The organism is Enterococcus sp. C76, from assembly GCF_040886985.1.
GTDB classification, from domain to species: Bacteria; Bacillota; Bacilli; order Lactobacillales; family Enterococcaceae; genus Enterococcus_B; species Enterococcus_B lactis.
In genome coordinates this window covers 1-57671 of record NZ_JBFOEY010000011.1, presented here as the reverse complement: position 1 = coordinate 57671, position 57671 = coordinate 1, and the positions used below count along the sequence as shown (strand labels likewise).

The window sequence follows — 57671 nt, the reverse complement described above, 5'->3', positions numbered from 1 at the left end:
TGATCACAAATTTCTTAGGTACTTCTTTCAATGCTAATCCGCCAGTAGAATCTAACACACGTCCTCCGAATTTAAATCCTGGAATCTCGATTGGACGGGAACCTGTCGCGATGATTGCGTTATTGAACGAATAAGTTTGAGCTGAATCTGGATGGATGACGCGTAGTGTGTGATCATCTACGAAGAACGCTTCTCCTTCGATTGTTTCAACCTTATGTTTTTTTAATAGGAAACCAACACCAGAAGTCAACGTATGGACAACTTTGTTTTCTTTCCATTCTTGTGTTTTCGCAAAATCTAGTTTGACATTTTCACTAGTTACTCCAAACATTTCAGAATCTAGTGACTCTTGATAATGGTGTCCTGCAGCTATCAGTGCTTTTGAAGGAATACAGCCGACATTCAAACAAACACCGCCAATATACTCTCTTTCAATGATTGCTACTTTTTGTCCCATTTCAGCAGCGCGGATGGCAGCTACATAGCCACCAGGTCCCGCACCGATTACAACTGTATCTAATTCTACAGCAAAATCTCCAACTACCATTTGTTTATCATCCTTCCATCATTAATAGCTCTGGATCAGCTAAAAGACGTTTGATATTATTCATTGCTTGTTGCGCAGTTGCTCCATCTACGATACGGTGATCGAAACTTAATGACAGTTTCATCACACGACCGACAACGATTTCGCCTTCAGCATTTACGATTGGTTGTTGTGCAATCGTTCCTACACCTAAAATAGCTACTTCTGGATAGTTGATGACTGGTGTAAACCAACCGCCACCTACAGATCCGATATTGCTGATCGTAATCGTTCCATTGCGCATATCTTCTGCAGATAGTTTGCCGTCATGAGCTAATTTTGCTTTCTCATTGATTTCGTCTGCAATAGCAAACATTCCTTTGCGGTCTGCATCTTTCACATTTGGTACATATAGTCCGTGATCCGTATCAGTTGCAATACCGATATTGTAGTAATGTTTATAAACGATTTCTTGGTTTGCATCGTCGATAGATGCATTCAATACTGGGTATTTCTTAACAGTCGCTGTTAAAGCTTTCACGACATATGGCAAGAAAGTAAGTTTCGTACCATTTGCAGCAGCAACTTCTTTAAATCGTTTCCGATTATCCCATAGTTTAGACACTTCTACTTCATCATGCAATGTCACGTGTGGAGCTGTATGCTTACTGTTGACCATTGCTTTAGCAATAGCTTTACGTGTTGGTGTCATTGCTACACGTTCTTCCAAGTCTCCTAAGTTGGACTTGAATGGTTTTGCTGGTGCAGATGGTTTGCTTTCTGCTGCAGGAGCTGCTTCTTTCGGCGCTGCCGCTTCTGGCGCTTCTGATTTCGCTGGTGCACTGCTTGGACCACCTGTCAAGAAGTTTTCGATGTCCTCTTTTGTTACTCTGCCACCTTTTCCAGTTGCAGTTACTTGTGAGATATCTACATCTTTTTCGCGGGCAAATTGACGAACAGATGGCATAGCCAATACACGTTTATTTGGATCGGCAGCTTCAACGACACTTGCTGAACCTGATGTTTCTACTTTTTCTTTTGGTGCTTCAGATGATGGCGCACTAGTTGATGGTGCACCATTGTGTCCAGGAGCATCGATTTCTACTAACACGTCCCCAACATTTGCTATTGTTCCTTCTGGGACAATCACGTTTTTAACCGTTCCTGTTACAGGCGAGGGGATTTCTTCTACTGATTTGTCGTTTTGAACTTCTAATAATGTATCATCTTCATTGATCGTATCTCCTGGTTTGACGAACCATTTGACGATTTCACCTTCTGCAATTCCTTCACCGATATCCGGTAACTTGAATTGGAAGACTCCTTCGCTTGACGATCCAGCTGATCCTGTATCAACGGTTGGTTCAGCAGCTGGGTTAGCTGGAGTTTGGGATTCTGCGGCTACACCACTGTCCCCCTCATTGTCTTCGTGTCCTGGTGCATCGATTTCTACCAATACATCCCCAACATTTGCTACTGTACCTTCTGGAACAATGACATTTTTAACCGTTCCTGTTACAGGTGAGGGGATTTCTTCTACTGATTTGTCGTTTTGAACTTCTAATAATGTATCATCTTCATTAATCGTATCTCCTGGTTTGACGAACCATTTGACGATTTCACCTTCTGCAATTCCTTCACCGATATCCGGCAATTTAAATTGATAAGCCATGACTTTGTTTCGTCCCTTCTTTTCTTAAAATTCCGCGATTTCTTTTACTTTGTCTTCGATATCTTTTGCGTTTGGTAACCAAACATTTTCTGCTTGTCCAAACGGGAAGACTGTATCAGGTGCAGAAACTCGTCCGATTGGGGCTTCTAATGAAAGGATAGCGCGTTCTGAGATCTCAGAAACTACTTGCGCAGCAACACCCGCTTGTCGTTGCGCTTCTTGGACAACGACTACGCGACCTGTTTTTTCCACGGATTGAATGATCGTTTCTACATCTAATGGCGCAACTGTACGAAGATCAATGATTTCAACAGAGATATTTTCTTTTGCAAGATTGTCTGCTGCTTTGATTGCTTCACGCACCATTGCCCCGTATGTGATAACAGATACATCTGTTCCTTCACGAGTAACTGCTGCTTTGTCCAAAGGAACTTCGTAAGCTTCATCCGGCACTTCTTCTCGGAATGAGCGATATAGTTTCATGTGTTCTAGGAAAACAACTGGATCGTTACTTCTAATAGAAGAAATCAATAGTCCTTTTGCATCGTAAGGATTTGATGGGATCACTACTCGAATACCAGGAGACTGGGCAATCAAACCTTCTAAATTATCTGAATGCAGTTCTGGTGTATGAACACCGCCACCAAATGGTGAACGAATCGTGATTGGTAGATTTCTAGTACCGCTCATTCGGTATCTTGTACGAGCCATTTGAGCTACTACTTCATCCATTGCTTCGAAAATAAAACCAAAAAATTGGATTTCAGGAACTGGACGAAATCCTTCCAACGCAAGTCCGAAACTCAACCCTGCGATTCCAGATTCAGCTAAAGGAGTATCGAATACTCGGTCTTCTCCGAATTTTTCCTGCAATCCTTCAGTTGCCCGGAAAACTCCTCCGTTTTTCCCAACATCTTCACCAAAAACAACGACATTCTCGTCATTTTCTAGTTCAAGTGCTAAGGCATCGGTGATTGCTTGGATCATTGTTTTTTGTGCCATGATTATTTCGACTCCTTCGCTTCATAAATTGCAATTTGTTCTTTGATTGATTGTGGAGATACTTCGAACATGTTTTTCAAGAAATCTGAAACCTTTTGTTTTGGAACTTTGTCGGCTTCTGCGATAGCTGCTTTGATTTCTTCTTTAGTTGCTTCAATCACTTGTTCTTCTTTTTCTTCAGACCAAAGTCCTTTTTCCGTCAGATATTTACGGAAGCGGATCAATGGATCTTTTTTCTGCCATTCGTCATCTGTGTCTTTTGTACGGTAGCGGGTTGGATCGTCCCCAGATAGTGTATGTGGTCCGTAACGATAAGTCAGTGTTTCAATTAGGACTGGTCCATTTCCGCTGATTGCCCATTCCCGTGCCATTTTAGATACAGTATATACTGCAAGCGGATCCATTCCATCGACTTGAATTCCTGGAATCCCAGCTGCGACAGCTTTTTGTGCAAGTGTTTTTGCTGCGGTTTGTTTTTCACGAGGTGTAGAGATCGCATACCCATTGTTTTGGATATAAAATACAGCATTTGCATGGTAAGCACCAGCGAAATTGATTGCTTCGTAAAAATCACCTTGTGATGAACCGCCGTCACCAGTATAAGTGAAGACAACATTTTTCTTGTTGCGTTTCTTCAAACCTAATGCAACACCGGCTGCTTGTACATATTGTGCACCGATGATGATTTGTGGTGGTAGAGCTTTCAATTCTTCCGGATAAGAATTACCTGCAGCATGTCCTCTAGACCATAAAAATGCTTGTGATAAAGGTAAGCCGTGTTTTACTAATTGAGGGACATCTCGATAACCTGGAAGAAGAACATCTTCTTTATCAAATGCATACGCACTGGCCAGCTGACTTGCCTCTTGTCCGGCAGTTGGTGCAAAAAAGCCTAGGCGTCCTTGGCGGTTCAGTGCTGTGGAACGTTGGTCTAATACACGAGACCATACCATGTGAGTCATTAATTCAACGAGTTCATCATCGGATAAATCAGGTACTAAATCTTTGTTAACTACGTTTCCATCTTGATCAAGTGCTTGATATACTGGGAAATCTGCATTGACTTCATCTAGCAGTGCTTGGAAGTCGATCGGTGCTTTTTTGTTTGCCATTTGTCACACATTCCTCTCTCATCTATAAGAAAATCTCTTCATTCTGCGATTGAAACAGCGAATAAAACTGTATCACTATTTAACCGTCTTCATTAATAAATTATCATGGATTTATGAGAAATACAAGCTAAAAGCACAAATTTTCACGATGAAAGGAAATTATGCCAATCCGCATATTAACAGCATTAGTGAATATAATCACAATAAGGAAAGCGTTTTATATTTAGACTGTGTTTTTTCTATTTTCTAATCAAACTTATAATGATCTGTTTCTATTTAGAAACGCTGGTGTTATACAGTTTTGCTGCAACTATTTATTTTCTTAAGACATCGTGAACGGTTGTACAAAAAGTGTTTTTTTCCCTAATACTTTGTCTCGTCTTCTTTTTAAGAAAAAAAAGAAACAGCAGGAAATTTAAATCCCAGCTGTTATATTCTTTAATCTTTTTACCTTGTGAAATTATTCTGTTAACCACTGTTCTAAAATTTTCATCTTTGAATAAAACAACGATATGTTGGCTTCATCTAGACGACTGTAATTGATTCTGATTCCATTTATATCTTGCCCAAAAAGTAGACTTGGTGCGATTCCTAGACCCATATCTACTACTTTTTCTGCTAGTTGGGGGTCCAGCTTTTTTCCATCCCAAGTGATCCAAGCATAATAACCACCTAGAATCGAATGAAGCTTGAAAAACGATTGAGACTCCGCCCAAATACTTATCAGTTGGCTTTTTTCTTTCAATTTTTTTCTTACATCCAACATTTTCAAATCAATTGCTTCATCAAATACATTAGCGGCCGTGATTTGTGTAAGGATGTTCATCGGAAACTCCATCATTTCTTGCGCTTTAGCGAGTTGCAAGATAAAGGTCTCTGGTCCGATCAACCAACCGATTTTCGTTGTTTTTCCTAAAATCCTAGATAACGAACCGACATATAATACATTATCCGGATCAATCGTCCGTATAGGAAGAACTTCATCTTGCTTTAGAAATGAAAGGTCCGTAAATACATCGTCTTCAATAATCGGAAGCCGATACTGCCGACACAATTCTACTAGCTTTTCTCGTCGCTTTTGGCTCATCACTTTCCCTGTAGGGTTTTGAAAATTGGGGTTGACAAGCACTGCTTTCAATTTATTTTTATGGATCGATTCTTTCAGTTTTTCTAAGTCGATCCCTTCTTCATCCATCGGTATCCCAAATAAACGCGTTCCTGAAGCTTTGAAAAGAGGTAATCGGTAAAAAAAAGAAGGTGACTCTACAGCTATCCCCTCTCCAGCAGAAAGAATCGTTTGTAAGATCAAAAAGATTGCTTGCTGGCCACCACCAGTCACCAGAAGCTGGTTTAGGGAAAAGGTCAGTTCAAATTTACTTTCCAAATACCGTTTGATTTTGTTACGTAACGGAGTATAGCCTAAAAGATCCATTTCTTTTTCTTCCGCTAAGATTTCTTCAAGAGAATAAGAAGGAAACTCAAAATTCGGTAAAAGCTCATTTGGCATCTCACTCGCATATAAGTCAAGGAACAATGTTTTTTGGCTCTGCTTTGCTTCTTTTATTTTTTGCTCATACCAATCCGTCTGTTCATAGCGAGGTGAGATCATTTGTCGCCAATCGATTCTTGGAACGGCGAATTTCCCCCATTCAGTCTGATTGACGAACCAACCGCTACCACGTTTACTTGTTAATACGCCAAGCTCTCTAAGTTCTTCCAATGCATGAACAACGGTGGAACGATTTACACCAAAAAATTGCCCTAGTTTTCGTTCCGATTCAAGTTGATCTCCAGGATTGATTCTTCCACTTTCGATTTCTCTCATGATCTGTTCCATGATTTGACGATAAATCGGTCCTTGTTTTTTCTCTACTTTTTCCCACATAGTCCTCTCTTTTCTGTTGTCCATTCTTTCTATTGATTTTACCGAATTTACGAGAAAAAAGAAAAGCTTTTTTTGCAAAACATAAAAAACGGAAGGTTCTGTTATGAACCTTCCGCTGATATTTTGCTCATTATTTAGATCGTATCTCCGTTAAAAATCGAATTTTTCACGATGACATAATCAACTTTCCGAATGGCTTCCAGATCTCTTCCTCCAGCATACGAAATAGATGATTGAAGGTCTTGTTGCATTTCCACTAGTGTATCTTTCAAAGATCCTTTATGTTGGATCCAGATTTTCTTTCCTTCAACATTTCGTTTTTCACCTTTTTGGAATTCTGAAGCAGAACCAAAGTATTCTTTATATACAATTCCGTTTTCGACTTTTGTTTCGCCAGGAGATTCCTCGTGACCGGCAAACAATGAGCCAATCATAACCATTGTCGCTCCAAAACGGACAGATTTTGCAATATCGCCATGTGTTCTGATCCCACCGTCAGCGATGATCGGCTTGCGAGCTGCTTTCGCACACCATCTAAGAGCGGCCAGTTGCCAGCCTCCAGTTCCAAAGCCTGTCTTGATTTTTGTAATACATACTTTTCCTGGACCAATCCCGACTTTTGTTGCATCTGCGCCCGCATTTTCCAATTCACGGACGGCTTCCGGTGTACCAACATTACCGGCAATCACAAAAGTTTCAGGCAAATATTTTTTAATATGCTGAATCATATCAATAACTGAGTTAGCATGTCCATGTGCGATGTCGATAGTGATATAATCAGGATTTAGCGATTCTTCTGCCAACTTCTCTATAAAGGAATATTCCTCTTTCTTGACACCAACACTGATCGAGGTAATCAATCCGCGCTTTTTCATTTTTTTGATAAACGGAATTCGAGCTGCTTCATCAAACCGATGCATGATATAGAAATAACCATTTTCCGCTAAGAATTCTGCAATCGTTTCATCAATAATCGTCTGCATGTTGGCAGGCACTACTGGCATTTTGAATGTATGTTTACCTAATGTGACCGTTGTATCACATTCAGAACGGCTATTTACGATACATTTATTAGGAATTAATTGAATATCTTCGTAATCAAATACTTTCATTACATTATCCTCCTGATGTTCACATCCAGCAAAACACGAACATTATTAATTTAATCAAGGCTTTTTTTAGCGCCCTATGTAATTTAACTCAATTAAGCGAAAAAATCAAGAGCAAAAAGAGAATTTATACGAATGGTAAAAAAACATACATTATTTTTAGTCTAAACAAACGAAGCAATGAATGTTCGCTTTTAGCGAAAAAAAGACTGTGACAAACGTCTTGTCACAGTCTTTTTTTCTGAATAAACGGTGTTCTCCTACGTTGTCCGTTTTTTCTTGTTATACAAGTCTAATACAACGGCTAAAAGCAAGATCAACCCTTTGATTGCCTGCTGCCAATCTACCCCGACGCCTAAAATCGACATGCCATTGTTTAATACACCCATGACCAAGCCACCGACAATCGCACCCATAATCGTTCCGATGCCGCCGGATGTTGAAGCACCGCCAAAATATACTGCCGCCATCGCATCTAGTTCCATCGAAGTACCCGCTTGAGGTGTCGCCGCATTTAACCGAGCAGCTAAAACTAATCCAGCTAAAGCTGCCATGACTCCCATATTGACGAAAACCCAGAACGTGATATGCTTTGTTTTGATTCCTGATAGTTCAGCCGCTTTTCGATTTCCGCCAGTCGCATAAATCTGGCGACCTGCTACTGTTTTATTTGTCAAAAAACCATATGCTGCGACGATCAAACCGAGAATGATCAAAATGATCGGATATCCTTGATAAGAGGCAAAGATGTAAGTTATCCCTAGTACAACGACTGCTGTAAATACCGCCTTTACCAAGAAAGCTGCTGGAGATTCCACTTCAAATAAATGATTTTTCCGACGATTTCTTGTTCGCCATTGTCCAACAACTAAAACGATGGTGATGATCATTCCTAAAATCAATGTCAAGAAGTGAAGGCTGCTTCCTTTGCTTAAGTCTGGTAAATAACCCGTAGACATTTTTTGGAAAACAGCTGGAAAAGGAGCTAGAGATTGGCCTCCTAGAACAACTTGTGTCAGTCCACGAAACATCAGCAATCCTGCTAAAGTCACGATAAACGCCGGTATCCCAGCATAAGCTACCCAAAAACCTTGCCATGCGCCGATCAGCCCGCCTACTGCAAGACAAGCGATGACTGTCACCCACGGGTTCATTTGGCGATTGACCATCATCATGCCCGCAATTGCACCAACAAACGCCATCACTGACCCTACCGACAAATCCACATGACCTAAGAGCACAACTAATAACATCCCTGCAGCTAGTACTAATATATGACTATTTTGCAAAACAAGGTTAGTTATATTCAACGGACGCCAGAAAATACCATCCGTCATCAATTGAAACGCAATAAGTAGTCCCGCTAAAATGATCACCATGCTGTAGCGACCAAAAAGATCAGCTGCTCTACTTTTCAAATTTAGTTTTTTCTCTTTTTTATCCGTAAGATTTTTTGCTTGTTCCAACTTAACCCACCTCTTCTTTCGTCATTAATTTCATCAAGACTTCTTGATCTGCCTCTTCTCGCGAGACTTCTCCTGTAATACGTCCTTCGTTCATCGTATAGATTCGATCACACATTCCTAAGATTTCAGGAAGTTCAGAAGAGATAAGACAGACAGCTTTGCCATTTGCTGCCATTTCTTCGATAATCGTGTAGATCTCATATTTTGCCCCAACGTCTATCCCTCGGGTTGGTTCATCTAAAAAAAGAATATCGGGTTGTGTCATCAGCCACTTGGATAAAACGACTTTTTGTTGATTCCCACCACTAAGACTACTGACAATTTGATGGATGGAGTTTGTTTTTATACGCATCTTTTTCCGGAAATTTTCTGCCTCAGTTACTTCTTTTTCTTTATTTAATACTCCTTTTTGACTTATTTTATCCAAACTGCTTAGCGTCACGTTTTCCCGAATATCCATCAGCAGATTCAGTCCTAAAGATTTTCGGTCCTCCGAGACATAAGCGAGTCCGTTTGCAATGGCTGAAGGAACGGTCTTAACTGATATCTCTGCCCCTTCCTTTAATATACGTCCGGATATCTTGCTTCCATAAGAATGTCCAAATAGACTCATAGCGAATTCAGTTCTGCCCGCTCCCATCAGTCCAGCTATTCCTACAATCTCTCCTTTTTTCAAATGCAAGTTGATATGGTCGTTTATGATTCGCTCATGATCAAGAGGGTGATAGACCGTCCAGTCTTCTACTTTAAAATAAACTTCTCCAATATCCGGTTTTCTTTCAGGATAACGATCAACTAAATCTCTGCCCACCATCCCGCGAATAATATGCTCTTCGCTGATCATTTCATTTTCTAGCGTCTCAATCGTCTGTCCATCCCGTAAAATGGTGATTCGATCTGCGATATCCACGATTTCATTCAGCTTATGTGAAATAATGATGGAGGTTACACCTTGCTCTTTCAATTCTCGGATCAATCTCAGCAAATTCGCGCTTTCTTCTTCATTCAATGCAGCGGTAGGCTCATCCAAAATCAACAGACGGACGGATTTTGATAATGCTTTAGCTATTTCAACTAGTTGCTGTTGCCCTACGCCGATCTGGGATACTAGAAGATTCGGGTCGATAGACAAACCGACTTTATTCAGCAATTCATACGTTTTCTTTTCTGTCAGTTCCCAATCAATCACGCCTCTTTCTGCTTGTTCATTTCCGAGAAAAATATTCTCTTTTATTGAAAGATAAGGACTTAGTGCTAATTCTTGATGAATGATGACGATGCCTTTTTCTTCACTATCTTTCAAATCTTTGAATTGACACAGCTTTCCATCATAAAAGATTTTCCCGTCATAGGAGCCATATGGATACAAGCCGCTCAAGACATTCATCAATGTTGATTTTCCCGCTCCGTTTTCTCCGCACAATGCATGGATTTCCCCACGTTCAATCATCAGATTCACGCAATCTAACGCTCGGATTCCAGAAAATTTTTTGGTGATATCTGCCATTTTTAAAATACAATCCGCCATAATTCTTATCCTCTCTCTGACTTAGATCTCTTTAGTTCCTTGTTTGGTTCCTCTTAATTTTTCAGATCGGATTCTTTATAATAATCTGTGTCGATCAGCTCTGCTTGATAATTATCTTTATCGACAGATACTGTATTTGCTAAATACGTAGGAACAGTTTTCACCCCATTATCATAAGTTTCAGTATCATTGACCGGAACCTCTTCTCCATCACTGATTGCTTTGATCATTTCAATCGTATTTTTTGCTAAGATACGTGTGTCTTTAAAGATCGTTTGTGTTTGTTCCCCGGCAATGATCGATTTGACGCCAGCAACTGTCGCATCTTGTCCAGTAATCACAGGTAAAGGTTTACTTTCACTCCCATACCCCACGCCTTTTAATGACGAAAGGATCCCTAAACTTATTGGGTCATATGGCGACAAAACAGCATCCAATGTTTGGTCAGTATAATTTGCGCTTAACAGATTATCCATCCTTGCTTGCGCCGTAGAACCATCCCAGCGAAGCGTAGCGATTTGACTGAAACTCGTCTGTCCAGATGGCACGACCAACTGACCGTTGTCCATATATGGTTGTAAAACAGACATCACTCCGTTGTAATTAATTAGTGCATTGTTGTCGTCAGGCGAGCCACCAAATAATTCAATCGTGAATGGCCCTTTTCCTTCTTTCAATCCTAAGTGCTCCTCAATATAAGCTGCTTGCGATACACCTACTCCAAAATTATCAAAAGTCGCATAATAATCGACATTTTCTGAATTCATCAGTAAACGATCATAGGCAATCACCTTGATATCTGCTTCTTTTGCTTTAGCTAACACATCAGTTAAAGCCGAACCATCGATAGAAGCAATCACAAGTGTATCTACCCCTTTTGTAATCATATTTTCGATTTGTGCTACTTGATTTTCTACTTTATCTTCTCCATATTGAAGATCTGTTTTATAACCCAGTTTTTCTAATTCCGAGACCATGTTGTTCCCATCAGCGATCCATCTTTCTGCTGATTTGGTCGGCATAGCGATTCCTACATACCCCGTACTATCATCTGCAGATCCTGAATTGCCACACGCACTTAATAGAATGCTTGCGGTCAAAATAGCGATACTCCCAAGAATCTTTCTAAATTTGTTTTTCATTTTTTATCCCCCATTCCGATTGATACACCGAGTATAGCTAATAAAGAAAGCGTTAACATTGATTTTTTTATGGGATTTACTTTAAATTTTTTAGGTGTACTTTTTTTGTCTTGGATTTTTTTAAGTTTCTTGGATTTTTTTCGATTGATTCCTTTTGACTTTGATTTTCCCTTTTATCTGATAAGATAGTACTAACAAATCCAGATGGAGTGATCTAAAGTGAAACGTGTTTTATTTTTTTTAGCCCTTATTGTAATCGCTTACCAAATGATAGGGTGTACACCTAGTACAAAGGAAGCGCCTGACCCACTAGTCGTTGGTTTTTCGCAATCAGGAACGGAGAGTAGCTGGCGGAAAAAGCATACTGAATCAATTATCACTGCGCTTGAAAAAGAAGATTACCAAGTTCTCTACCGAAATGGTTACATGAATCAGGAACGGCAAATCCAAGATATACGGACGTTCATTGCCTATAAAGTAGATATGATCATTTTTACTCCTTTGCAAGAATCCGGGTGGGACTCTGTATTAAAAGAAGCCAAGCGAGCAGGGATCCCTGTCATACTTGTCGACAGACATATTCAAACGAATGATCCCGAGCTTTTCGTCACCCACATCGGTCCCAGTTTCAAAGCAGAAGGAAATCGGGCGGGTTTATTTGTCAGCAATCACTTCACAAATTCAAAGAAACAGGAAATCAGAATCCTAGAACTTGCTGGTTCAGAGAACTCCACACCGACCAAGCTACGCTCCGAAGGATTTTTGGAATCAATCAATCGTAAACCAACCCTAAAAAAAGATGGAACCATCGACCATAAACCTCCAATGACTATTGTTCACCGAATTGTCGGTGATTTTATTCGGATGAAAGGAAAAGACCAGATGAAACGATATTTAGAAACAAATGATTTATCCGAAATTGATGTATTATACAGCCATAGTGATGAAATGACTCACGGTGCTTTAGCTGCGATAAAAGAAACATCAATCAAACCTGGAGAAGATTTGATCATTGTAACGATTGATGGACAAGAAGATATGATCGAGAAGTTACGCTCAGGAATCGTCAATTGCGTAGTCGAGTGTAAACCTGATGTCGGCTGGTATGTAGCCAATACCGTTACTCGTTATTTTGGAAATCTTCAAACAGGAAAAACATTACCTAAAGATATTTTTATTTCCGAGACTGTCTTTTCCCAGCAGAATATAGCTAACATCCCAACCAGAAATTATTGACTGGAGAAGTATCATGACCAAAAATTTAAGCATAAAACAGATTTTTGCCCAAGCAAACAAAGCCATGCTTCTATTTGCTGTTATCCCTTTGCTACTGAGCATACTGTTATATTCGCAACAGCTTTTGATTTATCAACAGACGATCGCAAATATCCAAAAAGCAGATGCAATTGCTTTGAAGGTTGATCAAAAAGTTTTGGAAAGTATGTGGGACTTGATTTCTGGCCAAGTAACCGTAGATGAGTTCAATGAGGAAAATATCCTAGAAGAACTTAGGAATGATATTCGTGAGATCAAAAATAATACAAATACACTTAAAGAAATTAGTACGTTAGATGTATCGTTACGTACGATCGATACATTGGAAGATTATCAAGCTGAGCTCATTCATCATATCTTGGCAGAAGATTTTATGGATACCAATGAACAGATCATCAATCAGGTCGATTCTGTCACTCAACTACTGTCAGATATTTTACAGGATTTTGTTCGTGTGGAAATCGACTTAGCAAGTCAAAAAAATACGACGCTTGTCCGCTCGCTCATTTTATTAACGATAGTCGAATTGGGGGTTCTTAGTACTATTTTTTTCTATGCGAAAAAGAATCGCCGCTTTTTAGAGCAGAAGGTCCAAGAGCCGATCAATCAGCTGATCACAATGTCCGAACAGCTTTCTTCAGGAAATCTTGGATTTCGTTTAAACATGCCAGAAACACAAGAACTACAGACACTTACCGCTAGTATGAACAAAATGGCGGAAGATCTAAACCAGTCTTTACGGGAGAACGCTTTGAAACAATACCATTTAGCACAAAGTGAAGTTCGTGTATTGCAAGCTCAGATCACTCCTCATTTTATTTATAGACAGTTTGGATGCCATCATTTCTTTAATCGAACAAGACTGCTTTGAAGAAGCTCTGACTATGACCCATGCACTTTCCGGCTTTTTTCGTACGTCTTTAAGCAAAGGACAAGACTGGATTCCTCTTGAAAAAGAAATCAGCCATATCAATGATTATCTGGTCATTTCAAAAATAAGATACGGACATATGCTTGACTATAAGATCGATATACCAGAAACACTTTTTCCTGTTTCTATTTTAAAGATGATCTTGCAACCATTGATCGAAAATGCTGTGTACCATGGAACAAAGTACGTTCGTCACAAAGGATTTATTCGTATTACTGCATGCAAAATCGACGAAATGATCCAATTCAAAGTCATAGACAACGGTATTGGCATTCCTGTAGAAAAACTAGCAGAAATACGTAAAGAGTTAGCCAAAGGGATCGATTCAGATTTCAGTATCGGCTACGGGCTTTACAACGTAAACAAGCGTCTCCTTCTCTATTACGGAAATAATCAAAAACCTATCACGATTGACAGCAAATACCGAGAAGGGACAACTGTCACACTGACGATTCCTATATCTCCCAAAACAATTGGAGGAAACAAACATGTATAAAGTTTTTATCATCGAAGACGAATACCTCATTCGCAATAACTTGCGGGAACAAATAACTGCCCTTGGTTCTTATTATCCAATCACTTATGTCGGGGAAGCTGGAGATGGTGAGATGGCACTGTCTTCGATTATCGACTTACAGCCCGATATCATTCTGACTGATATCCAAATGCCATTCATGGACAATTTGACTTTTTCAAAAGAAGCAAGGAAACTGCTTCCTTGGACTCGCCTCATATTTATTAGCGGATTCGACGATTTCGATTATATGAAAGGAGCAATCCAAGTACAGGCAGATGATTATCTACTTAAACCAATTAAAAGCAACGAATTGAAACAAGCAATAGAAAAAGCAGTGACTGCGTTAGACTTGCAGCAAAAAGAAACGCACCCTTCTTCTGATCTTGTTTTCGAATTGAAAAAAAATCATTTCTTGAACGGTTTGTTCAAAGGCTCACTTACGATCAGTGAAACATTGAAACTTGCTGAATCTTTCAATCGCTCTTTAGCAGGGAAAAAAATGACCGTATTATTAGCAGCAAACCAAGTCAGTACAGACTTTGAAGATTACGCTCATCTCAGTGATTATTTGAAGTTTTTATTTAGGGAGAATCAACAAGTGATTTTTTCTGCTGTTTCCTCTCGATTCATCAAATTTTTAATAGTTGATCCTCTTGAAGAAAATGTGATCGAGACCAGTTATCAGGTAGCCCAAACGTTGGTCCATGAATTAGAAAAGGGACAAAAAATAATTTTTCAGTCGCCATCGGTCCTGTCGCAGAAAGAATCAGCGAATTACCTACATCTTTTGAGATCACGCAGATGATACTTGAAACTGCCAGTTCCCTTAAAGATCAAATTATCAGCTATGAGGATTTGATTAAAGAAGCAAAACTTCCAGTTGATTCTGTCTTTTACTTTGATCTCTCACTTGATTTGTCTTCATTATCGAAAAACGAAGTATCTAAGTACATCGAACACTTGACGAAACCACAAGGCACACCAATCCGAACACGATTATATCGTTTATTTGTCTTGACTAAGCTACTCCAGCATGTCCGCCTGAAAGAAAAGGAAATCCCGCAAGAAATGGTTCATTGCACATCCACTAGCCAACGCTTAGCAATCAGCGCCGACGACTCGCTTTACCGTTCGACTGTTTATATGTTCATTTCTTTCTTAACTGCTCTGCCCTCACAGCCTTCAAAGAACAAATATCAGCCAATTTTGAACCATGCATTGGATTTTATCAAAGAAAATTTTACCGATCCAGATATGTCCTTAACTTGGGTCGCTCAACAAGTTGCATTAAGCCCCTCTCATTTCAGTACGATTTTTTCTCAATCGTTTAACCAAACATTCATCGATTATCTGACAGAACAAAGAATCGAATTAGCAAAAAAATTATTGCAGCAATCAGACTATCGTATCTCAGATATTGCTTTTGAGATTGGTTATAATGACCCTAACTATTTCAGTTATTTATTTAAGAAAAAACAAGGGATTTCCCCAAAAGAATATCGGACACAGCTTTTCCTTGAAAACAAAAATAAATAATAAATAAAATCCGTATAGCGATACTCTTTCCCGTTGGCAATAAAAAAAAGGCGGAATATCTCGAAGCTGAAAATAGCTTTCAAGATATTCCGCCTTTTTAATTGATCGCAACGTTCACCTGCTTATGACAACTTTTAAGGTAAAATGTTTCCAGCAGCACGGTACAATTCGTACCAATCTTCCCGAGACATATTAATTTCTGATGCTTGAGCGATTTCCTTGATTCGCCCTACGTTCATCGTACCGGCGATTACTTGCATATTGGCTGGATGGCGCAAAATCCAAGCAGAAGACAAGCCAGTTGGTGTCGTTTGATATTTAGCTGCGAGTTCTTCTAATGTTTGGTTTAATTCAGGGAATTTTTCGTTCCCGATAAATACACCTTCAAAAAATCCATACTGGTATGGCGACCACGCTTGGATCGTCATATCATGCAAACGGGAATAATCAAGTACACTACCATCATGGTCGATACTTGCTTCATCTGTCATATTGACATGAATCCCTTGATCGATCATTCCAGTATGTTTCAAGCCAAATTGCAGCTGATTAGCTACTAATGGTTGACGAACATATTTTTTCAGCAATTCGATTTGCATTGGTTTTTGATTGCTGACACCAAAATAACGGACTTTACCTGATCGTTCCAATTCATCAAACGCTTCAGCTACCTCTTCTGGTTCCACCAATGTATCTGGACGATGAAGAAGTAAAGCATCCACATAATCCATTTTCAGACGGGTCAAACTTTTTTCCACAGATTCAATGATATGTTTTTTAGAAAAATCAAACATCACACCTGGAACGATTCCACATTTTGTTTGAATAAAAAGATCTTCTCGTTTGATTGATGTTTTTGCTAGAGCATCTGCAAAGATTTCTTCACATTCACCGTTCCCATAAATATCTGCATGGTCAAAAAAATCAATGCCGTTTTCATAAGCTGTCTCAATCACTTTTACTGGATCTTCCGCATTGTTGATACGCATACAGCCTAAGATCACTGCAGCTGCTTTCTGATCAGAAGTACCTAATTGAATTTTTTTCATCTGAACTCCTCCTTATTTATATACACAACAAAAGTGTACCACACTCTTTATGAAAAGGCTTCACTAAAATCGGCGCTTCCGACTATATTTGTTGTATTTTTTTTATAAATGGAAGCAGCTGATTTACTTCACGACCAGTTCGCTATTGGCAGCTTTTTCTCCAATATCTGTACGATAAAATGTTCCATCTGTCGTTTTATCCATTAACGCGGTGTAGATTTTTTCCTGTGCTTCTTTGATCGTCTCACCGTATGCTTCTACTAGATAAAGGCGTCCTCCTGTTCCAACTAGTTTGCCGTTATTTGAGGAAACTCCAGCATAGTAAACAGAAAGCTCTTCTTCCAGAAAATCTGGTAGAACCATTCCTGTCTCATATTCTTCGGGGTAACCGGCAGCTGCCACCACAACGCCTACATTGTATCCTTCTTGCTGCCACTTTAACTCTACTGCACGATTCTCTAATAAATCATCGATTACTTGTGCAAAGTCACTCTTCAACCGAGAAAGAACGACTTGCGTTTCAGGATCACCGAAACGCGCATTGAATTCGATCACTTTTGGTCCTTCCTTCGTAGCAATCAAACCCGCATATAAAACACCCGTGAAAGAGCGTCCTAGTTCTTTCATTCCCAAAGCCGCCGGTTTTAAAACTTCTTCCACAGCTTTTTCAATCATCTTTTTTGGAATTTGCGGTACTGGTGAATAAGCACCCATCCCGCCTGTATTTGGCCCTTTATCGTTATCAAATGCCCGCTTATGATCTTGCGAAATGACCATCGGATACACCTTGGTATCACGGACAAACGCCAAAAGGGAGAATTCTTCTCCTGCCAAAAACTCTTCTACGACGATTTTTTTGCTGCTGTTCCCAAATCGATGCTGGTTCAACATTTGTTCTGCCGCATCCAGCGCTTCTTTCACTGTTGTAGCCACGACTACACCTTTTCCAGCTGCTAAGCCATCCGCTTTCACTACGATTGGCGCACCGTTTTCTTTGATATACGCTGCTGCTTTTTCGTAACATTCAAAACTTCTGGATTTAGCTGTCGGGATCTGATACGTCTCCATCAATTGTTTAGCAAAACTTTTCGAACCTTCGATCAGAGCTGCTGCTTTTGTCGGACCGAAGATTTTCAATCCTTCCGCCATGAAATCATCGACGATCCCATTTAATAAAGGAACTTCAGGACCAACGATACTCCAATCAATCGCCTCATTCTTAACAAAATGAATTAATGCTGAATGATCTTGTTCACTGATAGCGACACAATTGATGCCATCCTTTGTCATTCCAGGATTTCCTGGCGCACAATACACAGTATCCACCTTCGGACTGTCTAAAAGTTTTTTACTTATTGCATGTTCACGACCACCTGCACCGATCACCAAAATGTTCATTTATCCGACTCCTCTCTAATGTCTAAAATGCCGAACATCAGTAAAGACCATTGCTAGATCGTATTTATTCGCCATATCAATAGAATCTTGGTCTTTGATACTTCCACCTGGCTGAATGATTGCTTTTATACCATGTTTGGCTGCATATTCAACTGAATCATCCATTGGGAAATAAGCATCGCTAGCTAAAACTGCACCTTCCATTTTCTCTTGCGCTTGTTCAATCGCAATTTTTACTGAACCGACTCGATTCATCTGCCCGGCTCCGATTCCTACTGTCTGACGTTCGTTTGCCAGTACGATCGCATTAGATTTCACATGTTTGACAGCTTTCCAAGCAAACGCTAATGCTTTTGCTTCTGCTGGAGTCGGCTTACGTTTTGTCACGACTTTCCATTCTTCTTCGTTTTCCATTGCCAGATCTTGATCTTGTACAAGAAGTCCACCTAAGACTGAGACCGTTTCTTCTCGATTTTGATTTTCTTCTTGCGCAAAGTCTACTGTCAGTAATCGGATGTTTTTCTTTTTTTGCAGTAATTCCAAAGCTTCTTTTGTATAAGAAGGGGCAATGATGATTTCTAGAAACAGCTTATGCATCTGTTCTGCTGTTGGCAGATCTACTTCTCGATTCAAAACGATGATCCCACCAAAGATTGAAACAGGATCTGCTTCATATGCTGCTTCCCACGCTTCTAAAATCGTAGATGCTATCCCAATACCACAAGGATTCATGTGTTTCAAGGCGACTACCGTTGGTTCGTCATATTCCTTCATGATCCGTAACGCAGCATCTGCATCTCGGATATTATTATAAGAAAGTTCTTTCCCATGGAGTTGTTTTGCTGCTGCAATCGAATATTTTTCCAGAAGAGCGGACTGATAAAAGGCAGCGGCTTGATGGCTATTTTCACCGTAACGAAGCGTTTGTTTTCGTTCATACGTAAGTGTCAATTTTTCCGGTTCTTTTTCTTCCACCCAATCCGTCAAGTATTGAGCGATCAGTGCATCATATGCAGCAGTATGACGAAAGACTTTTGCCGCTAGTTTTTGTCTGAAAGAAAGTGAAGTATGCCCATACTGACGTAATTCTGAAAGTACTTCTTCATAGTCAGATGGATCAACAACAGCGGTGACAAATTCATGGTTTTTTGCTGCACTACGGAGCATACTAGGACCACCGATATCAATGTTTTCAATAGCTTCTGCTATTTCGACATTTGGTTTCATAATCGTTTCTTTGAAAGGATATAAATTGACACAAACAAAGTCGATTGGTTGGATATTTTCCGTTTCCATTGCCTCCATATGGCTAGGGAGATCGCGTCTTCCTAAAAGACCACCATGGATTTTAGGATGCAGTGTTTTGACACGTCCATCCATCATTTCAGGAAACCCCGTCACTTCTTCGATCGAAAGCGTTTTGATCCCAGCTTGATCCAACGCATGCTTTGTTCCTCCTGTTGAAATGATTTCTACTCCTTGTTCAACCAAACCTTGGGCAAATGCTACAATCCCAGTTTTATCTGATACACTGATCAATGCTCTTGTCATTTCAGATAGCCTCCATTTTCAATAATTTCACTAATCACTTCTGGATAGATCCGATGCTCTATTCTATGGATTTTTTCTTCTAAAGAATCGAACGTGTCCTCCTGTTCGATCCTCACTTTTTCCTGCCGGATGATTGGTCCAGTATCTACACCTTGGTCGATATAATGGATTGTGACACCCGTTTCTTTTACTCCAGCTTCAAATGCATCACGAATGCCATGCAAACCAGGGAATGCAGGTAAAAGAGATGGATGGATATTGATGATTCTTTTATCATAATTTTCCAGCAATACTGGTCCAATGATTCGCATGTATCCAGCTAATACGATCAAATCGATCTTTTTTTCTTTCAATTTATGCAAAATCGCTGCTTCATACTCTTTTTTGGAGTCAAATTCTTTAGGTGAAAAACAATCTGCCGGTACATCCAATGCGACTGCACGTTTCAAAACATATGCTGCAGGCTGATCACAAAACAACCAGTCAATCGAAGCTTCCAATCCTTTTTTCGATAAATAATCTGCTAGCGCTTGAAAGTTGCTTCCGTTTCCAGAAGCAAAAACAGCGATTCTCATCGTTCTTCTCCTGTAAATACCACACGATGTTTTTCTTTGGCGATCACTTTTCCGATTTCATAAACTTTTTCGCCAGCTTGCTCAATCTCGTGTACGATTTCTTTTACTTTTGCTTCCTCGACTGCTAAGACCATCCCAATGCCCATATTGAATATTTCATACATCTCCATCATAGGAATCTCACCATATTTTTGTAAACAGCCGAAGATCGGAAGGATCGGCCATGTGCCAAGTTTGATTTCAGCAGCCATAGATTCTGGCAACATTCGCGGGATATTTTCTACAAACCCTCCACCGGTGATATGTGCAGCTCCTTTGATTTTCTTTTCTTTGATCAAGGGAAGCAAGGCAGAAACATAGATTTTCGTTGGTTCAAGTAATACTTCGCCAAGTGTTTTTTTCAATTCTGGCAGGTTTGATGATAAAGAAAACTGCTGCTGCTCAAAGAAAATTTTGCGAACAAGAGAGTACCCATTTGAATGGATACCGCTAGATGCTATTCCAAGCAAAACGTCTCCTGGGTTGATTGTTTCTCCTGTCAATAATTGAGATTTTTCAGCTATCCCTACAGCAAATCCGGCTAAATCATAATCATTTCCTGAGTACATACCGGGCATTTCAGCTGTCTCTCCGCCGATCAGTGCCATATTTCCTTGAACACACCCATCTGCTACACCTTTTACTACATTTTCTAAACGTGTCGGATCATTTTTCCCCGTTGCTAAGTAATCTAAAAAATACAACGGCTCTGCCCCTTGTGCTAAGATATCATTGACACACATCGCTACGCAGTCGATTCCGATCGTATCGTGTTTGTCTGCCTCGATTGCTACTGCTAATTTCGTCCCTACACCATCGGTCCCCGAAACAAGGACTGGCTCTTTTAATTGAAAGACCGATAAATCGAAACAGCCGCCGAATCCTCCTATAGCGCCCATCACGCCTAATCGTTCCGTTTTTCTGACATGCTTCTTGATCCGTTCTACTACTTCATATCCAGCTTCGACATCTACGCCAGCTTTTGCGTATGCATTTGCCATTGGCTTCATATGCTCCCTTCTTGATCTGCTTTTAAAAGAACGATACTTTTTCTTTTAGTGATTCCTGATATTTTTCTTCATAGTCATATAACGGCGTCGGATAATCTCCGTTGAAATAAGCCATACACAATCCTGAATACGGAGCATCTTTTTCTAGACCAATCGATTCGATCAGACCCTCTTCACTTAAAAAACCTAAAGAATCTGCACCGATACATTCTTTGATTTCATCAATCGTGTGATTGGCCGCAATGAGTTCTTTACGCGTTTGAATATCAATCCCATAAAAACACGGATATTTCAAAGGAGGAGAAGCAATCCTCACATGTACTTCTTTTGCTCCTGCTTCTTTCAAAAGATGGACGATCCGTCTGCTTGTCGTGCCCCGAACAATCGAATCATCAACCATAATCACCTTTTTCCCTTCCACTACCCCGCGTACAGCAGATAATTTCATTCGGACGCCTTGCTCTCTTAGTTCTGGCGTCGGCTGGATAAATGTTCGGGCAATGTATTGATTTTTTACTAATCCAATTTCGTAAGGGATACCGCTAGCTTCTGCATAACCGCTTGCGGCTGACAAAGAAGAATTAGGTACACCAACGACCATGTCTGCTTTTACTGGCGATTCTTTCGCTAAATTCCGTCCCATGTTTTTCCGTGCAGTATGCACATTGATCCCTGCGATATTTGAATCCGGTCTGGCAAAATAGATATATTCCATCGAACAAATAGAAAGCTGCGTGTCCTTCGTAAAGCAATCGATCTGGATTCCTTCGTCATTGATGATCACTATCTCACCAGGCTGGACATCTCTTATGAAACGTGCCCCAATAACTTCTAATGCACAAGTTTCCGAGGCAATCACGTATGCTCCGTTTTTCATTTGTCCGATTGCTAATGGACGAAAACCATTCGGGTCCAAAGCGGCAATCATTGCCGTTTCTGTCATTAATAAATAGGCAAAGCCACCTTTGACTTCATTTAAAGCACTTTTCAATTTATTTAAAAAATCTGTTTCTTCACTTCGTCGGATCAAATGCATCAATATCTCCGTATCGGAGTTGGAATGGAAGATCGCCCCATTTTCCTCTAACTCTTTTCTAAGGGAGCGAGCATTGATCAAGTTACCATTATGCGCTAAGCCGATCGACTGATCATGAAATTTGAATAGAAAAGGCTGAATATTGTCCACACTTCCATTGCCTGCTGTTGCATAACGTACATGTCCGATTGCAGCTTCTCCTGTTAACTGCTGCAATTTTCTTTGATCTTTGAATACCTCAGAAAGTAGACCCAGGTCTCGATGACCCATGAGCTTTCCTCGATCATTGGACACGATACCCGCACCTTCTTGTCCTCGATGCTGAAGACTATGGAGCCCGAAGTATGCCACACTAGCGGCGTCTGGATGACCCCAAACACCGAAGATCCCGCATTCTTCATTTAAACTCTTCACTTCATAAGACATACGATTGCATCCTCCCAGCACTTTCTTGCTACTGCTGTTTCTATTTTGATTTGACCGTCAGTTGCTGAAATTTCGATTATCGCTTCATCCGTCACCTTACCTGCTAAAAAAGCAGCATCTCCCATCATTTCTTCGAATCGTGTCTGGTTTTCCGGTGCAACTGTCAATACAAATCTTGATTGAGTTTCTGCAAACAATTGTGCAGAGGGCAAGCCAAACTGCACAGATAAACCTAACTGATATTTGAAAGCTGATTCTGCCAGTGCAATTGCCAAGCCACCTTCTGAACAGTCATGGGCACTTTCGATCAATCCGTTTTGGATGGCTGTCAATACTAACTCCTGGTTTTTCTTTTCAACGGCTAGATCAAAGTTTCGAATCACCCCTTCGATTCTTCCAAGCTGCATCTTTTGTAATTCACTGCCATCAAAATCTGCAAACGTCTTGCCTAATATATAGATTAGATCCCCTGATTTTTTGAATTCCTGAGTAGTGATATGTTCATGATCCTCGATCAATCCGACCATACCGATCATCGGTGTTGGATAGATTGCTTGACCGTCCGTTTCATTATATAAAGAGACATTTCCTGAAATAACAGGAGTTCCTAACGTTTCACACGCAGCAGCAATGCCGTCAGCTGAAGTCGATAATTCCCAAAAAACTTCTGGTTTATCAGGAGAACCATAGTTCAGGCAGTCGGTGATCGCCAAGGGTCTGCCACCGCTAGCAATGATATTTCTAGCTGCTTCTGCCACTGCTATTTGTCCTCCGACTTTTGGATCCAAATAGAGATAACGAGCGTTGCAGTCTGTGGTCATCGCTAATGCTTTGTTCGTCCCTCTGACTCTCATCACAGCCGCATCGCTTCCTGGACAGACAACTGTATTGGTTTGTACTTGTGAATCATAAGTTTCGTAGATTGAACGTTTCGAAGCAATCGTCGGTTGTTGCAGCAGATCAAGCAATACTTGTCCAGGTTCTTCAATAACCGGCTGATAAGGAGCCAACCGCTGAAAATCTGCGATTCGAGCTGGTTCTTTCATCTCTTTATGATAGACTGGCGCATCTTCAGCCAGCGCATCGACTGGCAGATTCGCTACTTCTTTCCCTTGATGATATAGACGATATTGCCCGTCGTCTGTTACTTTACCGATAGTGACTGCATCTAGATCATACTTCTGAAATAGTTCTTGGATTTTTTCCTCCTCTCCTGATTTGACACAAATCAACATCCGTTCTTGTGATTCGGATAGCATCATTTCATAAGGCGTCATTCCAGTTTCTCTTTGTGGGACTTCGTCTAATGTCAATATAAGTCCTGAACCAGCTTTTGAAGCCATTTCCGCACTAGATGAAACAAGTCCTGCTGCTCCCATATCCTGTATACCTACTAGAGAATCCGAATGATGCAAGATTAATTCCAAACACGCTTCAAGCAGCAGCTTTTCCATAAAAGGATCGCCTACTTGTACAGCAGAACGTTGCTGTTCTTCTTCTTGACTAAATTCTTCTGAGGCAAAAGTTGCGCCGTGGATGCCGTCGCGACCTGTTTTTGCTCCTACATACATGATCGAATTGCCGACACCAGCGGCTTGCCCTTTCTGGATATCTTTGTGTTCAATCAAACCTACACACATTGCATTGACTAATGGATTTCCTTCATAACAAGGATCAAATGCAATTTCGCCACCTACAGTCGGTATGCCGATACAATTGCCGTATCCGCCGATACCTGCAACTACTTCTTCTAGTAAATATTTTGTTCTTGGATTATCTAATTCGCCGAATCTCAATGAATCTAGCAGCGCAATTGGACGAGCCCCCATGCTGAAAATATCTCTGATGATTCCGCCAACTCCTGTCGCAGCTCCTTCATAAGGCTCCACGGCTGAGGGATGGTTGTGACTTTCTGCTTTGAAGACAACTGCTAGTCCATCACCGATGTCGACGATACCTGCGCCTTCTCCAGGGCCTTGCAAGACATGAGGTCCACTAGTAGGAAATTTGCGTAGAACCGGTTTAGAATTTTTATAGGAACAATGTTCGCTCCACATAACAGAAAACAGTCCAGTTTCCGTATAATTAGGCATTCTTCCTAAGATATCTTCTTCGATCATTCGATATTCTTCATCAGTCAATCCCCATTCGGCATAGATTCTTTTTTTCTTGATCTCTTCAGCTGTCGGTTCATTCAATGTTTTCATCTATACGGTCACCTTTCCGAAGTTTTTTAAAATGGAAGCAAAGAACCGTTTCCCATCTTCTGATCCTAGCAAGTCTTCTACTGCACGTTCTGGATGAGGCATCATTCCTAACACATTCCCCGCTTTATTCGTAATCCCTGCAATGTTTTCCACGCTGCCGTTGATGTTGTCATTATAAGTAAAGACGATCTGATTATTTTCCTTCAGTTCTTCAAGTGTTTCTTCGTCACAGAAATAATTTCCTTCCCCGTGAGCAACTGGAAGAGAGATTATTTCATCTGCTTCATATTCTGAAGTAAAGGCTGTCTTAGGGTTGACTTTCAATGGTACAGTTTTACAAATAAAATGCAAAGACTCATTTCGTCTCAGTACACCTGGCAACAGTCCAGCTTCTGTCAATATCTGGAATCCATTACATGTACCGAATATGGGTTTCCCTTCTTCAGCAAAACGAATCACTTCTTCCATGATTGTAGAAAACCGAGCAATCGCACCGCATCTCAAATAGTCACCATAGGAGAATCCTCCCGGCAGTAAAACCCCATCAAATCCTTCTAAAGAGGACTCATCATGCCGTACAAATTCGGCATCAGCGCCCATGATCTCGCGAATTGCCCATAACATATCTGCGTCACAATTTGAACCTGGAAAAACGATGACCGCAAATTTCATGTTATACTTCCTCCATTTTTTTGATTTCATATCGGTATGTTTCCATATTTACATTTGCAAGCAACTTGTCACAAATCGTTTCAATCACTGTATCGATTGGTTCTTCTGTATCAGCAAGTTGTATCTCAAAGTATTTTCCGATACGGATATCTTCGATTGTTTCATATCCCATACGATGGACTGCTTTTTTTACTGCCTCTCCTTGAGGATCTAACACTGAATCTTTATAGGTTACATAAACTTTTACGAAATACATCATACTCGCTCCTTTTCTTCAGTTAGTTCCGATAGACGGTTATATACTTCTTGATAGACTGGAATCAGATCACCTAAGCCTCTGCGGTAAACGTCTTTGTCCATATGTTCATTCGTACGTTCATCCCATAATCGGCAAGTATCCGGTGTTACTTCGTCCGCAAGCAACATTTTTCCATTCGACCGACCAAACTCAAGCTTGAAATCCACTAAAACCAGACCAACCTTAGCAAATAATTCGATCAAAATTTTATTGATAGCTAATGCTTGGGTTTTCAGCTCACTGATTTCTTCCGGTTTTGCCAGTTGCAAGTAATAGATATGGTCTTCATTGACAAAAGGATCATCCAACTGATCATCCTTATAGTAGAATTCAACGATTGGCTCGATTAATTTTTTGCCTTCAGGAACACCTAGACGTTTTGAGAAACTTCCTGCTGCAATATTTCGGATAACCACTTCCAGAGGGATGATTTGTACTTTTTTTACTAATTGTTCGGTTTTAGATAATTGTTCAATAAAATGGTTTTTTATTCCTCGCTGGGTCAGATAGCGGAAAATCGTACTTGTGATTTGATTATTCAATTCTCCTTTTCCACTTATCTGATCTTTCCTCGCGCCATTCAACGCAGTCGCCTGATCTAAGTATTCTACCCAAATCAAGTTTTCATCAGAGGTAAGATATAATTTTTTGGCTTTCCCTTCGTACAGAAGTTCTTTTTTCTCCATGTCTGACTCTCCTTTTTATTTACATTGAAAGCAAATACATCGATTTTTGTTCGTGTTTTCACTTTGAATTTTAACAATCATCTTTTTAGAAATCAATATAAATATGTACATTAAAGGCATTAGATTCTTTTAATGTTCGTGTTTTATTGTAAGTACAAAAATTCCCTCATCAACAAGCGTTTACATTTATATATAATGATGGTATATTAAAATTAACTAAAAATTTGGATAACTGGATCGAGGAGGCACTTGCCGATGGAAGATGCAATAAAACAAGGTCAGCTTTTTTTATCAGAATTAACGGCTGAGGAACGTTCCTGTCTATATAATGATTTGTTGTCGATCAAAGACGTTTATTTATGCAATAAAGATACTAGTTTTTATACCTTTCGGAAAATCCGCCGAGCAGCTAAGCGTTGCGCTGAATGCCGTAAAAGGACTTTTAGTTATCGGACAGAACACAAAGGCGAACTTTTAATCAGTCAGATCCACGAGCAGAAACGTTTCAAAAATCACTATCGTATCCAAATCTTATTTAATGGACAAGAGATGGAATATACTTTTCTCGAAAATTTGCTGCAATATCTCCATAACCAGCATTTTAGTTATAATAGCCAAGCCATTTACGCTTAATTCCTCTATTTTTTTGTATGTAAAGAGGCACGGTAAAGAGGTAGTCGCTTTTAAAATCAGGTTCCTATCAATCAGGTTCCTATCATTGATAAGAAAACATAATAAACTAAAAGAAGCAGAACCGCTAACGGATCTGCTTCTTTTTTGGTTATTTTTGCTATTCTATTTTAATTGAACTTTGCAACTCACTCTTCTTTATTCCAAACCTACTCGTTTGAATATCACGTCAACGTTTTTCAAATGATGATGATAATCAAAGGCATCATCTATTTCTTCTTTAGATAATACCGATGTGATGGTCGGATCTTCTTCTAACAGTGGGCGGAACTGAACTTGGTTGTCCCAAGCATACGCAGTTTTTGGCTGAACAAGATCATAAGCTTCTTCTCTTGTCATTCCCTTATCGATCAATTTCAGCATAACGCGCTGGCTATAAATCAAACCAAATGTTGCAGACATATTCCGCTTCATGTTTTCAGGAAAGACCGTTAGATTTTTAACGATATTGCCAAAACGATTTAACATGTAATTCAATAAAATCGTGGTATCAGGCAAGATGATTCGTTCGGCTGAAGAATGAGAGATATCTCTTTCATGCCATAATGTGACATTTTCATAGGCAGTGACCATGTGTCCGCGCACCACTCTGGCTAGACCAGCCATATTTTCTGAACCGATCGGATTCCTTTTGTGCGGCATAGCAGAAGAACCTTTTTGACCTTTCGCAAAAAACTCTTCTACTTCACGTGTTTCAGACTTTTGCAATCCGCGTATCTCTGTTGCAAAGCGTTCAATACTTGTAGCAATAAGCGCCATCGCTGAGAAATATTCAGCATGGAGATCCCGAGGGAGAACTTGAGTAGAGATTTCTTGCGGACGGATCCCCAATTGTTTACATACATACTCTTCAATAAATGGCGGGATATTTGCGAACGTCCCCACTGCTCCTGAGATTTTTCCTGCTTCTACTCCTTTTGCCGCATGTTCGAATCGTTCGATGTTCCGTTTCATTTCTGAATACCATGTGGCAAGTTTCAATCCAAAAGTAGTTGGTTCAGCATGGACACCGTGTGTTCGACCCATCATCACTGTATATTTGTGTTCTTTTGCTTTTTCGCCAATGATTTCCGTAAAACGTTTCAAGTCTTCCCGTAAAATATCATTTGCTTGCTTGATGAGATAGCCATAAGCAGTATCTACGACATCCGTACTTGTTAGACCATAATGGACCCATTTTCTTTCTTCTCCCAATGTTTCAGAAACTGCTCGTGTAAAAGCAACGACATCATGGCGTGTTGATTTTTCGATTTCCAAGATCCGATCGATATCAAATGATGCATGCTCGCGGATTTTTTTCACATCTTCTTGCGGGATTTCACCAAGTTCTGCCCAAGCTTCATCTGCTAAAATCTCGACTTCGAGCCACGCACGGTATTTGTTCTCTTCCGTCCAGATATTCCCCATTTCAGGGCGTGTATAACGTTCTAACATGTTTTTTCTCCTCTAATCCCAAATATTCGTTTGTTTGATTTCTTCCAGCGTTTGCTGGATGTCTTCTGTCAAGATAGTGATATGTCCCATCTTGCGACCTTTTTTCGCTTGTTTTTTTCCATAGAAATGGAATTGCCAGTCTGGCTTATTCTCAATCAAGCGATAGCTTTCCAACAGTTGTTCTCCCAAAACATTGACCATCACTGCATTGCTTGTCAGACGCACTTTTTCTCCTAATGGCCAGCCGCAAATCCCTCGAATATGGGCATCGAACTGACTCATAGAACAAGCTTCGATAGAATAATGCCCAGAATTGTGAGGACGAGGGGCTAATTCATTCACATATAACCCGCCTGTTTTTGTTAAAAACATTTCTACCCCTAGAGCACCTGAAAGGCTTACTGCTTCTGCAATCACACGGGCAATACGCTCAGCCTCCTCGATCACATCCTGAGCAATCGCGGCTGGAGCAATCGTTTCGTGCAGAATGTTGTTTCGATGGATGTTTTCCACGACCGGAAAAGTTGTGAAATCTCCTTGTCCATTTCCTGCCACCATGATCGAAATCTCTTTTTCAAATGGGATCCAAGCTTCTAAAACACAGGTTCCTTCTCTTAAAAGATCCATTGCAGGGGCCAAGTCTGCCCGACTTTTCAAAACATACTGCCCTTTGCCATCATAACCGCCTCGAGTGGTTTTCAAAACGCAAGGATAACCGATCCCGTCAATCGCATCTTGGATATCTGTCGGACTGACGATCGTTGCATAAGGAGCAATCACGATGTTGTTCGTTTCCAAAAAAGATTTTTCCAATAGGCGGTCTTGCGTAATCGCAAGCAAGTCTGTCCCTTGAGGAATAAATGACATGGGTAAGATCGCATTTAGCGCCTCTACACTGACATTTTCAAATTCATAGGTAATGACATCTGTTCTTCTAGCAAGCTCTTTCAGCGCAAAGGTGTCATCATAGACACTTTCAATGTGCCAATCTGCAACTTGTGCGGCTGGACAATCACTTACAGGATCCAGCACACCTACTTTAAAGCCCATTTCTTTTGCACTAATCGCCATCATACGACCTAATTGACCGCCGCCGACGATCCCGATCGTTGAACCAGGCAACAAAGGTTTAACCAAGTTGATCACTACTTTCTATAACAGTTTTAGCCAACATTGAACGTCTTTCAGCCAATTTAGCCTCCAATTCTAAATCATACATGGAAAGCATCTGTATCGCAAGTAGTCCAGCATTAATTGCTCCAGCTTTTCCGATTGCCGTAGTAGCCACAGGCACGCCTCCAGGCATTTGAACAATCGACAGAAGCGAATCTAAACCATTTAATGTTCGTGATTGGACCGGTACGCCGATAACCGGCAAAGTTGTTTTTGCCGCAACCATCCCCGGTAGATGGGCGGCTCCACCTGCTCCTGCAATAATGATTTTGATTCCTTTTTCTCGAGCGCTTTGTGCATATTCAAACATCAAATCTGGTGTGCGATGAGCAGAAACGACTTTTTTTTCATAAGACACACCGAATTCTTCCAATATTTGACATGCTTCTTTCATTGTTTCCCAATCTGAAGTACTCCCCATAATCACAGAGATTTTTGCTGTCATTGTTTTTCCTCCCAGTTTTTCTACACCCATATTTTAACAATCGTATTTTTTGATGTCAAAGAAATTTCGAATATTGATAAAGAAAACCATTTTATTGTTCGTGTTTGTCGAAGGCATAAAAAAAGAATGTGACAAAAGTGATGTCACATCCTTTTTTAATATAAATGGTATTCAATCAGCTGATCCTCGCTATTCACTCAAAACGCTGGTTTCACAACTTTTCTTTTACTTCATTATTTTTTGAAGGCTTCTTCTACTATTTCTTCATCTTTTTTTAAACCATTAAAGATCAGATTCAATATGATCGCCGTAATACTACTCATTACGATGCCATTGCCAGTGAACATTTGCAATGTTTGAGGCATTTGACTGAATAATGTCGGCGTAATATTGAAACCTAGCCCAAATCCAACAGAAACAGCAACAATCAATAGATTTTTATCATTGCTGAAATCAACTTCCAACAGCATACGGATTCCTTGGACTGCCACCATCCCGAACATGACTAACATTCCTCCACCAAGTACCGGCTCAGGAATGATTTGTGCTAACGCACCGATTTTAGGGAATAATCCTAAAACAATCAAGAAGAACGCAGAGAAGTAGATAGGTTTTCTCGTTTTGATACCCGAAAGTTGAACCAATCCGACATTTTGAGAAAAGCCTGTGTAAGGGAATGTATTGAAAATACCGCCTAAGATAACGGCAAGTCCTTCTGCACGATATCCTTTTTTCAATTCTTCTTCTCCAACATTCTTTCCAGTAATGTCACCAAGCGCAAAATATACACCCGTTGATTCTACCATGCTGACCATAGAAATGATGATCATCAGTAAAATCGACCATACATCAAAAGTTGGCTTACCAAAATAAAAGGGTTGTGGGACATGGAACAACGGTGCATCTCCAATCGCACTCAGATCGATCATTCCCCTGAAAGCAGCTAAGATGCTTCCACCGACTAAACCAATCAATACCGCGATGGAACGAATGAACCCTTTTGCCAACATTTGCACACCTACAATGAGGAGAATCGTCACAAATGCAAGTAGTAGATTTGTTTTGTCACCAAAATCAGCCGCTGTTGCATTACCGCCACCCATTTTTTCAATTGCTACTGGAATCAATGTCAAACCAATAACGGTGATAACCGTTCCTGTTACTAAAGGCGGGAATAATTTCTTGATTTTAGAAAAGATACCTGAAACTAACACAACAAAGATACCTGAAGCGATAATAGATCCGTAAATAGCTCCTACTCCTTCATTAGTTCCGATCAAGATCAGCGGCGCTACTGCTTGGATCGCACATCCTAAAACAACAGGCAAGCCAATTCCGAAAAATCGGTTAACGGTCAATTGCAATAATGTTGCTAATCCACACATAAAGATATCAATTGAAATCAAGTAAGTCATCTGTTCTTGATTAAAGCCTAGTCCTGTACCGATCAAAAGAGGCACCGCTACTGCTCCTGCATACATCGCTAATAGATGCTGCAGCCCTAAAACCGCGGCTTTTCCATTTTGTGTTTCTTTTTCCACGTTTATGCGTCCTCCTCAAGAAACTCAACTTGTCCATTCGTCAAGGAAGCGATACGTGCAAGAGAAACGACTCTCAATCCCATTTCTTCAAGCAACTGACGTCCATCTTGGAAAGACTTTTCAATGACGATCCCGATTCCTTCTACTTGAGCTCCAGCTTGCTGGCATAATTCAATCAATCCTTTTGCCGCTTGTCCGTTTGCCAAGAAATCGTCAATAATCAATACTTTATCTTCTGAAGATAAGAATTTACGAGAAATAGAAATCGTACTTGTCACTTGTTTCGTAAAAGAATAAACAGAAGCCGTCAATAATTCTTCATCCATCGTCAAGCTTTTTGCTTTTCTGGCGAAGATCATTGGAACACCTAATTCTTTTGCAGCAAATAAAGCTGGTGCGATCCCAGAAGATTCAATGGTCACAACTTTCGTGATCCCTTGTTCTTTAAATACTTCTGCAAACCGTTGTCCCATTTGTTCCATCAATACAGGGTCTACTTGGTGAGTGACGAAACTGTCGACTTTTAGTACGCCCTCGCCTAATATACGTCCGTCTTTTTGAATACGTTCAACTAATTCTTTCACTTTATTTGCTCCTTTATCATTTATTAATACCAAAAAACCGCTTTTGTGCAAAAACCTACTATGTTTCTGTTAAAGAAAAACACCCTCCACTTTATCATAAGAAAAGAAGGGTGAAATAGCCAATCTTTTACTTATAGTCCAGCATTTACGGTACTGGCTAGAAACTGTCATCCATATTATGACGATATATAAGTAGGTATGTAAAACTAATAATAGTGTAAAATCATTTTCTTGCAACTGTTTTGCACGTGAAGGCAGTTTGACATATTTGAATAAAGAATGTTGTTTCAAATATTGAAAATAGTCTAACACTACTTTCTGAAACTGACAACGTGGTTTACTTATTTTTTTGTAAAATCTAATGATTTTTAATGCATTACTCCTTTTTGTTCGGGTTTAAATAGTTATTTTTATTTTCACTTATCCAAAAATTCTATTCCACACAAAAAGGATTGTGAAAAAAAACGTGTCACAACCCTTCTTTCGAATAAATAGTGTTCCAAAGACAACCTACGGCAATAGCGCACAGATTTATAACGTACAGGAAATAATTTTCGTAAATTCCTTCTTATTCCTTGAAGCTGACAAGTTCGTCAATCGCCACTGCTTTTCCTGAAGCAATAGAGTGATTTGCTGCAATTCCTGTCAAGATCGACAGGATACCATCTACGTGAGTTGCTGCTCGATTCCACGGATCTTCTTCCTTTGCTTCGCCAAATAGATCATCCAACAAACGTGGATCTCCTCCGCCATGTCCGCCTGCTTCTTGTTCAACGATTACCTCATAGGGTTCACCGAACATCGGATAGACCTGGATGGACTGAAGAACGGCTGCTCCCTCGTCTGTTTTATCTCCACCAGCGTTGATATAGGACTTTTCGATCACTTTCATTTCGATCCGTCCTTTGCTGCCATTAAAAGAAACATTGAATCCTTCCCACGGCATATACGCATTTAGCGAATACGTCAATATCGTACCAGTCTCGTATTTGACCGTCACTCCTAACGTATCTTCAATAGAGATATCATCGGAAAATACACTGCGATCACGAATGTATCCACTGTCTTCTTCTGCTTCCAAATACATTTCTCGTAATTCCTCATTGGCTGATAGATCTATAGCAAATGGATCATTTTTGGCTAGTTCGCTTCCATAGCATCGACTGTAAAATGTTTCTACTCCGCGTTTTTCCGCATTATGCATTCCATAAAAATTCAATCCACCAAATGCGAATACCTTTTTTGGCTGGCTACTCAACCAAAAGTTCACCAGATCAAAATGATGGGTAGATTTGTGCACGAGAAGTCCGCCACTATTGTGTTTATTTCGATGCCATCTTCTGAAATAATCTGCCCCGTGCTGCGTATTCAGCAACCATTCAAAGTGGATAGAGAAAACATCGCCGATTATGTCTTTTTCCAGCAGTTCCTTTATCTTCGTGTGATATGGCGCATAACGATAATTGAAAGTGACTCGCAGATTCCTTCCCGTTTGTTTTTGGACAGTTATTATTTCTTGCGCTTTTTCCTCATCAATAGTCAGAGGTTTTTCGCAAATAACATCATACCCTTTTCTCATTGCACGGATGATATAATCATGATGCGTTCGATCTACTGACGTAATAATGACTTCATCTGGCTGTACATCATCCAGTAGCTGTTCAAATTGCGATGGCATACATGTCTTTACTTTCTTCTGTCCATACTTGTTCACAAGTACTCGATTTGCATAATCCATTCTTGTTTGAGACACATCACAAAAACCGACCAGTTCACAAGTTTGATGATACGTAGAGGCAATTGCCTCATAAAAAAAGCGAGCTCTTCCGCCAAGACCGACTTGTACATATTTTTTCTTCATTTAAACTCATTCTCCTTTTCTTTTAACCAGCATGCCGTGACAAACGGCAGTCCAGGATACAGCAATGCAGCAAGTAAAAAATCATACTGTATACACCAAAACAGCCCATACAAAAGACAGAAATACCACAGAAACCCTTTGACGTTTTTTGACAACAGCCAGATATTCCTTTTGATCAAATAAATAAGACTATCTGCTTTCTCTTCTTTGCAGACATCAATTAGCGTACTAAAAAAACCATGGGATACAAAAAGCAACAGACACAATAGAAAAGGAATCAGATACCAAGCATCAGCCTTTTCTATGAACAAATACCAATCAGCTGCAAAAATAAGAACGAACAGCTGAAACAACGCAACAATGAAACATGACCTTTTGATTTTTTCTTTCCGCCAACCTACCTTCTTTTCCGCCAAATAATGGGCAGATAGATAATAAGCAGGATACATCATCAAAAAATAAATCAGATAGATAACATGAGCAGAAAGCGTTAATCCTAAAGTGAAAAAACATCCTAGAAAAAAAGCGAAAAGACCATGACTGATAAGACTGGTTAAAAAAATCCGACAGAAATAGTAGTTGATCTTGTAAAGAAACATCTCCTCTATTGGCTTTTTCATATTCAGCCTTTCAAGCCGCTTGTACTGATTCCTTGGACGAGATATTTATTGAAGAATAAGAAAATCAGAAAAACCGGCAGCAGAGACAGCGTAGACATCGCAAACATACTGGCGTAAGTCGTGCTAGATCCAGCATCTGCAAATAATTTGATAGCAATCGATACGGTATAAGATCTCGGCTTGTTCAAATAGATCAGCGGTCCCATAAAGTCATCCCATTTCCAATAAAACTGGATAATGATCGTGGTGATGATCGAAGGTTTTAGCAAAGGAAAAATAATTTTGGTAAAGACACTATATTTGCTGCATCCGTCAATAATCGCAGATTCATCTAACTCTTTGGGAATACCGACCATGAATTGCATGATCTGGTAAATAAAAAATGCTTGTCCAAAAAAGTGCGGTAAAATCAGCGGCACATACGTACCAACCAAATTCAGCCGATTGTAAATAATAAACTGCGGGATCAAAATCACTTGTGCAGGAATCATCATCGTTACTAACATGACGACGAACCAGAACCTTTTTCCTTTGAAATCGATCCTCGATAATGCGTAAGCAATACAAGTCGAGCTCAGCACTGTCCCGATCGTTGATACCGCAGAGATGACAAACGAATTCTTAAAGAACGTGAAAAATGAGATTCCAGCAAAACCTGCCCATCCTTCTGCGTAATTTTCCCATCGAAAAGTTTCTGGAATCAAATTCAGTGAACCACTCAGAATCTCTTGATCCGTTTTAAAAGAACCTGCGATCATCCACAAGACTGGATAAATCATGACTAGACCTAATAGCAAAATAAACCCGTACTGGAACCATTTCATTACTGTTTTATTCATTTTTTCCTCCCCCCGTTCACACAACGACCCATTTTTTTGATGATTTGAAAATCAGAAAGGTAACAGCGCCCATGATCAACAGCATGATCCACGAAATAGCACTAGCATACCCCATAGAATTAAAAGAGAATGCTTGGTTATACACATAAAGAGCATAAAAGTTCGTGGCATCATTCGGACCACCTTGGGTAATGATGAACGCTTGCGTGAAAGTCATAAACGCTGCAATCGTCTGCATGACCAAGTTATACAAAATGATTGGCGAAAGAAGAGGTAGCGTGATCTTGTAAAACGACTGCCATTTGTTCGCTCCATCGATCTCTGCCGCTTCATAATACGAGGCTGGGATCTCTTTGATACCTGCAGCAAAGATGATCATTGCCGAACCGAATTGCCAAGCAGACATCAAAACAAGAGGGATCATGACCAATTTTTGATCGCCAAACCAGGAAAGTGCTGGTGCGCCTAGTCGTTCTAGAAAAATATTCACTAACCCATTTTTAGAAAACAATTCTCGCCACACTAGAGCAATAGAAATACTGCCGCCAATCAAACTAGGTACATAATACAAAGAACGAAAGAAAGTCGTCCCTTTGATATTTCTCGTTAAAAGATAAGCAATCAATAGACCAAAGATCAGTTTCACAGGCACAGAGGCAAATACATAGAGAAAAGTGACTCGAATGGAGTTCAAAAAACGAGCATCACTTAGCATTTTTATATAATTATCCAAGCCGATCCATGAGACTGGATTCCCCAGACGATAATCGGTAAACGAATAATAAAGAGACAAGATCATCGGTATTACCGTTATCAATAGAAATCCTAGAATAAATGGAGAAGCAAATACGTAACCGACCACGTTATCTTGATTCATGAATCGTTTTAGTTTTTCTTTTTTCATGCTTTCCTCCTGTTACTATTCCAGAATGTTTGAAGCAAACTCATAAAAACTCTCTGCTGCTTCTTCTGCTGTCATTTCTTCATAGATGACTTTTTCTACCAAAAGATTGTATTGATCTTGGATCTCTGGATTTAAAGCGCTATCAAAAACATTTACTTCACCGTTATCCATATCGGAGATCATTTCTAAATAGTCGAATGTCGCTTGTAAAGTTGTATCATCTGTCTGAGCGAGTTGTTCTCGAATATTGGACATGATTGATACACCGCGTTCTCCTTTTAAAATCTCATTGGCTTCTTCACTGTTTTGGAAGAAATCAATAAATTTAGCCGCTTCTTCTTTGTGTGCTGAATTTTTTGCCATACTCAGCATTTGCGAAGAACGTAAAGGAATACCAGATTCTCCATCTGCTTTTCTGCGAGGGGGATTAATCAATCGAATTTCCATGTCTTCAGGAGCGCCTGACAAAATTTCTGTCAACTGGTTACTTGATAGAAAAACCATCGCTGCTTCGCTATCTCTAACTGCCTGAAAAGACAGATCTGTCGTACTTGCAGCTCCACCACCCGGTTCTGGATGGGCACCTTTGTCTACCAGATTTTTACGCAGCTGGAAAAAATCTGTTAAATAATCCGGATTTTCGAATCCCAAGCTGTTAGATAAATCCTCCTGATTATAAAAATTCAATCCTTTCTCAACTTGCGGTATTTGAATAATACAGCCAGCTATAAAATCTTCGAACCTTGAAATAGCATAGATCCCTAATTCTTCAGTGATTTGATAGCTGATTTGTTCAAATTCTTCCCATGTCCAATTGGAAGCAGGTTCAGGGATACCTAATTGTTCAAATATATTTTTATTGTAAGCAATCGCAAACGAGTTCACCCCGTTGGACAGTCCAACTAATTGCCCGTCGTAAATCGTCGTTGCCAAATAGGATTCATCTGCATTAGAAACATCAATTATCCCTTGCTCCACATATTCATCTAATGGTTCAATCTGATTGATGTATTGAGGAAATTGATTATTTAATTGAAAAATATCCCAGATATCATTTGATGCTGCTAGCGTACCTAATTTTGTGTAATATCCTTCATAATCATAGAATTCATACTCGATCGTCACATGAGGATTTTTTTCTTCGTAAAGCTCGATTACTTTTACCGTTGCATCGTGTCGAACTTGTGAACCCCACCAAGCCATGTTCAACGTGATTTTTTCGTCATCCTCTTGCCCACAAGCCGTCAAGAATAATAACATAACACTTAATGCTAAGATGATTCTCATTTTTTTCTTCATTTTCTACACCTCTACTTCCATTGACATTTTTCAATATACTGTATTTTTATACAGTATATATTTATAAAACTATCTTTTTTAAAGGCGAATAAAAACCAAGGCTTGCCTTTTTGTTCTGCCTAGGATGAACAACTCAATACTTTCAAGGAAAATTAGATAGTGCTGATTCTTTTTCCATTGCTACACACACTTCTTGCTTCAATGATGGGAGGATAATTGCGCAAAGAAAAAAGGATATCAGACAACCGTCCAATATCCTTGACATAGCTAAATAAGCGTGCCACTCTGCGTATATTATTCCCTAAAAAATCAGAAAAAATAACTAGTAATTCTGTATGAAATTAGGTACAATATACACGTCGATGCACAAGCATTGACTATGGCAACTTGATTGGTCAGTTCCCGCTGACTTTTCAAGCCCCGGCGATTTAGCTGCTACTAAATTGCCGGGTGCCTTTTTTAGTTTTTATTCGTTTTTCATTCTATAGAAAGCGCTTCAATAAATCAAGACATTTTTTTGACGTAAAGCTAATAATAACAACATATTCCGACCGTTTATATGTACATTACAGATAAAAAAACAAAAAAATCTTCTTTTATTTCTGAATTTCGAACAAATAGGACCAAGTATAAAAGAGGTCGCGAGCCTGCCGTTCAGCTCCGAGTCACAAGAAACAATTTAAAAAAAACAGCTTCCCATGTTTGATGAATATTGTGACTTGTGACCGAGGAATTGGTAAGAGAACACCATTTAACCGGAAAAAGAGCGTGGGACAAAAGTAAAGAACACTTTTGTCTCACGCTCTAAATACGTATAAACGGCGGAAGCAGAAGCAACTCCTTCGGAAATAAGCTGAAATTCACAAAAATTTGAAAAGCAAATTTCGTGAATTCCTTTTTATTTCTTGGAGTTAAACGCTTCTGTCCCAGCCTCTACTTCTTACCTGTTATCCATGTTTCCTTTTTCAGTTTCCCGATATTTTTCCATTTTACGACTAAAAAGCTCTCCGCTACTTGGCGGCGTATACGTGATGGCATTTGCTCCTGCTTGAATGGTCTCAGCAATACTTTCTTCCGTTGGTCCGCCTGTCGCAATAATAGGAAGTTCAGGATACTTTTTACGAAAATGACGTACTGCTTCTGCAGTTTCTTTTCCCGCACTGATATTGATAATCGAAATACCAGCTGCTAGCTTTTCATCAATTTCTGTATATTTCGATGTTACCGTACTGATAACTGGGATATCAACTACTCGACAAACTTCTTTTACTGTCTCTAAAGGCGTAGGACCATTCAAAACGACCCCTAAAGAACCTTGCGCTTCTGCAAACATGCTCATGTAAGAAGAACGAGCACCTTGTGTCAATCCGCCTCCTACACCGGAAAAAACCGGAATATCAGCTGCCTCAATGATACTTTTAGTAATTGCTGGATGTGGTGTAAAAGGATACACAGCAATTACTGCATTCGCATTTGTATTTCGTATGATTGCGATATCCGTAGTAAAGATGATCGAACGAATCAATTTTCCAAATATCTTGATCCCGCTTGCTTCTAAAATGATTTCCGGTACTCTTACGATATCTTTTCTCAATTCCGTCATGATTTCCGGCGTAAATTGTTCTGCCATCAGCCACTTCTCCTTTGCTATCTCCGGTCATACTGATTCAACTGATACGTCTCGATGACCTGGATGATTTTTTGCGCATAACCGGTGTCTGTCGCATAACCTGCATCTTGCAATGCTTGTGCGGCTTCCTGATAATTGGTGGCCGTAATCACTTTTTCATACAGTGCAGGATTCCAATCTACTCCTTGGACAAACAGTTGTGTATGGTCATCCATGGACTGTTCCCATGAATCATACACTTTGAAGTCTCCTTGGATAGTTATCCATTCTTCGTTAACAAATTCCTTTGTTTCCAGGCTTACTTTCTTCTGATCCCCATAAGCCTTGATCCCGAAAAGATTATTGTATTTGCTAGCCAAGGTACTTTTTCCCCAATTCGATTCTAATATAGCTTGTCCTAAAATGATACTAGGAAGCACTCCATAACCATCTTGTAGTTCTTGGGCATGTGGAACAAGCCGTTCAATAAATTGCTGATGGGATTGCGCTTCATTTTCTTGCTGATTATCAGTAAAAGGAGAAGACAGATTCTTCAAGGAAAAAACAAAGGCTAGGAGTATCACTACTACACCGGCAACCACTGCTGGCCAACGGATATTCTTGCGCTTTTGCTTCTTCCATTTTTTTTTCGCCATGATCAATTCCTACTTTTCATTTAATTCATTCAGATATTCTTCTAGCGTCAATTGGTGTTTGGTGATATACTCAGCATTTTCTTTACCGACATAACGTAAGTGCCAAGGTTCATATGTGATTTTAGTTATATCTTCGCGTCCTTTTGGATAACGAACGATAAATCCATACTGCGCAGCATTCTCTGCAATCCATTTAGCTCCAGGCTGATCTCCGTAACTTGCATCCAATACAGTAGAAGGATAACTGTTGTACCAGTTTTGATCAACGACATCGACTGCCAGACCTGTGTGGTGTTCGCTGTATCCTGGCTCCGTAATCGTTTCTTTAGTGATTTTTGTCGCCTCCTCTTCTGATACACCTTGGCGACTCATCACATCTTGGACATTTTGTTCGAAAACTTGTTGTTGGGATGATACAGACCGGTAAGCTGAAACCATAACTAACGGAAACCCAGCTTCTTCGGCAGCTTTAGCAAATGCTTCATATTCCGGAGCAATACGTTTGTCGATCAAATATCCATTACTCAATGATGCCAATTGAGTAGACTCATCGATTTCTTTTTCTAATTTGTGATCTGGACCAACCAAAACTAGCTGCCAATCGTCTGTTTTAACATCTGGCAATTGTTTGGATGTACGATCTTGTGTTTCTTTGTCCTTTGCCTTGCTGCTTGTTGTTTGACTGTTCTTTTCTTTACTAGCAGTTGTTTTGGTGCTTGTTCGTTCGACCGTTTGATTGCCGGCTTGAACATGCGCGTCATCATCGCTAAAAATAACATAGCCCATTGCTGCGATCATAATCACAACTGCTCCAATTCCTAAAAATTTATTCACTTGAAAAATCCTTTCGTTGTTCTTCACGTTCCCCGTTCGTATCATGAACGTAAGTTTCTTCCAGATTTTCATTCACCCAATCAAGAAGTTCGATTTTTTCTCCTTCAATCTGTTTTTGAACATCTGCTGGCAGACGAAAATTCAAAATATCGTCATAGCCCCATTCATCATATTGAATACTTACTTTCAAGTCAAGGTACCTACCAGCCTGCTGATTGTTTTTCAAAGGGATCAGCTCGACTTTTGCTGCTTTGCTGCTTAGCCATTTTTGCGCGATACGTGTTTTAATTTGTTTATACTCTGCAACAGCAATATTTCGTTTCTCGGGAAAAATAATCGTTTGACGCAAAATCTTTTGCGTAAGCATCCATTCATAATCAGTGAAAAGATTTTTTACTTTCTGCATCGCTTCAGAAGGCAAATTTTTCTCGCCATCTTTCCATTTTTGCCATTGTTCTGGGCTGATCAGCAAGTATTCATCTAAAAAGTTTTTTTCAGTTTCAAACTGTTCCAATAATACACTCATAATAAGATCAATATATACTTGATGCACGTTTATCCCCTCCTTTTAACTATTCTACTTAAGTTTTAGTCAAAAAGCACCTGTTAAATCGCTGCTTTCATTTTTTTTAATGTTTCAAGTCCTCTCCCCTTCATTCTTCGTGATTTTTGTTATAATGATAGACAGAAAAGAATCTCAATCCAACTATGAAGGAGCGTTTTCAGATGAAAAAATATCAATGGGGAATCGTTGGTCTAGGTACCATCGCACATGAGTTTGCCGAAAGCTTCAATCAAGAGACAAGTGAACTAACAGCGGTTGCTTCCAGAACTTCAGAAAAAGCGGAAAAATTCGCACACCGTTACAATATTCCAAAAGCTTACGGAAGCTATCAAGAAATGTTAGACGATGCTGAAATCGACATCATATACATTGCTGTACCAAATAAACAGCATATTGACCATATCTTGGCAGCATTGGAAGCAGGCAAACACGTCTTATGCGAAAAAGCCATCACGATGAACAAAAAAGAACTGGCTGACGCTATGCGTTTAGCAGAAGAAAAGAATCTGATTTTAGCAGAAGCCATGACCATCTTCAACATGCCGCTTTATCAGCAATTACGCTCAATAATGGATACAGGAAAACTAGGGGCTTTAAAAATGATCCAAGCACCTTTCGGCAGTTATAAGGAACCAGATCCAGAAAACCGATTCTTCAATCCTGAATTAGCTGGTGGAGCTCTGTTGGATATCGGTACGTATGCGGTATCTTTTGCTCGTTTCTTTTTGAGTTCTCAGCCTGAAGTAGTCGCCTCTACAATGGTCCCTTTTGAAACAGGCGTAGATGAGCAATCAGTCACTATTTTGCGCAACAAAGAAAATGAACTTGCTGCTGTCAGCTTGTCTTTTCAGGCAAAAATGCCAAAAGTCGGTATCGTGGCCTTTGAAAACGGCTATGTGACGATTGCTGATTATCCTCGTGCGGATCGTGCGGAGGTCCTATTTACAGACGGTACGAAGGAATTCATCGAAAGCGGGCGTACTTCTGAAGCCATGAATTACGAAATAAACAATATGGTACACATGATCGAAGGTGACTTGCCAAATCGTTCTCTCTTCTTGACAAAAGATGTCATCGACATCTTGGATCAAATGCAAGTTTTATGGAAAAATATGTAATTTTAAAAGGTCGTGAAAAAGCTGGTCTGCATCAAGCAATAAGAACAGCCGAACAAAAATAGCTCCTCCTATTTTTCGTTTGGCTGGACTTGTTCCCGCAGATGCAAGCTTTTGAACACCGTTTAAAGAAGAGGTTGTGAAAAAGCCGCTTAGTTTCGAGTATTAAGAAAAATTTTGTGAAAATGGCTTTCCACATTTTTGCATAAATTTGGCTTAATACCGAGAAACTGGCTTTTGAACACCGTTTATACCAAGAGGTCGTGAGCCTGCCGTTCAGCTCCGAGTCACAAGGAGCAATTTCAAAAAAACAGCTTCTCATGTTTGTTGAATATTGTGACTTGTGACCGAGGAGTTGGCAGGAGAACACCGTTTATGGAAGAGGTTGAGAAATCAGCGCTTTGACCTGAATATTAGCTGAATTCAAAACCTCTATTTTTTGATTTTTTGTTGGGAGAATTCTGCCTTGATTTCAATAAAACTTTTAAAAGACTGCAAAAACTGGAACAATTCTGCTCGGTCCTCGAATTCAGGGCGGCTAGTCGGCAGAGGCATTTGCCGATACAATACATAAACTTCTTCAATACGTGCTAAGATTTGTCTGCCATCATTTGACTCTGAAAATGTTTCTGCCGTATAAATCAATAAACCGTAGATATGTTTTCCATAATAAGCGGGTTGTTGGATCCGCTCTAGATTTTCCAACATGTCTTTAATCACATTGACCTGTGCTCGTCTCATAGAGAAGTAAGTTTCATAGTATAGCGGCTGTCTGAGCCAGTAGTTTTCTTGATGTTCTCTGGCATCTTCTTGGCTTTCGCGAATGAATGTCAGCAAATGTTCGCATTTGATCTGCACATCTCCTTTATTTTCCGATAAAAGAAATTCTGCCATTTGTCTCAAGATATTCCGAAATTCTTTTTCAATCTGTATTTGGTTTTCCTTCAGCTGCTTCGTACGATCTGGCATATAGACATTCGCAAGCAAAGCAAATACTAATCCAATCGCCATTAATCCCGCTTCATTGCCGATCAGCTGCCAAGACATGTTTTCCTCCACTAAATAATGAGTGACCAAAACCGAATTTACGACGATTCCTTCAGTTAATTTGAAGCGAGAGGCAAGTGGGATGAACAGGAATAAAAAAAGACTGAAGCCAAAAATAGTATACCCAACAGCAAAAAAACTGAACAGCGCTGTTGCCGTAGCTAATATAAAGGCTGCGATTCGATTCATCCCTGTACGCAATGTAGAGCGTTTTGTATTTCCCACACTCAATAATGCAATGATTCCTGCAGCTGGCCAATACAATAGCGATAAGCTACCCGCTGTGACCATTGAAAAGAAGACACTGATCACCGTTTTGATTGTTCGCATTCCTATACGCATTTACTCCCCCCTTTTTCTGTTTTAATTATACTTGAATAATGAAAAACTAGCTATCAGACAAAAGTTTAGGTATGATGGTAAAAAGAACAAAAAGGAGAATCTCTATGCAATTTGGCCGTTTTCGACTAGGTATGCGTACGATCAAAAGTGCCTTAGCTGTTTTTTTATGTATCTTGTTTTTTCATTTGACTCAACGAGGAATCCCAATGATTGCTGCATTATCTGCTGTTTTTTCTTTGCGTCAGGACTTGACTACAACCGTTTCTTTTGGAAAATCGAGGATCATTGGCAACACATTAGGTGGTACACTAGCTATCATTTATTTTTTTGTCAAAAGCTATTTTCACAATGATTTTTTGGTAGAATTGATCCTGCTTCCTATTCTAGTAATTATTGTGATTGTCGTGTCAGACGGCATCAACAATAATTCCGGCATCATTTCCGCAATCGCTACGTTATTGCTGATCGCATTGAGTATCCCTCAAGGTGAATCTGCTTTGTACGCGATCCAACGAGTACTAGATACTTTTATAGGAACATTCATTGCGATCGGTATCAATTTCTTTCTTCGTCCGCCTGAAACAGAAAAGAAGGAAGAACTATCAGAAGATTTAGTCGAACTCCAAAAGAAAGAACGATTGCTGCGAACAAGTTTACAAGAGATAGAAGCTAAGATCCAAAAACAAAAGAAAAATAGCGAGGACTGATTTTCTTTTGAAATAACATAAAAAATGGAGAGAAGAACTTGAAAAGTCTTCCTCCATTTTTTATTGATCGGTGAAGTGTACTACTTTATTCTTCCTTCATCGAGTGTTGTTCTGCCTCTTTTGGCGCTTCATACATATTTACTTGGCTAGTAGTCCCACGTGTCGACAAATTCTCTACGATTTCCTTCAAGTCAAGTCCTGTTGTCGCTTTTAATGTTTCTTGAGTAGTAGAAAGCAAGTTTGTGGCATAATTTGTCACTCGGTTCGCTCCACTGGTTTCTCCTGAGCTACTTCCTGTATCGACAACAGAGATTTTTTCGATATTTCCTAGCGGCTGTGCTGCTTCGCGCATCAATTGCGGTAGCATATCGATAACCATACTCAAGACAGCTGCTTCGCCATATTCCTTGAAGGCATTGGCAATTTTTTGTTTTGCTTCGGCTTCTGCTTTTCCTTTTGCTAATGCTGCTTCTGCTTCTGCCTGTCCAGCTAACCTTGTCTTATTGGCTTCCGCTTCTGCTAGTGCTTCCACACGGAAACGTTCGGCTTCTGCTTCGGTCACTTCTTTGACTTTTTGAGCTTGTGCTTCTTGTTCTTTAGCGTAACGATCGGCATCTGCTTTTTTCTTCACTTCCGAATCGTATTGCTTTTCTCGACGTGTAATTTCTTTTTCTTCTAATTCGATTTGTTTTTGACGTTCTATGATTTTGATTTGCATTTCTTGCTCGATTACTTGTTGTTGTGCTCTGGCGCTTTCCAAGTTGTAGGCTTGGTCTGCTTTCGCTTTAGCAACATCTTGTTCTTGTTTGTAGGTTGCTAGTTTCAATTCTTTTTCTTTCAATGATTCTGCGATTTCTGTTTGTCGTTGTAATTCAGCTGCTTGTGATTCTTTTTCTGCTTGAGCTTTTTTGATACGCGTTTCTTTTAAAGCTTCTGCTTCTGCTATATCTGCATCTCTTTTGACTTGGGCGATTCTTGGTTTCCCTAAAGAGTCAAGATAACCATTTTTGTCTCTGACCTCTTTGATAGTGAAAGAAACAATGATCAATCCCATTTTTGCAAGGTCTACAGAAGCGACTTCTTGTACGCTTTGACTGAACTTATCACGATTTTGGTAGATTTCTTCTACAGTCATAGAACCTAGAATCGAGCGTAAGTGACCTTCCAATACTTCTCTTGCTTCATTCTCCAATTCTTCTCTAGTCTTACCTAAAAACTGTTCTGCTGCTGTAGCAATCTCTTCTACAGAAGAACCAATTTTAATGATCGAAGTACCGTCACACATCACCGGTACGCCTTGTTCTGTATACACTTCTGGAGTAGAAACGTCCAATTTGCTAGATAATAGACTGATTCGATTCGAACGTTGGAAAACCGGCAAGACGAACGCTCCGCCTCCTCGCACGATTTTGATTTTGTTGTCACTTTCATCTTTGTGTACATTTTTGCTTCCTAAATAACTTCCACTGATGATCAACGCTTCATCTGGTTTTGCTGTTTGGTACTTCGCTACAAAGACGATCAGCAGCATCAGCAAAATCAACGCTGCGATTGCGATCGCGATAAAAACAACTGGTATTCCCATTTAACACACGCTCCTTTAAGCTTTTATCATGCTTTCATAAGGCATGACATAACAGATTCTTTCCTTGATCTCAATGATCAATACTTTCGTTCCCCGCTCCGCTATCTGTTCTTGGGGGCTGTAGAAACAAGCAGGACGACTAATGGAACCGGTAACACTTTTTAATTGGATTTCTCCCATGCCCCGTACAGGGATTGGTGTGATCACAACAGCTACTTGCCCTTCCAAAGTCTTTTCAGAAGACGACATCGTTGATTCGGCATGTTTCATCGGCATCAATAGATAGAAATTAAGCAAAAATACCAAAACTGTCGATATGGCTCCACTGGCAATAAATAAAAATAAAGAGGATTGATCCGTTAGACGCTCACCAAGAAAACCAAACAAACTTGTAAAAGTTAGCCAAGGGATAATAAGCATTGGATCAAGTGGGCCATCAAAGTCGAAGACATCTCCAAAAATAATCAAAAGAACTGCCAACCCCGCACAAATCAGCAATGTATACCAATAAATCGTCTCAAGTGCGATTCCCCCTATCATATACACGCCTCCTTCCATTTCTACGTCTATCATACCAATGTTTGAAAATTCTGTATAGCTTATTTCACCGATTCAAAGGTATTTATTCATAGAAAGCTTCTATTTATCAATGCCAATTTGTTAATTTTTGTTTTTCATGTTAAAATTTTCACAATAAATTCTTTCGAGGTAGCCTATGTTTCCTTTTCCTAAGAAAAAACCATTAAAGCTCCAAAATACGATCATTCTTGTCGTTTGTTTCTCCACATTCGTTTCTTTGATTGTTTCTGCCATATTGATTAGGAATTTTATTCTTTCGATGAACCGATCTAGTGTGTCAGATAGAATCTCTAGCATCGCTAAAATCGTTGCCAGCGATAAACTCATCCAAAAAAAGCTTCAGACTGGTGATCCGACACATGTGATTCAAGGAATCACGAATGAAATCATGGTGGCATCGAATTTAGATTTTATTGTTGTCATGGACCCTGAAGGCATTCGATATTCTCACGCAGACCCAAGTTACATCGGCCTTCCTTTCTCAAGTCATGAAGATGTGAAAAAAGTGATTGGAGGACAAGAATTTTTCTCTGAAAAAGAAGGAATGTTAGGGTTCGGCTTCCGCTATTTCGTCCCTATTTATTATGATCAAGAGATTATTGGTGCAGTTTGTGTTGGCTTGACGAACAACACGATCGACAATCAGGTCAAAGATGGACAAAAAATGATTGTTTTTTCATTGATCATCGGACTTAGCGTAGGCATCATAGGCGCCGTTTTTCTTGCCCAAAAAATGAAAAAAGTACTGCTTGGACTTGAGCCACAAGAAATAGCGGAACAGTTAAGTGAAAAAACGATTATCGAAAATGAAGTAGATGAAGGAATATTGGCCATCTCTTCTGATAAAACTATCCTCTTGATCAATACACCTGCAAAAAATATTTTCTATCAAACAAAACGGCTGTCGGATTTCGAAGTAGGAAAAAAAATCAGCGATAATCTATATGACGTATTGTTTAAAGAGACAATCGAGCACCAAACGACTGTTCGGACTCAATCCATGTATTTAAATGGGATAGAAACTATTTCTAGCGTTACACCTCTTTTTAGCAATGACCGTTTTTTAGGAGCAGTCGCAACTTTACGAAATCGATCAGAAGTAATGAAATTAATGGAGGAGCTCGGGGGGACGAAACAATATATAAACTCTATGAGAGCTCAAACTCATGAATTTATGAATAAACTTCACGTCATTTCTGGCTTGATTGACTTGAAGAAATATGAAGAAGTCACCCATTTTATCCAACAGCTAAATCAAAATTATAAAAAAGAGATTGGTCAAGTCTCAAATCTGATCAAAGTCCCTGCGATTGCCGGTTTTTTATTAGGAAAAATAAACGAAGCCAAAGAACAATCTGTTGAAATGTTGTTAGAAAGCGATTCTTTTATCCCTAAAATGGAGATGGACGACTCCATCCATTCACTTTTGCAAGTGTTAGGGAACTTACTTGATAATGCTAAAGAAGCCGTACTTCAAATGCCTGAAAGAAACGGACAGGTTCGGCTCCATTTAAACTATGACACAGAAGCGGAAGTATTCATCGTGACCGTCTGCGATGACGGTGTCGGAATATCAGAAGAAATCTCAGAAAAAATATTTACGCTAGGTTTTTCGACGAAAGGAATCAATCGTGGATATGGGTTGAACATCATCCATTCAATTGTCAAACGTCACGGTGGGATCTTAGAATTTTCCAAACAAGCAAATGGCGGTACAATCGTCTATCTAGAATTACCAAAAAAGGAAGATCAAAATGATGACAAATGTCCTAATAATTGAAGATGATCCAATGGTTGCAGAATTGAATCGTACGTTTGTGGAAAGTATACCTAATATGAACGTAATCGAAAGTTTCAGAAATGTAGAAGAAGGAAAAAAATATTTCAGACAAAAAAACGCAGATCTGCTGTTGCTTGATGTATATATGCCTGGCGAAAGTGGCATCCATTTTTTATCTTGGCTGAGACAGCAAGGAAACGATATCCCAGTGATCTTGATAACCGCTGCAGATGATATCGAAACCATAAAAAATGTGATCCGATATGGTGCCTTAGATTATTTGATCAAACCCTTCACTTTGCAACGTTTCCAGTTGGCGATTGAAAAATACCTTGCTTTCTCTCAGACGATCCAAACGACTGAAAAAGCAGATCAGAAATTGATCGATCAAGTATTCAACCATACCACTCCCATTCACGAAACACCTTCATTCATTGATTTGCCTAAAGGTCTGTCAAAACTGACTTTAAAAAAAATCAGTGCATCTATCCTAAAAGAAGAGACTATTTTTTCAACAAAAGAACTGGCTCAAAAAAGTGCACTTTCACGTATCTCCGTCAAGAAATATTTAAATTTTTTGGTGGAACAAGATATACTGAATGAAAGAATCAGATATTTGGAGATTGGTCGACCACTAACCTGTTATGAATTGACAAAGAATGGGCGAAAAAAACTCACGGATTATTGTTGAGTCATCGAGTTATCTAATACTAAAAAAAGGCTGTGAAAAAAGTCTTGTCACAGCCTTTTTTTCCGAATAAATGGTGTTCCAGAAGTAGCTTCTTCGAAAAATAAGCCGAAATTTCACAAAAATTTGAGAAGCAATTTTCGTAAATTCCTTCTTATTTCTTGAAGCTGACCACTTCTGTCACAACCTCTATTTTTAAACATATTAGTGGTGCGTGCCCATGTTTCCTTATTTTAATTGATGCGCTTTAGGAAGAGATACCTCATTTTTCGTTTTTCCAGTTTCTATTATTTCGCGGAAGTTCTCGAAGCTTGTCGAAATCATATTTGACAATGCCTCATCTGTATTTGAACCTACATGAGGGGTTATAAGAACTCTAGGGTACAATTCTACTAGTTGCTGGATAGCAGGATCTGGAATCGTCTCCCATGGCTTGAAAGATCGGAAAAAGACATCTGTTTCATTTGCAAAAACATCGGTTGCAAAACCAGCTAAATGATTGCTTTTCAAAGCTCTTAAAATAGCTTCATTATCTTGAAGCTCTCCACGAGCTGTATTGATCAAGATACTGCCTCTTTTCATTTGAGCCAAAAATCCTTCATTGATCATTTGATCGTTTTCACCTGGGATGTGAGGTACATGGATACTGACGATATCGCTTTTTGCTAACAATTCTTCGAGTGAGTGAAACGTCAATACTTTTTTAGCAGCTTCTGTCTGATGGATATCATAGCCGATCACTTTGGCTCCTAGGCCCTTAAACAAAACCGCTTCCGTCAATCCTATTCTGCCTGTTCCTATGATACCTACTGTGCAATTTCTGATTTCACGGCTAAACATTTGTTCATCCACTCGAAAATCTTTGAAAGATGTTCGGATCGTCGTATACGCTGTATTTCTCAAAAGCATCATGGCAAAAGTCAAAGATAATTCTGCTATAGCATTTGGCGAATATGATGGGACACGGGCTACTGTCATACCAAAATCAGCTGCCGCTTGTAGATTGATATGATTGACTCCCACAGTTCGGGTAAAAACATAGCGAATCCCATATTTCTGCATTTTTGCAAGATTGATCTCATCTGCTATACAATTTCCTCTCAGCAGTACAGCATCATGGGCCTTAGCTGATTCAATATTGTCATGCGTCAGTAGTTCTTCATAAAGACTCAGTTCATAATGGTAAATATTCAATTGCTCAAAAAAATCGATCTCATTCGGACGAACACCATAACATGCGATTCTCATACTTTCCTCCTCCATTTCCTATCAAAACAAACCTATGCCGTGAATCATTTGCAATACAACGATCCATACAGGTGTCAGTACTACAGCAAAAATAGTTGACAGTAAGGATGCATTAGAGGCTAAAAGTGCCTCCCTATCAAAACTGATAGCATAGGCTGCTGCCACAGTTGCGGCTGGTGTAGCCATCATGATAACAATCGTTGCCAGTGCTTCAAAATTGACCGGTAGAATATTTGTTGCCGTCAAAACTGCTAAAATCACGATATTCAACGCAGGTACAAATACCACTTTGACTAAACTGTAATACCATGATGTTTTTTCAGAAGCAGCTTTTTTGAAACTTACTTCACCTAATGTTGCGCCGATTGCTAGCCATGCCAATGGCGAACTTAAACCAGCTAAATAATCCATTGGCTGAAATAGCCAAGGTGCTGTCTGGTCAATTCGCAAAAACGCTACTTGGCTTATCTCTCCTTCTGCACCTGTAACTGACACTTGTGGAAGATATCCTTGGAAAAGCCAAATGAAAAGGCCGGCAAAAGTAGCGATGATGATTGGATTAACGAACATCGCTTTGATATTTTTGGCTTCCATCTTCAAGCCACTCATTTTTATGTATCCATAAGAATACAAAAAGATCCGATAACCAATGTTGAAAATCGAGGAATACATCACGCCGACCGGTCCATAAATCGCACTGACAATCGGTGTCCCGAAAAAGGTCGTAGAACCAAAGATTGTCAGGACACGCAACGTTGATTGCTTATCCCCTTTATAACTTAAGAAAAATGGTCTTGAAACTAGAATAAGAATAATATAAATAACTAACCCCCAAATCAAGACATTGATTCCTTGCATCAATAGTTCTGTATTGATATCTTGCATGAAAGCTCGAAATGCAAGTGCTGGCAGAGCCACTGTTAAGACAACTTTCGATAGGATTTTTCCAACGGATTCAGAAAAAATTTCCTTTTTTCTACAAATAAACCCTAATAATATAATAAAAACTGTTGAAGTGATTGCACTAACAATCGACATATCTGTCAAAGTCGATCGGAAAATATCAAATAAATTCATCTTTTCCCTCCTATTGATGTTCAATTATTCACAATTAAAAATGCTTTTATTTGGCTAATACGTATTAACATTTTTTATTTTATCTTTATATTGTTAACTATTGAACAATAAGGAATTAAAGAAACTTTTGAAACTTATGTAAAGTGATATTCGTTAGAATACAAAAAGGAGCGTGGGACAAAAGTAAAGAACACTTTTGTCTCACGCTCTAAACACGTATAAACGGCGGAAGCAGAAGCAATTCCTTCGGAAATAAGCTGAAATTCACAAAAATTTGAAAAGCAATTTTCGTGAATTTCTTCTTATTTCTTGGAGTTAAACGCTTCTGTCCCAGCCTCTATCTTAGATTATATTATGCGTGGAAACGTTCCACACCATCTAGATAAGTTGCTTCCAATGTCATATCAGGGTTCAATACGATAAAGTCTGCGTCGCGTCCTTGAGCGATTTTTCCACATGTGTCATCGATTTTACAACTGATTGCTGGAATCAGACTACCCATCATGACTGCTTGTTCTGGTGTTGCTAGTCCCCAATCCACGACATTCTTAATTGCTTCTTTCAATTTCAAGATGCTTCCAGCTAAGTTGCCAGATTCCAAACGTGCCGTTCCTTCTTTTACTACTACCGGAAATTCACCTAAATTGTAATTTCCATCAGGCATCCCACCGGCCATCATACAATCTGTAATTAAAGCGACATGCTCATGTCCTGCTTTTTCCATTAGGATTCCTGCCGCATTTGGATGTACATGATGTCCGTCACAAATCAATTCAGAAAAGACATGTTCTAAAGATAATAACGCACCTACCATACCTGGTTCGCGATGATTCAATCCGCGCATCCCATTGAAAGCATGGACAAACACGCTGGCGCCTGCTTCAACAGCTTTTTGCGCTTCTTCTAGCGTAGCGTTACTGTGCCCTAGAGAAACAACTACTCCTTCTTCAGTCACTTGTTTGACAAACTCTTCTACACCTTGACGTTCCGGTGCTAAAGCAATTTTTTTGATCAAACCGCCTGAGGCTTCTTGCCATTCATGGAAAGTATCCAAATCAGGATCACCGAAATAACTTGGGTTTTGTGCCCCTTTGTGTTCTTCTGTGAAGAAAGGACCTTCAAAATAGATTCCTTTGATTTTAGCTCCTGGTGCTTCCTGATACATTTTGCCGATTGTCTCAGCTACATCTTTTAAACGTTCTTTGCTTGACGTCAATGTTGTTGGTAAAAATGAAGTCACTCCACAAGATAATAGACCTTCAGACATCACTTTGATACCTTCTGCATCGTTGTCCATTACATCATGATTCATATAGCCGTGAATATGTGTATCTACCAAACCAGGAGCAATCCATTTGCCGCTTTGGTCAATGATGTTGACTTCTCCCTCAGGTAGTTCTTTGGTGTATTCACCAAAAAGCCCATCGGTAATTTCAAGATAGCCTGCATTTTTGACGCCTGACGCTAAAAAGAATTTGTCAGCATAGATAAAAGTTCTCATTCTATTCTCTCCCTTTGTTTTTCTACCTCTAAAGTACTCTTATTTAGAGAAGAAGTCAAGAATGGTCTACACCATTTATAGATTTTTTGAAATTTGTTTCACAGCTTGTGCCAATCCTTCATAAAATGCTGCTCTTTCTGGTTCTTCTTTACGCTTGTATATCAAGCTCTTAAGCACAAATAAATCATTGAGATAATAGTAACTATTTTTCTCTTGAGCCCAATAGATTCCTTGGTTCACCTGCTCTAGTGCTTCGTCAATTTCATTTTGATGGAATAAGAAATTTCCATAATTATAAAAAATTTGCGAAAATTCACTTTTTGATCGTTCATCAGCTGATTGATGCAGCAGTTGGATGCTTCGACTCAAATAGTAGCGGGCTTCAGCAGTTTTTCCTGCCACACCATATATTTTTCCGATACAACTAATCAGTTGTATTTCTGTGTCAGAGACATGGATTCTTTCTTTTTGGCTAGAGTAGCTTAATGCTTCTTTTAAATAATAAAGAGACTGAGAAATATTTTGACGCAACGTGAATTCACAAACACCGAGATAATAATAATATCGTTGAAAATCAGCTGCTTGATACAGATTCTCAGAAATATCAGAAGATTTTAGTACTTGTTCTAACTTGCGATAATCACGTTTTTGGAAACAACTATCCAACAGTTCAAATAATTTATCGTTTGTCCGAGTAGTTTTTCGAGAGAGATTCATCACATGATCAATCGTTACTCCTAGCCGTTGACAAATCTGCATCATCACCAATACATTCGGCAGTTCCTCATTATTTTCGATTCGGCTTAGTACACTTTGTGAACAAATATCTTGCGAAAGCATCTTTTGCGTCATTTTTTGTTCTTTTCGAATCTCTTTAATGATTGTGCCAAAGGACTCGATTAACGTTTCCATAAGTATCCTCCCCAAAATATGCGTATTCGCATTCTATCCGTATTTTACTTTAGGAAGTCGCAAACTTCAAGAAAAGACTTGCAACTAAATAATATGACTTTAGTTATTTAAGAGATCTCCATTAGAAAGAGAGCCTCAGTATATTTGTCTGTGGCTCTCTTGCTGGAAAATTTGCTTTTTTTTAAGTCACTTTTGTCGATATGTCGCTAAAAATTCTCTCATTTTTTTAGCTGTTTGTTTCAAATCATCCATTTTAGGAAGATAGACGATCCGAAAATGATCTGGTTGGTTCCAATTGAATCCGCCACCGTGTACGAGCAGAATATGATGTTCATGTAAAAAGTCCAAGACGAATTTTTCATCATCCAAAATATTGAATCGTTTTGTATCGATTTTAGGGAATATATAAAAAGCAGCTTTTGGTTTTACAGCTGAAAGACCAGGAATATCATTGATTGCATTATAGATATATTCTCTTTGCTCATAGATCCTTCCGCCTGGCAGGAGCAGCTCATCAACACTTTGATAACCGCCCAGCGCCGTTTGGATGATTTGCTGAGACAAGACGTTAGAACACAAACGCATGGATGACAACATATTCAGCCCTTCTATATAGCCTTTGACGTGTGATTTATCTCCGCTTAGGACCATCCAGCCGACTCGAAAGCCTGCCACACGATGAGACTTGGATAGACCGTTCAGCGTAACAACGAACAAATCAGGCGCTAATGTAGCAATCGGAATATGTTCTAGGCCATCCATCACTAAGCGGTCATAGATTTCATCAGAATAAATAATCAGGTTGTTTTGTCGGGCTACTTCAACGATTTCTTCTAATAATTCTTTTGGATAAAGTGCCCCAGTAGGATTATTAGGATTGATGATGACGATCGCTTTTGTCCGACTCGTTATTTTTGATTTGATATCATCGATATCAGGATACCATTCTGCCTCTTCATCGCAAATATAATGAACAGGTGTACCTCCAGCTAAAGCAATCGAGGCAGTCCACAACGGATAGTCCGGCATTGGAACCAGTACTTCATCTCCATTGTCTAGCAACCCTTGCATACACATCGTGATCAGTTCGCTGACTCCGTTTCCGGTATAGATATCATTGATCGTCACATTCGGAAAATGTTTCAGTTGGCAATATTGCTCAATTGCTTTTCTAGCAGAAAAAATTCCCTTAGAGTCTGAGTAGCCTTCTGAATCACGGGCATTCATGATCAAATCACGAATGACTTCGTTTGGTGCCTCGAATCCAAAAGGTGCGGGATTTCCTGTATTCAATTTTAAAATACTGATGCCCTCTTCTTGCATCCGCTCTGCTTCTTCTAGAACAGGACCGCGAACGTCGTAACTAACACCTTCTAATTTGTTGGATTTTTCAAATTCTCTCATCACTTAGCCAATCCCTCATTTCAAAAAGTTAGAACTTTCCAAATTTTTTGTTATTTACTATTTCAATATCATACTCCATCCTAGAAAAATTTGCCACTTATTTAGGAAAAACATAAGTATCGAAAAAAACGCTGAGAAGCGCTGAGAACTTACTGGTCATGATAGTCATTCCATAGATTTGCTGCCCAATCCATTGCAATCCCACAAATGATTCCCAGCATCAACCCAAATAGAAAACGACCAAATGCAAGGCCAATCAATATGCCTAGGATCATTCCCAGTCCTGAAAATTCTCCGTCATATTTCTCCATCTTCATAAGACCTCCCACTTTTTGAGCTTGACAACTATGTAAAACCTCGCTATCATTATTGTGTTATTATTTATGCAGACGTGATGGAACGGCAGACATGCAAGATTGAGGGTCTTGTGAGCGTACGCTCGTGTGGGTTCAAATCCCATCGTCTGCATTTTTCTTTCAAAACAAGCGGCTAGGACATTTTTGTCTCAGCCGCTTTTCTTTTTCTCGTTCATTCTTTCATCTTATTGGACCTTTTTTCTTGGGTATAGACTTTTCTCATATTCTACCACAATTTTTGGTTTTCCTAACACATGATAAGATCTCACAACGAATTGTTTTCTACTATTGTAATATCCTGTAACAACTAGTTTCATCCCTTCGTCTACTTCAGCTAGGAAGTTCAAACTATGGGAAGCAATCAAACAATTGACCTCATTTAAGCTAAAACGAATCAGTGGTCTGGCGCTGACCTGCAACGTACGGATCTTATCTACTGTTCCATATTTTATCTCCATTGCCTTCACCTCATCACTATTATACGAACATATATTCCCTTTTGTAAAGAAGAAACACTTTTTATCTTGTGATTTTTTTGTCCAACTATTTTTCTTAACGAACATATAACTCTTCTTGCGACGATGAAGGACTACTTATTAACAAAAAAGCGGCAACAGCATAATTGCTGTCGCCGCATTGCTGATCAAGGGTTACTTATCATGAAAGATTATTTACTCAAATGTTCTTCAACGATTTGTTGAGATTTATCAGCTGTATCTTCCACTTCGCCTTTTGCTTTTTCTAACTTTTGAATATATTGTTTCAAACTTGTGTTTTCAGCAGTTGCTTCGTCTAATTTTTTTTGCGTATCTGCTAACTGAGTTTCTAAATTTGCTTTTTCTTGTGTCAGTGTTGCGATTTGTTGGTTCAAACCATTTACAGTATTTTGTAATTCTGAAAGTTTTGCTTGTGCTTCTTGTAGTCTTGCAGTCCAATCTGCATTCAATCGATTGATTTCATCATTTTTTTGGTTGATTTCGTCTAGTTTCGCATTGATTTCATTTTGTTTGCTTTGTAGTTGTGCATCCTTGCTGACTAATTGACTTTCTAAGTTTTGTTTTTCTGCTGCCGATTGATTTTTTTGGTTTTCTAATTCATTTACTTTTGCTTGGTATTCTTGGACATCTGCCTTTGAATCTTGCAATGTCTGTTCTTTTTGTGCTAGTTGTGCGGTAAGATCTGTAATCTTTTGCTCTTTATCTGTCAACGTATGGTCAAGCTGTGTCAGATTCTCATTGATTGTATCGATATCTGTCTCTCCACCCCACAAAATAATTTCATTTGCGTAACGCGTGCCTGTGTAGCCAATTAGACATAGAAATGCAACCACAATCCCACCAGCAATAATTTTCTTTTTCATTATGTAGCTCCTTCATTTAATATTTTTACTCACTAAAAGTAAGTGATTTCACATGCAATGTCAAGCACTTTTAAATTACAATTGTAATTTTAATAGAAACGCTATTAAATTCTCATTTAATCTTCCTTTTTTATGTATCTGCAAAAACTTTTCATAGAGAAAAATGTACCTTAACACTTTCTTAAATATAGATGTATAGTAAAAATAAATGAAAAAAACTAGTTTTTCTTAAACGTAATCCTTTTCATTTCATAAATTACTGTGTTTA

At 39.4% G+C, this 57671-nt stretch carries 50 protein-coding genes, 1 tRNA gene, 2 pseudogenes and 1 riboswitch (1 of these 54 running past the window's edge); of the genes and pseudogenes, 9 read left to right on the top strand and 44 right to left on the bottom strand.

The window, feature by feature from the left end:
• From lpdA to chvE, 9 genes are all read right to left on the bottom strand, one after another.
• Window positions 1-547, bottom strand: partial view of a dihydrolipoyl dehydrogenase gene (gene lpdA, locus AB3I00_RS12630; RefSeq protein ID WP_002289686.1) — the beginning only. It extends 860 nt beyond the left edge of the window; the window shows 547 of its 1407 coding nt (coding positions 1-547); the start codon lies at window positions 545-547; the stop codon falls past the left edge of the window.
• 7 nt (window positions 548-554) lie between these two features.
• Window positions 555-2198: a dihydrolipoyllysine-residue acetyltransferase gene (locus tag AB3I00_RS12625; RefSeq protein ID WP_368025357.1), complete on the bottom strand. Its 1644-nt coding sequence runs from the start codon at window positions 2196-2198 to the stop codon at window positions 555-557.
• A 24-nt stretch (window positions 2199-2222) separates the two neighbouring features.
• A complete protein-coding gene (locus AB3I00_RS12620; protein ID WP_002292208.1) occupies window positions 2223-3200 on the bottom strand; it encodes an alpha-ketoacid dehydrogenase subunit beta in 978 nt (325 codons plus the stop codon).
• A gap of 2 nt (window positions 3201-3202) precedes the next feature.
• On the bottom strand, window positions 3203-4312 hold the full coding sequence (gene pdhA, locus AB3I00_RS12615) for a pyruvate dehydrogenase (acetyl-transferring) E1 component subunit alpha (protein WP_002292209.1): 1110 nt from the start codon (window positions 4310-4312) through the stop codon (window positions 3203-3205).
• A 460-nt stretch (window positions 4313-4772) separates the two neighbouring features.
• Window positions 4773-6197: a PLP-dependent aminotransferase family protein gene (locus tag AB3I00_RS12610; protein WP_368025356.1), complete on the bottom strand. Its 1425-nt coding sequence runs from the start codon at window positions 6195-6197 to the stop codon at window positions 4773-4775.
• A 134-nt stretch (window positions 6198-6331) separates the two neighbouring features.
• Window positions 6332-7309 carry a GMP reductase gene (guaC, locus tag AB3I00_RS12605; protein WP_002287992.1) on the bottom strand — a complete coding sequence of 326 codons (978 nt, stop codon included), beginning with the start codon at window positions 7307-7309 and terminating at the stop codon, window positions 6332-6334.
• A gap of 257 nt (window positions 7310-7566) precedes the next feature.
• Window positions 7567-8772, bottom strand: coding sequence for a multiple monosaccharide ABC transporter permease (gene mmsB, locus AB3I00_RS12600; protein WP_086286069.1), 1206 nt, complete (start codon window positions 8770-8772; stop codon window positions 7567-7569).
• Between the two features lies 1 nt (window position 8773).
• Complete coding sequence (gene mmsA, locus AB3I00_RS12595) at window positions 8774-10300, bottom strand: multiple monosaccharide ABC transporter ATP-binding protein (protein WP_368025355.1); 1527 nt, start codon at window positions 10298-10300, stop codon at window positions 8774-8776.
• A gap of 53 nt (window positions 10301-10353) precedes the next feature.
• Window positions 10354-11442: a multiple monosaccharide ABC transporter substrate-binding protein gene (gene chvE / locus AB3I00_RS12590; RefSeq protein ID WP_070770602.1), complete on the bottom strand. Its 1089-nt coding sequence runs from the start codon at window positions 11440-11442 to the stop codon at window positions 10354-10356.
• Between the two features lie 219 nt (window positions 11443-11661).
• Between chvE and AB3I00_RS12585 the strand changes: the two genes are divergently transcribed.
• From AB3I00_RS12585 to AB3I00_RS12575, 3 genes and pseudogenes are all read left to right on the top strand, one after another.
• Entirely contained in the window at window positions 11662-12678 is a 1017-nt protein-coding gene (locus AB3I00_RS12585; RefSeq protein ID WP_024635303.1) for an ABC transporter substrate-binding protein, read from the top strand.
• A gap of 13 nt (window positions 12679-12691) precedes the next feature.
• A pseudogene (locus AB3I00_RS12580) lies at window positions 12692-14144 on the top strand (sensor histidine kinase).
• Window positions 14137-15701: pseudogene (locus AB3I00_RS12575) on the top strand (helix-turn-helix domain-containing protein). Before AB3I00_RS12580 ends, AB3I00_RS12575 begins: the two co-directional pseudogenes overlap by 8 nt.
• A 134-nt stretch (window positions 15702-15835) precedes the next feature.
• Here AB3I00_RS12575 and AB3I00_RS12570 read toward each other — a convergent pair.
• From AB3I00_RS12570 to purC, 10 genes are all read right to left on the bottom strand, one after another.
• Window positions 15836-16750 carry an aldo/keto reductase family oxidoreductase gene (locus AB3I00_RS12570; RefSeq protein WP_086286074.1) on the bottom strand — a complete coding sequence of 305 codons (915 nt, stop codon included), beginning with the start codon at window positions 16748-16750 and terminating at the stop codon, window positions 15836-15838.
• 123 nt (window positions 16751-16873) lie between these two features.
• Window positions 16874-18148, bottom strand: coding sequence for a phosphoribosylamine--glycine ligase (gene purD / locus AB3I00_RS12565; RefSeq protein ID WP_002292221.1), 1275 nt, complete (start codon window positions 18146-18148; stop codon window positions 16874-16876).
• A gap of 15 nt (window positions 18149-18163) precedes the next feature.
• A complete protein-coding gene (gene purH / locus AB3I00_RS12560; protein ID WP_086286075.1) occupies window positions 18164-19699 on the bottom strand; it encodes a bifunctional phosphoribosylaminoimidazolecarboxamide formyltransferase/IMP cyclohydrolase in 1536 nt (511 codons plus the stop codon).
• A complete protein-coding gene (purN, locus tag AB3I00_RS12555; protein WP_368025352.1) occupies window positions 19696-20274 on the bottom strand; it encodes a phosphoribosylglycinamide formyltransferase in 579 nt (192 codons plus the stop codon). Before purN ends, purH begins: the two co-directional genes overlap by 4 nt.
• Entirely contained in the window at window positions 20271-21323 is a 1053-nt protein-coding gene (purM, locus tag AB3I00_RS12550) for a phosphoribosylformylglycinamidine cyclo-ligase (protein ID WP_002292224.1), read from the bottom strand. Before purM ends, purN begins: the two co-directional genes overlap by 4 nt.
• 22 nt (window positions 21324-21345) lie before the next feature.
• A complete protein-coding gene (gene purF / locus AB3I00_RS12545) occupies window positions 21346-22785 on the bottom strand; it encodes an amidophosphoribosyltransferase (RefSeq protein WP_002309482.1) in 1440 nt (479 codons plus the stop codon).
• Entirely contained in the window at window positions 22770-24992 is a 2223-nt protein-coding gene (purL, locus tag AB3I00_RS12540) for a phosphoribosylformylglycinamidine synthase subunit PurL (protein ID WP_024635310.1), read from the bottom strand. The genes purF and purL overlap by 16 nt, the downstream gene beginning before the upstream one ends.
• Window positions 24993-25664, bottom strand: coding sequence for a phosphoribosylformylglycinamidine synthase subunit PurQ (gene purQ, locus AB3I00_RS12535; protein WP_368025350.1), 672 nt, complete (start codon window positions 25662-25664; stop codon window positions 24993-24995).
• Window position 25665: 1 nt separating this feature from the next.
• Window positions 25666-25920: a phosphoribosylformylglycinamidine synthase subunit PurS gene (purS, locus tag AB3I00_RS12530; RefSeq protein ID WP_002309490.1), complete on the bottom strand. Its 255-nt coding sequence runs from the start codon at window positions 25918-25920 to the stop codon at window positions 25666-25668.
• Window positions 25920-26648, bottom strand: coding sequence for a phosphoribosylaminoimidazolesuccinocarboxamide synthase (purC, locus tag AB3I00_RS12525; protein WP_002292230.1), 729 nt, complete (start codon window positions 26646-26648; stop codon window positions 25920-25922). The genes purS and purC overlap by 1 nt, the downstream gene beginning before the upstream one ends.
• 255 nt (window positions 26649-26903) lie before the next feature.
• On the opposite strand from purC, the gene AB3I00_RS12520 reads away from it, so the two are divergent.
• Window positions 26904-27281 (top strand): hypothetical protein, encoded by a 378-nt coding sequence (locus AB3I00_RS12520; protein ID WP_010732725.1) that lies wholly within the window; start codon window positions 26904-26906, stop codon window positions 27279-27281.
• Between the two features lie 195 nt (window positions 27282-27476).
• Here AB3I00_RS12520 and purB read toward each other — a convergent pair whose 3' ends face one another.
• From purB to AB3I00_RS12450, 14 genes are all read right to left on the bottom strand, one after another.
• Window positions 27477-28772 carry an adenylosuccinate lyase gene (purB, locus tag AB3I00_RS12515; RefSeq protein ID WP_002306865.1) on the bottom strand — a complete coding sequence of 432 codons (1296 nt, stop codon included), beginning with the start codon at window positions 28770-28772 and terminating at the stop codon, window positions 27477-27479.
• Between the two features lie 12 nt (window positions 28773-28784).
• A complete protein-coding gene (purK, locus tag AB3I00_RS12510; protein WP_002315161.1) occupies window positions 28785-29909 on the bottom strand; it encodes a 5-(carboxyamino)imidazole ribonucleotide synthase in 1125 nt (374 codons plus the stop codon).
• Window positions 29902-30390, bottom strand: coding sequence for a 5-(carboxyamino)imidazole ribonucleotide mutase (gene purE / locus AB3I00_RS12505; protein WP_002315162.1), 489 nt, complete (start codon window positions 30388-30390; stop codon window positions 29902-29904). The genes purK and purE overlap by 8 nt, the downstream gene beginning before the upstream one ends.
• A gap of 233 nt (window positions 30391-30623) precedes the next feature.
• Window positions 30624-31931, bottom strand: coding sequence for a nucleobase:cation symporter-2 family protein (locus tag AB3I00_RS12500; RefSeq protein ID WP_368025348.1), 1308 nt, complete (start codon window positions 31929-31931; stop codon window positions 30624-30626).
• A 2-nt stretch (window positions 31932-31933) separates the two neighbouring features.
• Complete coding sequence (locus tag AB3I00_RS12495) at window positions 31934-32515, bottom strand: xanthine phosphoribosyltransferase (RefSeq protein WP_368025347.1); 582 nt, start codon at window positions 32513-32515, stop codon at window positions 31934-31936.
• Window positions 32516-32629: 114 nt separating this feature from the next.
• Window positions 32630-32727: riboswitch (purine riboswitch) on the bottom strand.
• A 356-nt stretch (window positions 32728-33083) separates the two neighbouring features.
• Entirely contained in the window at window positions 33084-34376 is a 1293-nt protein-coding gene (locus AB3I00_RS12490; RefSeq protein ID WP_086286081.1) for a Gfo/Idh/MocA family protein, read from the bottom strand.
• Window positions 34373-34996, bottom strand: coding sequence for a hypothetical protein (locus tag AB3I00_RS12485; protein ID WP_002315164.1), 624 nt, complete (start codon window positions 34994-34996; stop codon window positions 34373-34375). The genes AB3I00_RS12490 and AB3I00_RS12485 overlap by 4 nt, the downstream gene beginning before the upstream one ends.
• Before the next feature lie 2 nt (window positions 34997-34998).
• A complete protein-coding gene (locus AB3I00_RS12480) occupies window positions 34999-35835 on the bottom strand; it encodes a carbohydrate ABC transporter permease (RefSeq protein WP_002292245.1) in 837 nt (278 codons plus the stop codon).
• Window positions 35836-35851: 16 nt separating this feature from the next.
• A complete protein-coding gene (locus tag AB3I00_RS12475) occupies window positions 35852-36739 on the bottom strand; it encodes a carbohydrate ABC transporter permease (protein WP_002313850.1) in 888 nt (295 codons plus the stop codon).
• A 15-nt stretch (window positions 36740-36754) separates the two neighbouring features.
• Window positions 36755-38038 (bottom strand): ABC transporter substrate-binding protein, encoded by a 1284-nt coding sequence (locus AB3I00_RS12470; RefSeq protein WP_368025346.1) that lies wholly within the window; start codon window positions 38036-38038, stop codon window positions 36755-36757.
• 940 nt (window positions 38039-38978) lie between these two features.
• Window positions 38979-39668, bottom strand: a complete 690-nt coding sequence (locus tag AB3I00_RS12465; RefSeq protein ID WP_002293277.1) for a hypothetical protein — start codon at window positions 39666-39668, stop codon at window positions 38979-38981.
• 17 nt (window positions 39669-39685) lie between these two features.
• Window positions 39686-40303, bottom strand: a complete 618-nt coding sequence (locus AB3I00_RS12460) for a glycoside hydrolase family 73 protein (protein WP_368025345.1) — start codon at window positions 40301-40303, stop codon at window positions 39686-39688.
• Window positions 40304-40312: 9 nt separating this feature from the next.
• A complete protein-coding gene (locus AB3I00_RS12455; protein ID WP_002329114.1) occupies window positions 40313-41137 on the bottom strand; it encodes a D-alanyl-D-alanine carboxypeptidase family protein in 825 nt (274 codons plus the stop codon).
• On the bottom strand, window positions 41130-41690 hold the full coding sequence (locus AB3I00_RS12450) for a hypothetical protein (protein ID WP_002293272.1): 561 nt from the start codon (window positions 41688-41690) through the stop codon (window positions 41130-41132). Before AB3I00_RS12450 ends, AB3I00_RS12455 begins: the two co-directional genes overlap by 8 nt.
• Window positions 41691-41863: 173 nt before the next feature.
• On the opposite strand from AB3I00_RS12450, the gene AB3I00_RS12445 reads away from it, so the two are divergent.
• Complete coding sequence (locus AB3I00_RS12445; protein ID WP_086286084.1) at window positions 41864-42820, top strand: Gfo/Idh/MocA family protein; 957 nt, start codon at window positions 41864-41866, stop codon at window positions 42818-42820.
• A 429-nt stretch (window positions 42821-43249) separates the two neighbouring features.
• Here AB3I00_RS12445 and AB3I00_RS12440 read toward each other — a convergent pair whose 3' ends face one another.
• Window positions 43250-44206 (bottom strand): aromatic acid exporter family protein, encoded by a 957-nt coding sequence (locus AB3I00_RS12440; protein WP_002315171.1) that lies wholly within the window; start codon window positions 44204-44206, stop codon window positions 43250-43252.
• A gap of 104 nt (window positions 44207-44310) precedes the next feature.
• On the opposite strand from AB3I00_RS12440, the gene AB3I00_RS12435 reads away from it, so the two are divergent.
• Window positions 44311-44913, top strand: coding sequence for an aromatic acid exporter family protein (locus AB3I00_RS12435; RefSeq protein WP_002292924.1), 603 nt, complete (start codon window positions 44311-44313; stop codon window positions 44911-44913).
• Window positions 44914-44998: 85 nt separating this feature from the next.
• Here AB3I00_RS12435 and AB3I00_RS12430 read toward each other — a convergent pair whose 3' ends face one another.
• Together AB3I00_RS12430 and AB3I00_RS12425 are read right to left on the bottom strand one after the other, a co-directional pair.
• On the bottom strand, window positions 44999-46498 hold the full coding sequence (locus tag AB3I00_RS12430) for a flotillin family protein (protein WP_002292923.1): 1500 nt from the start codon (window positions 46496-46498) through the stop codon (window positions 44999-45001).
• A 15-nt stretch (window positions 46499-46513) separates the two neighbouring features.
• The gene (locus AB3I00_RS12425; RefSeq protein ID WP_002292922.1) at window positions 46514-47038 is read right to left on the bottom strand and encodes an NfeD family protein; all 525 of its coding nucleotides are present in this window, start codon (window positions 47036-47038) and stop codon (window positions 46514-46516) included.
• Between the two features lie 175 nt (window positions 47039-47213).
• On the opposite strand from AB3I00_RS12425, the gene AB3I00_RS12420 reads away from it, so the two are divergent.
• Together AB3I00_RS12420 and AB3I00_RS12415 are read left to right on the top strand one after the other, a co-directional pair.
• Window positions 47214-48857: an ATP-binding protein gene (locus AB3I00_RS12420; RefSeq protein WP_368025344.1), complete on the top strand. Its 1644-nt coding sequence runs from the start codon at window positions 47214-47216 to the stop codon at window positions 48855-48857.
• Window positions 48832-49548, top strand: a complete 717-nt coding sequence (locus AB3I00_RS12415; protein ID WP_002315175.1) for a response regulator — start codon at window positions 48832-48834, stop codon at window positions 49546-49548. Before AB3I00_RS12420 ends, AB3I00_RS12415 begins: the two co-directional genes overlap by 26 nt.
• A gap of 225 nt (window positions 49549-49773) precedes the next feature.
• Here the strand turns inward: AB3I00_RS12415 and AB3I00_RS12410 are convergent, their stop codons facing one another.
• The 6 genes from AB3I00_RS12410 to AB3I00_RS12385 form a co-directional block, all read right to left on the bottom strand.
• On the bottom strand, window positions 49774-50793 hold the full coding sequence (locus AB3I00_RS12410; RefSeq protein ID WP_142644547.1) for a 2-hydroxyacid dehydrogenase: 1020 nt from the start codon (window positions 50791-50793) through the stop codon (window positions 49774-49776).
• A gap of 21 nt (window positions 50794-50814) precedes the next feature.
• Window positions 50815-51870, bottom strand: a complete 1056-nt coding sequence (locus tag AB3I00_RS12405; protein ID WP_025478486.1) for an AEC family transporter — start codon at window positions 51868-51870, stop codon at window positions 50815-50817.
• 352 nt (window positions 51871-52222) lie between these two features.
• Window positions 52223-53371: an N-acetylglucosamine-6-phosphate deacetylase gene (nagA, locus tag AB3I00_RS12400; protein ID WP_070769836.1), complete on the bottom strand. Its 1149-nt coding sequence runs from the start codon at window positions 53369-53371 to the stop codon at window positions 52223-52225.
• Between the two features lie 75 nt (window positions 53372-53446).
• Window positions 53447-54283, bottom strand: coding sequence for a helix-turn-helix domain-containing protein (locus AB3I00_RS12395; RefSeq protein WP_010732748.1), 837 nt, complete (start codon window positions 54281-54283; stop codon window positions 53447-53449).
• A 186-nt stretch (window positions 54284-54469) separates the two neighbouring features.
• A complete protein-coding gene (locus tag AB3I00_RS12390; RefSeq protein ID WP_002303757.1) occupies window positions 54470-55687 on the bottom strand; it encodes a pyridoxal phosphate-dependent aminotransferase in 1218 nt (405 codons plus the stop codon).
• Between the two features lie 149 nt (window positions 55688-55836).
• Entirely contained in the window at window positions 55837-55998 is a 162-nt protein-coding gene (locus AB3I00_RS12385; protein ID WP_002335007.1) for a hypothetical protein, read from the bottom strand.
• Between the two features lie 74 nt (window positions 55999-56072).
• Here AB3I00_RS12385 and AB3I00_RS12380 point away from each other — a divergent pair.
• Window positions 56073-56155: transfer RNA gene (locus tag AB3I00_RS12380), tRNA-Leu, on the top strand.
• A gap of 73 nt (window positions 56156-56228) precedes the next feature.
• Here AB3I00_RS12380 and AB3I00_RS12375 read toward each other — a convergent pair.
• Both AB3I00_RS12375 and AB3I00_RS12370 read right to left on the bottom strand, forming a co-directional pair.
• Window positions 56229-56501: a hypothetical protein gene (locus AB3I00_RS12375; RefSeq protein ID WP_086286196.1), complete on the bottom strand. Its 273-nt coding sequence runs from the start codon at window positions 56499-56501 to the stop codon at window positions 56229-56231.
• A 209-nt stretch (window positions 56502-56710) separates the two neighbouring features.
• Window positions 56711-57403, bottom strand: coding sequence for a hypothetical protein (locus AB3I00_RS12370; protein WP_002329111.1), 693 nt, complete (start codon window positions 57401-57403; stop codon window positions 56711-56713).
• Window positions 57404-57671 lie beyond the last annotated feature (268 nt).

Bases quoted from the DNA above. Each gene is read 5' to 3' on its own strand.
- AB3I00_RS12625 (WP_368025357.1), bottom strand. From the start codon at position 2,198: ATGGCTTATCAATTTAAATTGCCGGATATCGGTGAAGGAATTGCAGAA.
- AB3I00_RS12620 (WP_002292208.1), bottom strand. From the start codon at position 3,200: ATGGCACAAAAAACAATGATCCAAGCAATCACCGATGCCTTAGCACTT.
- pdhA (WP_002292209.1), bottom strand. From the start codon at position 4,312: ATGGCAAACAAAAAAGCACCGATCGACTTCCAAGCACTGCTAGATGAA.
- AB3I00_RS12610 (WP_368025356.1), bottom strand. From the start codon at position 6,197: ATGTGGGAAAAAGTAGAGAAAAAACAAGGACCGATTTATCGTCAAATC.
- guaC (WP_002287992.1), bottom strand. From the start codon at position 7,309: ATGAAAGTATTTGATTACGAAGATATTCAATTAATTCCTAATAAATGT.
- mmsA (WP_368025355.1), bottom strand. From the start codon at position 10,300: ATGGCGGATTGTATTTTAAAAATGGCAGATATCACCAAAAAATTTTCT.
- chvE (WP_070770602.1), bottom strand. From the start codon at position 11,442: ATGAAAAACAAATTTAGAAAGATTCTTGGGAGTATCGCTATTTTGACC.
- AB3I00_RS12570 (WP_086286074.1), bottom strand. From the start codon at position 16,750: ATGAAAAAAATTCAATTAGGTACTTCTGATCAGAAAGCAGCTGCAGTG.
- purD (WP_002292221.1), bottom strand. From the start codon at position 18,148: ATGAACATTTTGGTGATCGGTGCAGGTGGTCGTGAACATGCAATAAGT.
- purH (WP_086286075.1), bottom strand. From the start codon at position 19,699: ATGACAAGAGCATTGATCAGTGTATCAGATAAAACTGGGATTGTAGCA.
- purN (WP_368025352.1), bottom strand. From the start codon at position 20,274: ATGAGAATCGCTGTTTTTGCTTCTGGAAACGGAAGCAACTTTCAAGCG.
- purM (WP_002292224.1), bottom strand. From the start codon at position 21,323: ATGAAGCCAATGGCAAATGCATACGCAAAAGCTGGCGTAGATGTCGAA.
- purF (WP_002309482.1), bottom strand. From the start codon at position 22,785: ATGTCTTATGAAGTGAAGAGTTTAAATGAAGAATGCGGGATCTTCGGT.
- purL (WP_024635310.1), bottom strand. From the start codon at position 24,992: ATGAAAACATTGAATGAACCGACAGCTGAAGAGATCAAGAAAAAAAGA.
- purQ (WP_368025350.1), bottom strand. From the start codon at position 25,664: ATGAAATTTGCGGTCATCGTTTTTCCAGGTTCAAATTGTGACGCAGAT.
- purS (WP_002309490.1), bottom strand. From the start codon at position 25,920: ATGTATTTCGTAAAAGTTTATGTAACCTATAAAGATTCAGTGTTAGAT.
- purC (WP_002292230.1), bottom strand. From the start codon at position 26,648: ATGGAGAAAAAAGAACTTCTGTACGAAGGGAAAGCCAAAAAATTATAT.
- AB3I00_RS12520 (WP_010732725.1), top strand. From the start codon at position 26,904: ATGGAAGATGCAATAAAACAAGGTCAGCTTTTTTTATCAGAATTAACG.
- purB (WP_002306865.1), bottom strand. From the start codon at position 28,772: ATGTTAGAACGTTATACACGCCCTGAAATGGGGAATATCTGGACGGAA.
- purE (WP_002315162.1), bottom strand. From the start codon at position 30,390: ATGACAGCAAAAATCTCTGTGATTATGGGGAGTACTTCAGATTGGGAA.
- AB3I00_RS12490 (WP_086286081.1), bottom strand. From the start codon at position 34,376: ATGAAGAAAAAATATGTACAAGTCGGTCTTGGCGGAAGAGCTCGCTTT.
- AB3I00_RS12485 (WP_002315164.1), bottom strand. From the start codon at position 34,996: ATGAAAAAGCCAATAGAGGAGATGTTTCTTTACAAGATCAACTACTAT.
- AB3I00_RS12480 (WP_002292245.1), bottom strand. From the start codon at position 35,835: ATGAATAAAACAGTAATGAAATGGTTCCAGTACGGGTTTATTTTGCTA.
- AB3I00_RS12475 (WP_002313850.1), bottom strand. From the start codon at position 36,739: ATGAAAAAAGAAAAACTAAAACGATTCATGAATCAAGATAACGTGGTC.
- AB3I00_RS12470 (WP_368025346.1), bottom strand. From the start codon at position 38,038: ATGAAGAAAAAAATGAGAATCATCTTAGCATTAAGTGTTATGTTATTA.
- AB3I00_RS12465 (WP_002293277.1), bottom strand. From the start codon at position 39,668: ATGGCAGAACAATTTACGCCGGAAATCATGACGGAATTGAGAAAAGAT.
- AB3I00_RS12460 (WP_368025345.1), bottom strand. From the start codon at position 40,303: ATGGCGAAAAAAAAATGGAAGAAGCAAAAGCGCAAGAATATCCGTTGG.
- AB3I00_RS12445 (WP_086286084.1), top strand. From the start codon at position 41,864: ATGAAAAAATATCAATGGGGAATCGTTGGTCTAGGTACCATCGCACAT.
- AB3I00_RS12440 (WP_002315171.1), bottom strand. From the start codon at position 44,206: ATGCGTATAGGAATGCGAACAATCAAAACGGTGATCAGTGTCTTCTTT.
- AB3I00_RS12435 (WP_002292924.1), top strand. From the start codon at position 44,311: ATGCAATTTGGCCGTTTTCGACTAGGTATGCGTACGATCAAAAGTGCC.
- AB3I00_RS12430 (WP_002292923.1), bottom strand. From the start codon at position 46,498: ATGGGAATACCAGTTGTTTTTATCGCGATCGCAATCGCAGCGTTGATT.
- AB3I00_RS12425 (WP_002292922.1), bottom strand. From the start codon at position 47,038: ATGATAGGGGGAATCGCACTTGAGACGATTTATTGGTATACATTGCTG.
- AB3I00_RS12420 (WP_368025344.1), top strand. From the start codon at position 47,214: ATGTTTCCTTTTCCTAAGAAAAAACCATTAAAGCTCCAAAATACGATC.
- AB3I00_RS12415 (WP_002315175.1), top strand. From the start codon at position 48,832: ATGATGACAAATGTCCTAATAATTGAAGATGATCCAATGGTTGCAGAA.
- AB3I00_RS12410 (WP_142644547.1), bottom strand. From the start codon at position 50,793: ATGAGAATCGCATGTTATGGTGTTCGTCCGAATGAGATCGATTTTTTT.
- AB3I00_RS12405 (WP_025478486.1), bottom strand. From the start codon at position 51,870: ATGAATTTATTTGATATTTTCCGATCGACTTTGACAGATATGTCGATT.
- nagA (WP_070769836.1), bottom strand. From the start codon at position 53,371: ATGAGAACTTTTATCTATGCTGACAAATTCTTTTTAGCGTCAGGCGTC.
- AB3I00_RS12395 (WP_010732748.1), bottom strand. From the start codon at position 54,283: ATGGAAACGTTAATCGAGTCCTTTGGCACAATCATTAAAGAGATTCGA.
- AB3I00_RS12390 (WP_002303757.1), bottom strand. From the start codon at position 55,687: ATGAGAGAATTTGAAAAATCCAACAAATTAGAAGGTGTTAGTTACGAC.
- AB3I00_RS12385 (WP_002335007.1), bottom strand. From the start codon at position 55,998: ATGGAGAAATATGACGGAGAATTTTCAGGACTGGGAATGATCCTAGGC.
- AB3I00_RS12375 (WP_086286196.1), bottom strand. From the start codon at position 56,501: ATGGAGATAAAATATGGAACAGTAGATAAGATCCGTACGTTGCAGGTC.
- AB3I00_RS12370 (WP_002329111.1), bottom strand. From the start codon at position 57,403: ATGAAAAAGAAAATTATTGCTGGTGGGATTGTGGTTGCATTTCTATGT.